The sequence below is a fragment of the Streptomyces sp. NPDC090499 genome (assembly GCF_044769305.1).
Taxonomy (GTDB): Bacteria; Actinomycetota; Actinomycetes; order Streptomycetales; family Streptomycetaceae; genus Streptomyces.
This window is the reverse complement of the sequence record NZ_JBIVXP010000006.1, coordinates 37,542-94,236: the sequence shown is the minus strand read 5'-3', so window position 1 is coordinate 94,236 and position 56,695 is coordinate 37,542. Positions and strand designations below refer to the sequence as shown.

Sequence of the window (56,695 nt, the reverse complement as noted above, 5' to 3'; positions counted from 1 at the left end):
TACGGCGGCAACCTGAGCGAGGTCGGCAACGACACCCTCAAGGGCTACAACGTCAACACGATCGCCCTTCAGGTGCCGAACTCCCTGATCCGGCAGTCGGCTTCGCGCCCGACCGTCGGCATCTACGCGACGACCCAGCGCAAGAACGCGCAGGGCTACTACTCGCAGGTCTCGCGCCTCGGCAACCCGCTGGTCAACGAGGTCGTCAACCCGCAGAAGGACAAGGACAAGTTCAACGCGTCCGAGCCCAAGGACGACGCGCAGTTCCTGAAGAACGTCACCAACCCGGAACTGCCGAAGCTGATCCAGGCGATCTACAACATCAAGGCGCCGTCCGAGCCCCGCAACGACCTCGTCAGCGTGTTCCTCACGGGCGTCAAGGGCCTCAACACGCTGCAGCCGCAGGCGACGCCGTCGGAGATGCTCCGCCTGAACACGTCCATCAAGCCCACCGCCAAGCCCAAGCGGCTCGGTGTGCTGGACGGTGACAACCAGGGCTTCCCGAACGGGCGCCGGCTCACCGACGACGTGATCGACGAGGCACTCCAGGTCGTGGAGGGCGAGTTGGTCGGTTCCAAGAACGACCTGGGCGACGCCGTCGACAAGAACGACAAGAGCTTCGAGAAGTACTTCCCGTACGTGGCCGAGCCGACGGCCGGTTCGCGCGGCAAGATCGCCAAGGCGGCGGCCGGCAGCAGCACGAAGAGTGCGCTGGGCGACGCGCTGACCGGTTCCAGTGACAACAACATGACGCTGATCGCGGGGTCGGCGGCCGCGGGCGCGGCGGGCGTGCTGCTGATCGGCACCGGCTTCGGCTGGTGGCGGCGGCGGATGCGGCGACCGTACTAGTCGCCGTTCCGGCAAGGGCGGTCGGGTGACTGCGGATCGGCGGTGGCCGGTCGCGCAGTTCCTCCCCCAGCCTTCGGCCGGGGGTGCCCCCAGCACCCCTACAGGGCGCTTGAGGCGCCCCCATCTACTGGCGCGGCCCGCACCCACTCAATCCCCCACGGCGCGGGCCGCGCCGCCCCGCGCGAACAGTTACTAGGAGAGGGCATGGCCCCGGGTACGAACGACAAGCAGCCCGCCGAGACGAAGGACGACGAGCGCGTCACCGCCCTGCGCCGGTTCGCCGCCGCGGGGCGGAACTGGCGCCGGGCCCAGCTCGCGGGCTCCGCCGTGCTGATGGCCATCGCGCTGACCGGCGGGGCCATCGCCTTCGGGTCCACCGGTGACGGCGGTACGGCGCCGGTCGCCACGTCGAGCGCGGTGGACCCGGGGATGCTCGCGAGCGGGGATCTCGACACGACCATCGCCTCCCTCCAGGCGCATCTGCGCACCCAGCCGAAGGACTCCGACAGCTGGGCCACCCTGGGCCTCGCCTACGTCGAGCAGGCCCGCACCAAGGGCGACCCGTCCCGCTACCCGCAGGCCGAGAAGTCCCTCAAGCGTGCGCTCCGGATCACCCCGGACAACGACCAGGCGCTCGCCGGCGAGGCCGCGCTGGCCGCCGCCCGGCACCAGTTCGCCCCGGCGCTCGGCTACGCGGACCAGGCCCTGAAGCAGAACCCGTACAGCGCGAACGCCCTGTCCTCCCGCATCGACGCCCTGGTCGAACTGGGCCGCTACGACGAGGCGCGCAAGGCGGCCGACCTCGCCGACCAACGCAAGCCGGGCGTACCGGTGTTCACCCGGTTCGCGTACGTCCGGGAGCTGCGCGGTGACGTGCAGGGCGCCCGGCAGGTGCTGGAGCAGGCCCTGTCCACGGCCACCTCGAAGGGCGACATCTCCTACGTGGCCGCCCAGCTCGGTCTGCTCGCCTGGAACCAGGGCGACTACGAGACCGCGCAGGACTACTACGCCCGCGCCCTGGCCTCCGACGACACCTACATTCCGGCGCTGGAGGGCCGGGCGCGTGTCCAGGCGGCGCTCGGCGACCGGGCCGACGCGATCAAGGGCATGGAACTGGTCGTCTCCCGCTATCCGCTTCCCCAGCAGCTCGTCGAACTGGGCGAGTTGTACGAGGACCGCAACGCCGAGGGCGACAAGGCGAAGGCCGAGGACCAGTACGCGCTCGTCGAGGCCTGGATCGCGCTCGCCCGCGCCAACGGCGTCAACGCCGACCTGGACACCGCCCTCGCCGCCGCCGACCACGGCAACAAGGCCGAGGCGCTGAAGGCCGCCCGCGCCGAGTGGGCCCGCCGCCACACCGTGCACACGGCGGACGCGCTGGCCTGGGCCCTGTACGTCAACGGCGAGAAGAAGCAGGCGCTGCCGTACGCCCGGCAGGCCACCGCCACCGGCTACCACAACGCCTCGTTCACCTACCACCTCGGCATGATCGAGCTGGCCGACGGCGAGAAGGCGGCCGGCCGGGCCGCGCTCACCAAGGCCCTCAAGCTCAACCCGGCCTTCTCCCCGCTGGGCGCCCGTGCGGCCCGCAAGGCGCTGGAGGACTCGAAGTGAACCTGCGCCGGATCGCCGCCGTCTTCACCGTGGCCTGCGCCGCGACGCTGCTGTCCGCCACGGGCGCGAGCGCGCACCCGCTCGGCAACTTCACCGTCAACAAGTACGACGGCCTCGTCGCCGCCCCCGGGCAGCTCCGCGTCGACCACGTCGAGGACCTCGCCGAGATCCCGGCGACCCAGGCCAAGCCCGACCTGAAGCGGCTCGGCACGGCCAGGTGGGCCGAGCAGCGCTGCACGACCGCGGCCGACGGCAGCAGGCTCACCGTCGACGGCCGTACCACCGCACTGACGGTACGGACCAGCCACGCCGAACTCCGCCCCGGCCAGGCGGGCCTGAACACCCTGCGCGTGGAGTGCCGCTTCACCGCGCCCCTGCCCAAGGGCACCACCGCCACCCTCGCCTTCCACAGCGCGGGCGCCGACACCGGGCCCGGCTGGCGGGAGATCACGGCGCGCGGCGACCGGATGACGCTGACGAAGTCGGACGTGCCGAAGACGTCCGTCTCCCACGAACTCACCAGCTACCCCAAGGACCTGCTCTCCTCGCCGGCGGACATCACCACCGCCGCCGTCCACGTGCGGCCCGGCGGCCCGGCCCTCGGCCAGGAGCGGCAGGACACCCCGGGCGCGGAGATCCTCCCCCGGGGCATCGACCGCTGGACCCAGGCCCTGACCGACCTGGTCGCCCGCAACCACCTCACCGTCGGCTTCGCGGTGCTCGCGCTCTTCATCTCGATCGCGCTCGGCGCGATGCACGCCCTCGCACCGGGCCACGGCAAGACCCTGATGGCGGCGACCGCAGCGGCCCGCGGCGGCCGCGCCCGGCTCCGCGACGTCCTCCCGCTGGCCGCGTCGGTCACGGTCACCCACACCCTGGGCGTGGTCGCCCTGGGCGTCCTGGTGACGGCGGGCTCGGCGGCCACCCCGTCGGTGATCGCCTGGCTGGGCATCGCGAGCGGCCTCATGGTCCTGGCGGCCGGCACGAACCTGACCCGCAGGGCCTGGCGGAACAGGGCCCACGAGCAGGCACACGCCCACAACCACCACCATCACGATCACGGCCACGAGCACGACCACGAGGCGGCCGAGAAGCGGGAACTGGCCCTGGTCGGAACCCACGCGCACGCCCGTGCCCACACGCACGACCACGGGCACGACCACCCCCATGGCCACTCTCATGACCACGACCACGCTCATGACCACGACCACGGCGCTCAGCCACACACTTCAGCCCGTCCGGCGACTGAGGACGAGGCCGTTCAGGCCGAAGGGGGGTCCGGGGGCACAGCCCCCGATCACGGCCACACCAACGAGCCGCACAGTCACGGCGGGTTCACCCACACCCACCCCACGGCCCCCACCCTCCGCGGCACCATCCTCCTCGGCTTCGCCGGCGGCCTCGTCCCCAGCCCCTCCGCCGTGGTCGTGCTGGTCGGCGCCGCCGCCCTCGGCCAGGCCTGGTTCGGACTGCTTCTCGTGGTCGCCTACGGCATCGGTCTCGCGCTGACGCTGACCGCCGCCGGGTTCGCGGTCGTCAGGCTGGGTACGGGAATGACTCGGATGATGGACAAACGCCCTCGCTGGACCACCCACCCGACGGCGGCCCTGGTCCGCAGGACCATTCCGCTCGTCTCGGCACTCGTGGTCGTGGCCCTGGGCGCCGGACTGGTGCTCAAGGGGGCCGCATCCGCACTGCTGTGAGTTACGTTTGTGATGAGTTCGCGCGAGCTGCCGTGGGGGGCACCCGTGACCGAAGAGCCGGGTCGTGAGCGAGTGATCGCGGGCCGCTACCGACTGCTGTCCCCGCTGGGCGAGGGCGGCATGGGCACCGTGTGGCGGGCCCGTGACGAGGTGCTGGGCCGTGACGTCGCCGTCAAGGAGGTACGGGCGCCCGCCGGGCTGCCCGGCTCGGACGTCGAGCGGATGTACGCCCGGCTGGAGCGCGAGGCCTGGGCCGCGGCCCGGGTCGCGAACCGCAACGTGGTGACGGTGTACGACGTGGCGATGGAGGGCGGACGGCCCTGGATCGTCATGGAGCTGATCCCGGGCGTGTCACTCGCCGACGTGCTGGAGGCGGAGGGGCCGATGTCCCCGCAGCGGGCGGCCGGCGTCGGCGCCGAGGTGCTGTCCGCGCTGCGGGCCGCGCACGCCGCGGGGGTGCTGCACCGGGACGTCAAGCCAGGCAACGTGCTGCTGTCGAACGACGGCCGGGTGGTGCTCACCGACTTCGGGATCGCCACCGTGGAGGGCAGCTCGGCGCTGACCATGACCGGCGAGGTGATCGGCTCACCGGAGTTCCTCGCCCCGGAGCGGGCGCTCGGGCGGGCGTTCGGCCCCGAGTCCGACCTGTGGTCGCTGGGCGTCCTGCTGTACGCGGCGGTCGAGGGTGCCTCGCCGTTCCGGCAGGACACCCCGCTGAGCACCCTGCGGGCCGTGGTCGACGAGGAGTTGCCGCCGCCGTACCGGGCCGCTCACCCCCGTCATCGAGGGGCTGCTCCGCAAGGACCCGGCCGCGCGGATCTCCGCCGAGGCGGCCGAGCGGGACCTGCGGCTGGTCGCGGCGGGGGGCACGCCGCACACGGCCACCACCGTCCCGGTCCCGGCGCCCTACGAGGCCCCGACCCTCGTCGCCCGGCAGAGCACCTTCTCTCCCACGCCCCCGATGCCCACCCCGGCGGACACCCGGCCGCCCGCCGCCGACCGCGACGGCGACCGCAGGGCCGGTACCGTGCTGGTCATCGGCCTGGTGCTGGTCGTCCTCGCGCTCGGCGGACTGACGTACGCCCTCCTCACCGGCGGCAACGGCGACGACGACGGCAACAACGCCGGGGCGAGTCAGTCGGCGAGCAACCTCAGCTCCCCGGCGCCGAGCCGGAGCAGCAGCGCCGCGTCGAAGTCCCCTTCGGCGTCGGCGAGCAGCAGCGCGCCGGAGCAGAGTGTGAAGGTCACTGTGGCCGGGGCCCGCACGGACTATGCGGGGGCCTGTCCGCCGTCGACGGCGCAGGCGCCCACGTTCACGGCGACGTTCACGGTGGGGAGCGTGCCCGAAAACGTGCAGTACCGGTGGGTGCTGAAGAACGGGAAGCTCGACGACCAGGGCTGGAAGACGCTGTCGTTCCCGGACGGCGGCGGGAGGACGCGGCAGACGCAGGTGACCGTGACGACCTGGTCCGACAGCGGGACGCTGAGTGACGCGATCGCCGTCGAGGTGCGCAGCCCGGTGGAGACCACGTCCAACTCGGTGCCGTTCTCGGTCACCTGCACCAAAACGACGGAGACCCCGACCGACGGGGCCTCCGCTTCGCCTTCGCCCTCTGATTCGTATTAGAACTCAGGACTCAGAACTCAGGACTCAGAACTCGGGACTCAGAACTCGGGACTCGGGACTCGGGACTCAGGGCTGAGACTCAGGACGCGTTGCTGGTCAGTACCGGCAGGTAGCCGCCGGACTGGCCGGACGCGGTGGGGTGGTACGACTCGGTGATGTCCAGCCAGTTGACGCTGTGCAGCCAGGAGTTGCTGGAGCAGATCTCGTGGCTGGAGAACGCGCTGCGGACGTCGCCGAAGGTGAAGCCGTGGTCGGCGGCGCGCTTGGCGATCGCGGTGTCGATGTAGTCGGCGGCGTTGTTGATGGCGGTGCGCTTGGCCGAGGAGAGGCCGAGGCAGGTCGTACCCAGCAGGTAGAAGCGGGGGTAGCCGAGGACGACGACCTTGGCGTTGGGGGCCTTGGCGCTGATCGCGTCGTACACGTTGTCGAGCTTGCCGGGGAGGGTGGAGTCGACGTACGCCTCGGCGGTGCTGATGCGGGACAGGCAGGTGCTGTCGGAGCTGAGCACACACGTCGTCATGACGTCGGCGAAGCCCGCGTCGTTGCCGCCGATGGTGACGGAGACCAAGGCGGTGGAGGAGCTGAGCGTGCCGAGCTGGCCGGAGAGCACGTCGTCGGTGGTCGCGCCCGAACAGGCGAGGAACGAGAACGAGGACGGGCTGTGGGCGGCGTTCCACAGGTAGGGGTAGGCGTTGGTGCTGCGGTCGCAGCTGCCGCTCGAGCTGATGTAGCTGCCGGCGCCGACACCGGACGCGTACGAGTCGCCGAGCGCCACGTAGCCCCCGGTCGCGGCCTGCGCCTGCGTCGCGGCCGCCCCGGTGAGGGCGAGGCCGGTGGCGAGGAGGAGTGAAGTCACGTATGCCGTAATTCGGGAACGTCTCATGGAACCTCCCTTTAGCAGGATCTCTGCCATAACTGTCGTAGCAACTACGCGTGTTGACGGGAAGTGTCCATGCCAAATCTATTCAGGACCTCAACCAGCCCCAACCGGAGCGATCCTGTGCGTTCCCGGCATGTTTGATTGCCTGGCCATGACAACTCCATGACGGGACCGTACCCCACGCACCCACCAGCAGCCCGTGTCGGAACCGATCATCGGAACATGCCGAAATCGAGCGACTTGTTCCCCGGAGACATCAGGTGTCTCCGGGGAACGGTCATGTCCGGAGACCCGCTTGACGCCTCGCGTTCGGCTGCGCGACATTGAAGCCCGGCATCCGACGCCTTGGGGGGCAAAGTCGGTCATGCAGACCATAGGTCTCAAGACATCATCAACAGCGGACGAACGGGCACGGCCAGGACCGGGGAGGGACCTGGGACCCCTGCTCACGGGGGCCGCGACGGCCGTCGCCGGGACGGGTGCGCTACTGGCGTTCACCGACTGGGGCTCGTCGTTGCGCGGGCCCTTGGCGCTGTTCTTCCTGCTCGCCGCGCCGGCCGCGGCGATCGGTGCGGCACTGCGCGGACTCGATCCACCGGCCCGCGTACTCACCGCACTGGCGGGTGCCGTCGCCCTGGACATGCTGGTCGCCCAGGGCATGCTCGCCACTCACCACTGGTCGTGGCGCGGCGGAATCGTCGCCGTGGCCGCGATCAGCGTTCTGCTGGTACTCCTGCGACCGGTGGAACGCATTCTCAAACGGATGTCCCGGCGAACCGGGAAAATCCGTTCGAGCTGAAGAACCCTGAAGAACAAGGTCGGCCAAAGTTTCGTAACGGCCAAACCAATAAAAACGTGAGGACCAGTTCCCGGACTTGCCATACTGGCCCAATCGTCAATACCGTCATACATCTCACCCGCATCGGATCGTCATCAAGCGGCTCTAGGGGAGGGCTCAAGGACCGCGACGTTCCGGAGCGGGGCGCGGTAGGGGGGTGCCGTGCTCGGTGACCGCAATGACCACTTTCGTTTCTCGTGTGACCACTGTCGTTTCCGAGTCGTGCCGCGCGACCGGCTGCCGTTCGTCGGCAGACCGGGCAGCTTTACCAGCTCATCTGAAGATACGGAGATCCTTTTTCCGTGTCAGGGGTGAGAAGAACCCCCCTTTCGAACCGGACACCAAAGCGGGCCGCCCAAGGGGCGGGCGGTCCACCGGACGAGAGGGACAAGACTCGTGAGTTCTGTTCTGCGTCAGCCGACTTCGGGCCAAGATCCGTTCATGGCCACCGAATACCGGCCGATCTCCTCCCACCTGGCGATCACACCGCCGGTGAGTGTGGTGATTCCCGCCATGAATGAGGCGGAGAATCTCCCCTACGTCTTCAAGACGCTTCCCGCCTGGATACACGAAGTGGTCCTGGTGGACGGTAATTCCACCGACAACACCGTGGAAGTGGCGCGGGAGTTGTGGCCCGACGTGAAAGTCGTCGAACAGAGTGGCAAGGGCAAGGGAGATGCCCTCATCACCGGGTTCGAGGCGTGCACCGGCGACATCATCGTCATGGTGGACGCGGACGGCTCGGCCGACGGCCACGAGATCGTGTCGTACGTCTCCGCCCTGGTCTCGGGCGCCGACTTCGCCAAGGGCTCGCGTTTCGCCAACGGCGGCGGCACGGACGACATGACCTTCATCCGCAAGCTCGGCAACTGGGCGCTGTGCACGGTCGTCAACCGCAAGTTCGGCGCCCGCTACACCGACCTCTGCTACGGGTACAACGCGTTCTGGCGGCACTGCCTCGACAAGATCGACCTCGACTGCACCGGCTTCGAGATCGAGACCCTGATCAACATCCGGGTGGTCAAGGCCGGCCTGAAGGTGCAGGAGATCCCGAGCTACGAGTACCTCCGCATCCACGGCACCAGCAACCTGCGGGCCGTACGCGACGGGCTGCGGGTGCTCAAGGTGATCCTGAAGGAGCGCTCCAACCGGCGTGACCTGCGCCGGCAGGTGCGGCACTCCCCGATGCTCACCACGGGCCAGGGAGAGTCGTCTTGACCGATCCCGACATCTCCGTCGTGATCTGCGTGTACACCGAGGACCGCTGGGAGGACATCCTCGCGGCGGTCTCCTCGGTGCGCGCGCAGTCGTATCCGGCGCTGGAGACCCTGCTGGTCGTCGACCACAACCCGGCGCTCCTGGAGCGGCTCACGAAGGAGTACAAAGAGGCTGCTGACGTGCGGGTGCTCGGCAACGCGGGCCCCCGCGGCCTGTCCGCCGGCCGCAACACGGGCATCGCCGCCTCCTACGGCGAGGTCATCGCCTTCCTCGACGACGACGCCGTGGCCGAGCGGGACTGGCTGCGCCGCTTCGCCGAGGGGTACGCCGACCCGGAGGTGATGGCGGTCGGCGGCCGGACCCTGCCGATCTGGGCGTCGGGCCGCCGTCCCGACTGGTTCCCGGAGGAGTTCGACTGGGTCGTCGGCTGCACCTACCGGGGGCTGCCGGCGGGCCGCGTGAGGGTCCGGAACGTCCTCGGCGGAAACGCTTCTTTCAGACGCACCGCCTTCGACGCGGCGGGCGGCTTCGCCACCGGCATCGGCCGCGACGGCGACAAGCGCCCGCTGGGCTGCGAGGAGACCGAGCTGTGCATCCGGCTCACCCGGGCCCGCCCGGACGCCGTGCTGCTCATCGACGACCGCGCGGTCATCCATCACCGGGTGCCCGAAGTCCGGGAGCACTTCGGGTACTTCCGCACCCGCGCCTACGCCGAGGGCCTCTCCAAGGCCCTGGTCGCCCGCAGTGTGGGCGCCGGCAAGGGCCTGGAGTCCGAACGCCGGTACACCACACGGGTGCTGCCCGCGGGGGTCGCTCGTGGCCTGCGGGACGCACTGCTGGCCCGGCCGGGCGGCGCGGGCCGGGCGGGCGCGATCGTCGCCGGCGTGCTGACGGCGGCCGGCGGCTACCTGGTGGGGAGCGTGCGGGCCCGGCGGGGCGGCGCGACCTTCGCCGTCGCCCGGATCGAGGAGGGCCCCCATGGCTGAGGCCGCGGTTCCCATCCTCATGTACCACTCGGTCGCGACCGCGCCCAACGACGCCACCCGCGCGCTGTCGGTGGCACCGGAGGCGTTCGCCGAGCAGATGGCGCTCGTCGGCGACCTGGGCCTGACGCCCGTCGACACGGCGGATCTGGCGGCGGGCTGGCGCTCCGGCGCACCGCTGCCCGACCGGCCCGTCCTCATCACCTTCGACGACGGCTACGAGGGCGTGCACCGGCACGCCCTGCCCGTGCTCGCCAAGCACGGCTTCATGTCCACGCTGTTCGTCTCGACGGGCTGGATCAGGGGCGCGTACGACACCGGAGGCGGCCTCGACGCCATGCTCGACTGGGACCAGGTACGCGAACTCGCGGGCGCCGGCTGCGAGATCGGCGGGCACAGTCACACCCACCCGCAGCTCGACCAGCTGGACGACGACCGGCTGCGCACCGAACTGGTGCGCAGCCGGGAGATCGTCACGGACGAACTCGGCGCGGCACCGGCCTCGTTCGCCTACCCGTACGGCTACTCCAGCCGCCGGGTCCGGCAGGCCGTACGGGCGGCCGGGTACACCCAGGCGCTCGCCGTCGGCAACGGTCTCGCCCGCCGCCGCCAGGGTCCGTTCGCGCTGCAGCGCGTCACCGTGCGCCGCAGTACGGACGCCGCGGAGTTCGTACGGCTGCTCGAAGGCCGTTCGATCGCCCGCAACTTCGCCGGGGACCGTGCCCTCACCAAGGGGTACGCCGTTCTCCGCAGAGCACGCCAGGTCCGCCGGAAGGCCACCCGTTCCCGTGTCTGACACGACCACCACGACAGAGGCCAACACACCTGACACAGCGGCGCCCGAGCAGTCGGGGCGCCGCCTTCGCCTGCCCGGACGGGGCGGCTCGTCCGGGGGCAGTCCGCTGTTCCGGAACGCCTACGCGCTGATGCTGAACACCGGCATCTCGGCCGTCCTGGGCCTCGGCTTCTGGCTGGCCGCGGCCCGCTACTACTCCGAGTCGGCTGTCGGCCAGGGCTCCGCCGCCATCGCCGCCATGAAACTCCTCGCGGGGCTCACCGCGGTGACCCTGACCGGCGCCCTGGCCCGCTTCATCCCGGTCGCCGGACGCCGGACCGGCCGGCTCATCTTCCGCACCTACGCGGGCAGTTCGCTGATCGTGGCCCTGGCGGCCGGCGTCTTCCTGCTGACGCTGGGCGTCTGGGGGCCGTCGTACCGCTTCCTGCACGGGCCGCTGCCCGGACTCGGGTTCGTCGTGGCGGTGATCGCCTGGAACCTGCTCACGCTCCAGGACGGGGTGCTGACCGGGCTGCGCAACGCGCCCTGGGTGCCGGTGGGCAACACCGTGTTCTCGGCCGTCAAACTGGCGCTGCTCGTCGCCTTCGCGGCGGCGATCCCGGTGGCCGGTGTCTTCGTCTCTTGGGTCGCCGCGATCGCCACCTCGTTCGTACCGCTGGGCTGGCTGGTGTTCCGGCGCCTGGTGCCCCGGCACGTCGAGGCGACCGCGGACCATGCGAAACCGCCCACGCTGCAGGAGATCGGCAGGTTCCTGGCCGGCGACTACACCGGCTCGCTGTTCTCCCTCGCCGTGGTCTACCTGGTGCCGGTCATCATCGCCTCGCAGGTCAGCTCCGAGGACAACGCGTACTTCTACATCACCACCACCATCGGCGGCACCACCAACCTGCTCGCCATCAACATGGGCGCGTCGCTGACCGTGGAGGGCTCGCACGACCCGGCGCGCCTCGCCGGCAACACCCGGGCCGCGCTGAAGCGGATGGCCCGGATCATGATCCCCATCTGCGCGCTGCTGTTCTTCGGGGCGCCCTGGATCCTCGGCGTGTTCGGGCCCGGCTACGCGGACGCGGCGACCCCGCTGCTGCGCTGGTTCGCGGTCGGCGCGCTGCTCCGGGTCGTGATGGAGACGTACTTCGCGGTGCTGCGCGCGCAGAGCCGTACCGCCGGTCTCGCCTGGCTGCAGGGCCTGCTGTGCCTGCTGGTGCTGGGGCTGACCCTGCTCCTGCTGCCCCGGATGGGGCTGACCGGTGCGGGCGTGGCCGAGATCTCCAGCCTCGCGGTGATCGTGACGATCGCGGCGCCCCGGCTGTGGCGGACGCTCCGGGCCGCCCCGGCGGAGATCCCCGAGGACACCGCACCGGACGGGGACCTCGCCGACCTGGGGGCCCGTGAGGTCCCGGCCGCCGCACCGCGCAGGCGGGGCCCGGCGTGGGCGCTGGACACCGACACCCTCGCCCTCGGCATCCATGTGGACTTCGACCATGTGGAGCGGCGCCCGGACGTCCGGCCGGGGCCGGGAACTCCGCCCACGGGTACGCCCGTTGTCCGACCGGACGACCGGCCGACACGGGCGCTGCGGCCGCCGCGGAACCTGGGGCTGCCGGTGGAGGAGAGGGAGCCGCACGCGGAGTCCTCGCTGGGGCCCGCCGAGGTCTCGCTGCTCAGGGAGGCGGAGGTCGACGCGCCGTTCGGGAAGGCTGCCGTACCGGAGGAGCCGGACGTGCCGGTCGTACCGGCCGAGGCTCCGGAGGAGTCCGGGTCTGCGCCCGCGTCCGTGCGCTCGCTGCGGGAGCGGCTGACGCCCACCCGCTCGGGCGTCGTCCTCGGCTGTCTGCTGGTCGCCGCCCTGCTGCTCTACTGGGTGCCGGCGGCCCGGCTCGACGACGCCGACCTGGACCGGATGGGCGGGCTCGGGCTGATCTCGGTGCTGCCGCTGCCGACGCTGGTCGGGGCGGCGCTGCTGGTCACGGTGTTCGCCGCGCTGCTGTGGCTGCGCCGGGAGCACAAGGCGCTGCTCCTGGTCACGCTGCTGGCGACGGTCGTGTCGCTGCATGCGCTGCCCGCCGTGATCGAGACGGAGCCGCGTTTCCCGACCGCCTGGCAGCACCTCGGTTTCATCGACTACATCGACCGCACCGGCTCCGCGGTACCGGACCTGGACGCCCGCTGGAGCTGGCCGGGCTTCTTCGCGGCGGCCGCGTTCATCGGCCGGGCGTGCGGGGTCACGGACTTCACCGAGGTCATCCGCTGGTGGCCGACGTTCATCCAGCTCGCGTACCTGGCCCCGATGTTCCTGCTCGTGCGGTCGCTGCGGGCGAGCTGGCGGGCGAAGTGGACCGGCATCTGGTTCTTCGTGCTGTGCGGCTGGGTCGGTCAGGACTACTTCTCCCCGCAGGGCTTCACGTACCTGCTCTATCTGATGTTCGTGGCGATCCTGCTCGTCTGGTTCCGCGCCCCGCACGTCGTCTGGGCGAGGTTCCGGCCGGGCGAGGCGGAGGTCGAGCCGACCAACCGCCGCCAGCAGGCCGTGCTGCTCATGGTGCTGGTCGGCCTGTACGCGGCGACGGTACCGGCACACCAGCTCACCCCGTTCGTGATGCTGGGCGTGCTGGCGGCCCTGGTGCTGATCGGCAGGTCCGAACTGCGGGGCCTGCCCCTGCTGTTCGGGGTGGTCGCGGCCGTCTGGCTGGGTTTCATGGCCGAGCCGTACTGGTCGGGGCACTTCAACGAGCTGTTCGGCGGGGTCGGCGGGGTCGGCAGCAATGTCTCCACCTCGGTCTCCGGCCGTATCCAGGGCGGAAGTTCGACCCACAAGCTGGTGCTGTACGTCCGGGTCCTGCTGGCCGGGAGCCTGATGGCGTTCGCCGTCTGGGGCTGGTGGCGCCGCCGCTTCCACAAGTACCGCGAGCGTTCCCTGCTGGTCCTGACCTTCGTCCCGTTCCTGGGCTTCGGCATGCAGTCGTACGGCGGCGAGATGGCGCTGCGCGTCTTCATGTTCGCCGTGCCGGGCGCGGCCCTGCTGGCCGGGCTCGCCCTGTTCCCGCGCACCGGGGCCACCGCGAAGGAGCGCGAGAAGGACCGGATCAGCCTGGCGCCGGTGGCCGCGCTCATGGCCGGGCTGCTGCTCATGGGCGGTTTCCTGGTGGCCCGTTGGGGCAACGAGTCCTTCGAGCGGGTCAGGCCCGGCGAGGTCGCCGCCATGGACTACGTCTACGCCCACGACAGGCCGACGGTACGGCTGCTGTGGCTGAGCAACGACACCGTCAACGACGTGACCCCGGCGATCCCCTGGGGCGCGAAGGACATGGAGCGGGTCGACTACCTGCCGACGCTCGCCCCGACCGACCCGGTGCTGGTGTCGAGCCTGGTCAAGGCGCTGAAGGACGCGGGCCCGCACTCGTACCTGATGGTCAACAGCAGTCAGGTCGTCTATCTCCGGCTGGACGCCGGCTACTCGGCGACCTGGGAGAGCCGGCTGATCCGGAACCTGGACGACCGGCAGGACCTGACGAAGGTCCTGGTCAACGACGACGTCACCATGTACGCGCTGCGCACGCAGCCCGCGGGCGCGGTGGCGAAGCCCGATCCGGGGCCGATCGGGCCGCGGGTCACCTGGACGCCGTGGTCGGTGATCGGCGGTCTCGCCGCCGTCGCGCTGATCCTGCTGCTGACGGCACGCGAGGTGGTCCGGGTCGCGGTCCGGCCCGGGGTGCGTCAGCTGCGGTTGCTGCAGGGCGGCTTCTGGTTCTCGCTGCCGCTGCTGGCGGTGCTGCTGGCCTCGTTGGCGCAGCGGTTCCTGACACTCAAGTAGGAGCGGTTCCTGACGCTCGAGTTCAGGGAGGAAGGCCGGCCGAAGTGGCTCACCCGGTTCACCTGGTGAGCCACTTCACCTCGTAGGCCTTCATCCCGAACCGCTTCCCGTCCACCTGCGCACTGATCGACCGGCCGAGGGTGTTGACCACCAGGACCGTCCTGTCACTGGCGAGGACGCGGACGTTGGGCACGTCGTCCTTGGCGACGGAGACCGTCTCGTACTTCGTCCCCGGCGGGAAAGCCTTCCCGAACCGCGACACCAGGTCGTACATGGGCAGCGCCTGGCCGCCGTCCCCGCTGTCGGTCGTGGACCACAGGCAGCCGGCGCAGCCGCCGCCCTTCTCGTCCTCCGGGTTCCAGTAGAAGCCGGAGTCGGCGCCGCCCCTGACCAGGGCGATCATGCCGGTGGCCTGGACGGCGACCCGGTGGTCCTCGGTCCAGCCGTCGCGTCGGTCCTGGCCGTCGGCGGGCTCGACGTAGTACTCGGCCCACCACAGCGGCAGCCCGTGCGTCTGCCTGCGCACCCACTCGCTGACGTAGGTGAGCTTCTCGGTGGCGGCGAACTCGTCCGGCAGCAGGTCGTCGTCGTTGGTGTAGCTGGACCCGTCGACGACCACGAAGTCGGCGCCGGCCTTGTGGGTGTTCCAGTAGTCGAAGGCGTCGACGACCCGCTGGTCCATGACCCCCCAGTCGCCCTTGAGGGTGGTGGAGGCGTTCTCGGTCTGGCGCGGGTCGAAGCTGTCCATGACGAGGTACGGCCCGCCGACCATGATGTCGTTGTCGACGGCCTTCAGCGCCTTGTAGACGAGGTTGTAGAGCTCGGTGTAGCCCTCGTAGTCCCAGCGGCCCTTCGCGTTGTTCCAGAAGCCCTTGAACTCGTTCCAGACGATGAAGTGCCGTACGTCCGGATAGCGTCTGGCGACGGTCGCGGCGAGGTCGGCGTAGTCCTGGTAGTGGTCGGGGGTGGGCGCGGTCTCCAGGGCGGCCTGGTTCCAGTCGGTGTGGTCCACCCCGGCCTCGCCGCCCTTCATCCAGTCCGGGGAGCAGCACAGGGTGATCACCGGGGTGGCGCCCGATCTGCGCATGAAGTCGACGCGCCGGTCCAGTGCGCCGAAGTCGTAACGCCCCTTCACCGGCTCGGGGTTGTCGGCGCCCCAGCCCATGACGGCCTGGTCCTGCGGCATCCCGGCGTCCTGGGACAGCCGGTCCTCGACCCGCTGGGTGGCGGTCGTGCTGCCTTCGTCGGCGCTGTACTGGGTGTGCGTGAAGCCCCAGCCCACCGACGGCCCGGCGGTGTCCGGCGGGGTGGCGGGGGTGCCGTGCACCTTGTCGCCGTCGCGGGTCGTGCCCGCGGTGTCGGCGCCGCCCCCGGGAAGTGTGCTGACCAGTGTCACGATCAGGGCGAGCGCGGCCACACCCACCCCGAGCAGGGCGGTGAGCCGCCACCGCCGAGCCCCCGAATTCCACCCATGACGTCCCATCAAGGACAACTCTAACGGCGGAAACCGCCCCGGGGGCGGGTATCGGGGATCGACCGCCGGGCAGCGGGGCGCGGGCGTTCGAGGGCCGTGTGCGCGACCTCTGCGGGATACTCCGGAAGCTCGGTGCGCACCCGACACTCCCCTCCCACTTCGGAAAACGGGTGCGCCACCGGCCCCGGTGACGGATCATGGCGGCATGTCTGCCAAGCCGCACGAGACGCTGCCGATCCGGCTCAACGTCGACGACTCCGACTCCCCGTCCGACGTCGTCGACGCGCTGTTCCTCGGCCGCTTCGCGACGGGCGAGCAGCCGTACTCGCACGCGGCCAACATCGACCGGGTGCGGTCCGGGGCGACCCTGCTGCCGAAGGAGGCACGGGTGCTGCGGGTGGCGCGCGACGACGACCGCAGCGCGACGCTCGCGGAGGGCGAGGGCTGGACCCTGCTCGTCTCCCGCTGGAACCGGGGCGCCGACGTCACCGTCACCGCCACCACCGCCGAACTGGCCGCCCAGGTCCTCAACGAGGCGACGGACGGCGCGGCCGACGAGCCGGAACCGCAGCCGGAGAACGTGACGATGGGGTTCTGGTACGTCTCCCCGCGCCGCGGCCCGCACCGCACCACCCGGCAGATCTCGGCGGGCACCTGGGACGAGGTCCGCGCCAACTACACGGCGCCGGTCGCGGACGCGATGGACCGCCTGATGAAGACGACGCCCGAGGACATCGCGGGCCGTCTCCTGCTGCTGCACGGCCCGCCGGGCACCGGCAAGACCTCCGCGCTGCGCACCCTCGCCCGGTCCTGGCGGGACTGGTGCCAGGTGGACTGCGTCCTCGACCCGGAGCGGCTCTTCTCCGACGTCGGCTACCTGATGGACATCGCGATCGGCGAGGAGGACGGCGCCGGCAAGGGCCGCTGGCGGCTGCTGCTCCTTGAGGACTGCGACGAACTGATCCGCGGCGAGGCCAAGCACACGGCCGGACAGGCGCTGTCCCGCCTGCTCAACCTCACGGACGGCCTGCTCGGCCAGGGCCGCAACGTCCTGGTCGGCGTCACCACCAACGAGGACCTGGAGCGGCTGCACCCCGCCGTGGTCCGCCCCGGCCGCTGCCTGGCCCGGATCGAGGTGGGCGCGCTGACCCACCGCGAGGCGGTGAACTGGCTCGGTGCGGAGGAGGGGGTGGGCCGGGACGGGGCGACCCTGGCGGAGTTGTACGCGCTGCGCCGGGGCACGGCGCCGACGTCGGTGCCGGGGGCGCGGGAGGGCGCGGACGCGGGGCTGTACCTGTAGTGCTTTGATGAGGGTGTGGCCCTGTTCGTCGGAACCTCGGGCTGGCAGTACAAGGACTGGCGGAACGTCCTGTACCCGGCCGACGTGCCCGTGCGCGCCTGGCTGGAGGAGTACGCGACGCACTTCACGACGGTCGAGCTGAACAACGCGTTCTACCGGCTCCCGACCCGCGAGAACTTCGCGTCCTGGCGGGACCGGGTCCCGCCGGACTTCGTGGTCGCGGTGAAGGCGAGCCGCTATCTCACGCACATCAAGCGCCTCAGGGAGCCGGAGGAGCCGGTCGACCGTCTGATGACCCACGCGGCGGGCCTCGGCGACCGGCTGGGCCCGGTCCTCCTCCAGCTCCCGCCGACGCTCAAGGCGGACCCGCCGCTGCTGGACGCCTGTCTGTCGTGCTTCCCGCGCGGTACGAGGGTGGCGGTGGAACCCCGCCACGACTCCTGGTGGACGCGGGGGACCCGCGAGGTCCTGGAGTCCCGGGGCGCGGCCCTGTGCTGGGCCGACGTCCAGGCCCACCCGATGACCCCGCTCTGGCGCACCGCCGACTGGGCCTACGTCCGCTTCCACGAGGGCCGGGCCACCCCCTGGCCCCGCTACGGCCGCCGCTCCCTGGAGACATGGGTCGACCGCATCGCCACGGCGTACTCCGAGAAGGCCGACGTCTACGCGTACTTCAACAACGACCCGGGCGGGGCGGCGGTGCGGGACGCGGTGGCGTTCGGAAGGACGGCGCGGCGGGCGGGACTGACGGTGACGAGGACGCCGGAGCCGAGCACGAGCGGCTGACGCCACGCCTCGGGCCGCGAGCCGAGCAGGTCCGCCACCGCCGGACACCGCCCGGACACCGCCGACGTGGCCGGACACCGCCGACGTGGCTGGACACCCCCGGACACCGCCGACGTGGCCGAACACCGCCGGACACCACCGACCTGCCCGAACACCCCCAGACACCACCGACCTGCCCGAACACCCCCAGACACCACCGACGTAGCCGGACACCGTCGGCTCTTTCCTCCCGTCGCAACGGCGATCAGCCACGACGGCGGAATCCGGCGGTGCCCAGCCGCCCTCGGCCTCAGCCCTCCCCGTACGCCGCCCGCACCGCGTCCCGCACCGCGGTCAGCGCCTCCTCCTCGGCCAGTCCCAGCCGCCGCGCCCGCTCTGCGTAGGCCTGGGCGGCCAGCGACGCCTCGCGCTCCGCGGCCGAGCCCGCCGCGGCGACGAACGTGCCGTTGCGCCCCCGCGTCTCGATCACCCCGTCGGTCTCCAGGGCCCGGTACGCCTTGGCCACCGTGTTCACCGCCAGGCCCAGCGACTCGGCCAGCCCCCTGACCGTCGGCAGCCGGTACCCCACCGGCAGCACCCCGCCCCGCGCCTGCTCGGAGATCTGCGCCCGTACCTGTTCGTACGGCGGCGCGCTGTCATCAATGTGGATCTTCAAGGTCACGGCCCGATTCTCCCGCAACCGCCGGAAAATGAGAGGCATCCCGCACACGTCCCGCATAGCGTGCGCCCCATGACAGTGATCGTGCGTGACCTGCGCCCCGACGTCCGGTCCGACGCCGAGGGCTTCGCCCGGGTCCGGCGGCTCGCCCTCCCCTTCATGCTGTTCACCCCGGAGTCGCTGGTCCACGACCTCACGCACACCCACCCCGACGCCCACTTCCGCCAGCTGGTCGCGGAGGAGGACGGCGAGGTCGTCGGCACCGCCCAGGTCGGCCTCGCCCACGAGAGCACGGAGCCGGGCCAGGGCTTCGCCAACGTCTACGTGCATCCGGAGCGCACCGGCCGGGGCGCCGGCACCCTGCTGGCCCGTACGGCGGAGGCGCACCTGTCGGCCGTCGGCGCGAGCACCTCCTACGCCTGGGTCCTGGACGCCCCGTCCAACCGCGCCTTCGCCGAGCGCCGCGGCTACACCGCGAGCCGCTCCGCCCACTTCCTCCAGCTCGACCTCGCGCACGGCGCGCTCCCCCCGCTGCGGACTCCCCCGCCCGGCGTGGAGCTGCGCACCGGCGCCGACTTCGCCGACGACCCGCGCCCGCTCTTCGCCCTCGACGCGGAGACGACGCGGGACGAACCGAGCGACATCGACACGGAGTTCGCCGACTACCGGGCCTGGCTGGACGGCACCTGGCGGCACCCGCTGTTCAGCCGCGAGCTGACCTCGGTGGTCCTGGTCGACGGCCGCCCCGCCGCCTTCAGCGCGGCCCGCACCGACGGCGGCACCCGGTACGGCACCGTCATGACCGGCACCGCCCGCGCCTTCCGCGGCCGGGGGCTGGCCAAGCTCGCAAAGAACGACTCACTGCACCGCGCCCGTGCCGCCGGCTTCACCCAGGCGTTCACGGGCAACGACAGCGGCAACGGCCCGATGCTCGCGATCAACAAGTGGTTCGGGTACGGCATCTGCGCGACGGAGGTCAGGTATGTCCGCGAACTCGGCTGAGCCGGCCGGCACGGTGGACGTCGTGCTGGTCAAGGCGGGCCGCACGAAGATCCGTTACCCCGCCGGGCTGCTGCACGACGACGGCGTCCGGATCGCCGTACGCGCCCCCTGGGCCGGTGACACGCCCCGCGACTTCGGCTTCGTCCGCTTCGAACAGGGCGACGTCTTCACCGAGTTCTACTGGCGGGACCGCTGGTACGCGGTGAAGGAGGTCCGCGCGGCCGACGGCACGCTGAAGGGCTGGTACTGCGACGTCACCCGTCCCGCGACGCTCGGCGGCGGCCGGCTGGTCGTCGAGGACCTCGACCTGGACCTGTGGCGCTCCGCCGACGGCACGGACGTACGCCGCCTGGACGAGGACGAGTTCGCCGGGAGCGGTCTTGCGGAGCGGGACCCGGAGGCCGCGGCGGCGGCCGTGGCCGCGCTCGACACGCTGGAGGCCCTGGCCCGGAAGCCGGATTTCGCCGCCCTGCTGTCCCTGCTGCCGTGAAGCTCCCTCACACCGTCGCCACCACCGCGTACCGCTCGTCGTCCACCTCTCTGCCCCACAGTGCCGCCACCGCGGACAGCGGCTCCACGCGCACGTCCGCGGCGAGCGGTGCGAGGAGGGCGGTGAGCCGGCCGGCGGGTATGCCGACCGGGGTCACGGTCCCCCACACCCCCTCCACCAGCACGAACCGTCCCCCGGGCCGCAGCAGACCCCGCCAGTGCCGCAGTACGCGCGCGGGGTCGGGCAGCGCCCACAGCACATGCCGTACGAGAACGACGTCGAAGAGCAGCTCGCCCACCGGCGGTGCCGCCGCGTCGCCGAGCAGGAACACCGCGTCACGGCCGGCCAGCTTGGCGCGGGCCCGCTCCACCATCGCCGGGGAGCCGTCGATCCCGGTGACGCGGTGGCCCTGCTCGGCGGCGAGGAGGGCCAGGCTGCCGGTGCCGCAGCCGAGGTCGAGGAGGTCGGCGGGGCGTTCGGGCAGCCAGGCCCGCAGCCGTGCCGCCCAGGCCGTGCGGACCTCGGGCGTGCGGAGGCCGTGATCCGGCTCCTCGTCGAACCGGGCCGCCTCGGCATCCCAGTCGACACCCACCGCAACCGTCCGATCACTTTCATTCCTCATGCCCCCAGCGTGACACCCACCACTGACACTCGACCCGTGTGACAGCGACCACTGACAGACCGGCAACGATGAGGAACTCTCACCAAAAGCGTCTATCTCCGTGACATCACGGAACTCGGTAGGCGCTGAAGGAGGCAGCCATGCGCCGCACTACTGTGCAGAAGCCCCTGAAGAGGACGGACAGCCGCCGGATCCGCGAGGAGGCCGACGAGCGCCCCGCCGGACGCCCGGAGGTGCGGAAGGACATCGCACGCACCTGGTGGCCGGACGGCTGACCGTGTGCCCCGCCGCGCCCCTTCAGTCCAGCCGCTTGCGGTAGTGGACGCGGTCGTAGGGCCCGTCCATCCGCCGCTCGACGACCTCGTACCCGTACTTCGGGTAGATCCTCCGGTTCTCCCACATCAACGCATTCGTACAGAGCCTGATCTCGGGCAGGCCGAGCGCACGCGCGCGTGCCTCCACGAACTCCAGCAGCCGCCGCCCCACCCCCGTGCCGCGCGCGTCGGGGTGGACGGCGATGCTGTCGAGGAACAGGTGGTCGTCGTGGGCCTCGATGACGACGAGCCCGGTCACCGGCTCCCCGACCACGAACACCCGGCCCGCGGCCACATTCGCCATGTGGTCCGCCTCCATGGGCTGCGGCACCACACCGATCCGTGCGATGTAGTGGCGGTACGCCATGTCGGTCACGGCCTTCACGGCCGGTACGTCGGCGGGCCGGGCGGGCCGGATCTCGTCGTTCGTCATGGCGTGAACGCTAGCTACCTCAGCGCAGTCCGAACACTCCCTTAAGGCGACCATAAGGATCTCCGTCGCCCGCTCCCAGCAGGCGATTCCACGGTTCCTTGGGGCTAGCTTTCTGATCGCCCCCCACGGGATCCGCCCGGCGGGACCGAGCCCGCCCGAGGACCGTTCCGAGGAGTCTCCGCATGCTCGCAACACGCCGTCAGGCCGCCGTCGCCGCCTCGCCCGGCATGGCTATCGGCGGGGCGGCCGCCCCGGCCCTGGGCTCCAGCGCGCTCTTCCTGTCGGTACGGCGGCGGGCGCCCCGGCGCTGACCCCCTCATGGTTCCGGGGCCTGACCGGCGGCTCAGGCCGGACAGGCCCCGGCGGCGTTCAGTTGGGCAGCGGCTCAGCTGAACGCCGACGCACAGCTGGTGGCGGTGGCGTGGGCCGGGTCGAGCGCGTTGGCCACCTCGTGGAAGGCGATCCGGTCGAAGAGCCCGATCGCCACGTGCTCGGAGAGGTCGAGCGAACAGAGGTCCTGGAGCAGGACGTTGTGGACGTCGGAGCCGCTCAGGAACTGGCTCTGCCAGGGCGTGGCCACCTCGTCGTACTTGGTGGAGATGACCGTGTAGTGCACACCGGGGACGGTGTCGCCGCCCGCGTTGAGCTTGGTGAGGAAGGCGGAGCCGGGGATCTGGTCGGCGAGGCCGGGGGTGGTGGCCTTGATCAGGTCCGAGGCGCCGGGGAAGTACGGCAGCAGGTTGGTGAGGCCGCTGAGGGTGGCGCCGTGGTTGTCGGGGGCAAGGCCGACGAGGGCGTTCACCTTGGCGGCGCCGCCGAGGAACCTCAGGTAGTAGCGGGGCATCATGCCGCCCTGGGAGTGGCCGACGAGGTCGGCCTTGGCGGCGCCGGTCGCGGCGAGCACTTTGTCTACGAAGGCGGAGAGCTGCTCTGCCGACTTGTCGATGGGGCCGAGGCCGTAGAAGACGGGGACGCCGGACAGCTGGCCGTAGTCGAGGGAGAAGACGCAGTAGCCGCGGTCCTCCAGGTACGGGGCGAGGGAGAGCCAGTTGTCGACGGAGTTGCCGAGGGTGCCGTGGACCAGGATCACCGGGCGGGGGTGGGCGGCGGAGGGACGGCAGGAGTAGTCGTTCCAGCCGGTGGTGGGGGCACTGGAGGCGTGGGCGGTGGCGGCGGGAACGGTGGCGACGGCGGCGGCGAGGAGCAGCGCGGTGAGGGGTCTGAGCACTCGTTTCCAGGGCAGCATCGGGTGATCTCCTTGCGGCTCAAGGGAGGTACGACGGCCTTACGCCCTGTGATCCGGATCACGAAGGATGCTGTTCACTCATCAAGTTACGGACGAGTAGTGCAAGCGTGAAGTTACGCGTCGGTAAAACTTCCGAGTAACCGGTCGCACGCCACTCGCCTGACGGGATGTCACCAGCTGGGCCTGAGGGGACCATAGGGCGCGATACGGGCCAAACACTCCCGCAACACGCGCACTTCCCTCTCCCCCAGCACCTCGCCCCAGTCCCGCACGACCTCCGCGGCCGCCTCCTCCGCGGCCCGCGTGCACGCCCACCCCCGCTCGGTCAGCACGACCAGCCGCGCCCGCGCGTCCCCGGGGTGCGGCCGGCGCTCGGCATACCCCCTGCGCACGATCTCATCGACAAGTTGACTCGCCGCCTGCTTGGTCACCCCGAGGTGCACGGCGAGTTCGGTGACGGTGGCCCCACCCGGGGCCAGCCGCGCGAAGGCGAAGCCGTGGGCAGGCCTCATCCCCTCGAAGCCGCGGGCGACGACCCCGTCATTGATACGCCGGGTCAGCTCACCGGCTGCGGCGAGCAGGGCTGCGGACAGGGCCATGGCCTCGGAGTTCTGCACGGAGGCATTGAAACACCCTTGACGTATCGGTCAAGTTGCTTGACCATATAGTCAAGCAACTTGACCACTTCTCCGGGAGGCACCCATGCCCGTCGTCCGCTCCGCCGAGGCCACCACCCACGAGATCCACGGCGCCCGCTTCGTCTCGTACGCCACTCCCCGCAGCGGCAGCAAGGAACTGTGCGCCTGGCGGGGGGAGATACCGGCCGGGACCAGGGCGCCCGCCCACACCGTCAACCGGGAGGAGATCCTCCACCTGCTCGTCGGCGAGCTCCTGATCACGCTCGACGGCCACACCGACCGCGTCCGGGCCGGCGACACCGTCATCGTCAACCCCGGCGCCACCCTCACCGTCGAGAACCCGACCGGCCACACCGCGCTCACCTGGGTCACCACCTCCGTCGGCCTGGAGGCCGAACTGGCCGACGGCAGCAGGATCGTGCCGCCGTGGGCCAACTGACCCACCGGAACCGACGGCCTCACCGCCCCGCAGTCGCGCAGAACCCGTACACGGCAGAGCAGGACACGCCGACCCGCGCCCCCTGTGCACAGGCCGCCGAGGGCAGGCCGCCCCGCCCTCCCGACCGCCGGGCACAGGAGCCGGACCCGAAGACCCCGCGCCGCGGTCGGCCGTCGCCCGAGCAGCAACCCCCTCGCCGAGGCGGAAGGCCACGCCGTCACGGTGCCGCCCGTCCGGGCAGCCCGCCGCTCTCCGCCACACGTCCGCCCGTCACAGCCGTACGGGAACCGGGCCGGCCACACCGAGGTGCAACCGCCCGCCCAGCCGTCCGAGCGAGGCGACACCCTCTCTCGAATCGCATGAATGTTCGATGAGGTCTATTGTGGTGTCGCCGCCCCGGAGAGACCGGAGTGGCGATGCGGAGGCAGGGGGCAGTCAGTGGCGAGGTGGTCCAGGTGCGCGGATTTACGCATCTGCACGCCGTCTCCGGGTTCTCCCTGCGGTACGGCGCCTCGCATCCCGAGCAGCTCGCCGAGCGGGCCGCCGAGCGTGGGATGGACGCGGTCGCCCTGACCGACCGGGACACCCTCAGCGGTGCCGTCCGCTTCGCCAAGGCCGCAGGTCGAACCGGCATCCGGCCCTTGTTCGGGGTGAATCTCGCCGTGGCGGCGCCTTTCGAAGCGACGGGCCGTACGGAGCGGCGGCGTACACCGGCTCGTGGCGGCGCGTTCGTGGACGAGTCCGCGCAACGCGTGGTCTTCCTGGCGCGCGACGGAGCTCCCGGCTGGGCCGACCTCTGCCGACTGGTGAGTGCCGCGCATGCCGATACGGAAGGAGGCAGGCGTCCTCTGCTGCCCTGGGGAGCCGCCGGCGGGGAGCATGTCACGGTACTGCTCGGCCCCGGCTCGGATGTCGGTCGTGCCCTGGCGGCCGGGCGGCCGGACCGCGCCGCCCGACTGCTCGCACCCTGGCGGGAGCGGTACGGGGACGCGGCGCTGCGCATCGAGGTCGTCTGTCACGGCCTCAGCGGTACCGGCCCCGGCTCGCTGCGGCTCGCGGCCCGTGCCCTCGGTTTCGCCGTCGACCAGCGGCTCACCCCGGTCCTGAGCAACGCGGTCCGCTACGCCGACCCCGGCCAGGGGCAGGTGGCGGACGTCCTGGACTCCGCACGCCGTCTGGTGCCCATCGATCCGCGCGGCACGCACGACTGCGGTGAGAGGTGGCTCAAGCCCGCCGCGGACATGGCGCGTATGGCCGAACAGGTGGCCGAGGCCGCCGGATACCGTGCGAACACCGCCCGCCGGCTGCTGGAGGTCACCGAGGAGACCGCCGCCGCCTGTCGCGTCGACCCCGAGGACGACCTGGGGCTCGGCCGTGTGCACTTCCCCGAGCCGGCACTCGTCGGCGCACAGCGGCGCACCCCCGAGCGGGTGCTGCGTTCGAAGTGCACCGCCGCCATGCTGCTGCACCGCTACGACCGTGACCGCCGTCGCTGGGAGCGGCTCGAGGACGAGCTGCGCCTGATCGAGAAACTGGGATACGCCTCGTACTTCCTCACCGTCGCCCAGGTCGTCGCCGACACCCGCGGACTCGGCATCCGGGTCGCCGCCCGCGGCTCCGGCGCGGGTTCCCTGGTCAACCATCTCCTCGGGATCGCCACCGCCGACCCCGTCGAACACGGTCTGCTCATGGAGCGCTTCCTGTCCGACCGGCGTACGGAACTGCCGGACATCGACATCGACGTGGAGTCCGCCCGCCGCCTGGAGGTCTACCGGGCGATCATCGACCGCTTCGGACCGGAGCGGGTGGCCGCCGTGTCCATGCCGGAGACCTACCGGGTGCGGCATGCCGTACGGGATGTCGGACTCGCCCTCGGCCTGGATCCTGCCGAGGTGGACCGGCTTGCAAAATCGTTTCCTCACATCCGGGCCCGGGACGCCCGTGCCGCTCTGCAGGAGTTGCCGGAACTGCGCGGCATCGACCCGGAGGCGTACGGCCCGCACATGTGGGACCTGGTCGAGGCCCTGGACGCGCTTCCCCGTGGCATCGCCATGCACCCGTGCGGCGTCCTGCTCTCCGACGCGACCCTGCTGCGCCGCACACCTGTCGTGCCGACCAGCGGCGAGGGCTTCCCGATGTCCCAGTTCGACAAGGAGGACGTGGAGGACCTCGGGCTGCTCAAGCTCGATGTACTCGGAGTGCGGATGCAGTCCGCCATGGCGCATGCCGTCGCCGAGGTCGAGCGGACCACCGGGCACCGTATCGACCTGGACGACGCCGCGCAGGTACCACCGGACGACCCGAAGACGTTCCAGCTGATCAAGTCCTCGCAGACCCTGGGCTGCTTCCAGACCGAGTCGCCCGGCCAGCGCGACCTCATCGCCCGGTTGCAGCCCGAGACCTTCCACGACCTCGTCGTCGACATCTCGCTGTTCCGGCCGGGACCTGTTGCGGCCAACATGGTCGATCCGTTCATAGAAGCCAGGCACGGACGCCAGGCACCACGCTGTCCGCACCCCCACCTGGAGCCCGCGCTGCGGGAGACATACGGCGTCGTGGTCTTCCACGAACAGATCATCCAGATCCTGTCGGTCATGACCGGCTGCACTCTGGCCTTCGGCGACTACACGCGGCGGGCGCTGTCGAACCCCGACCAGGTCGGGCGCGTACGGGCGTGGTTCGCGCAGGAGGCTCGCGGGCGGGGATACGAGGAGGAGGTCGTCGAGCGGACCTGGGAGATCGTCGAGGCGTTCGGAGCGTACGGCTTCTGCAAGGCGCACGCGGTCGCCTTCGCCGTCCCCTCGTACCAGTCGGCCTGGCTGAAGGCGCATCACCCGGCCGCCTTCTACGCCGGGCTGCTCACGCACGACCCCGGGATGTACCCGAAGCGGCTGCTGCTGGCGGACGCGCGACGCTGGGGAGTGCCGATCCTGCCGTTGGACGTGAATGCATCGAACGCCGCCTACAAAATCGAACTGGTGTCTGATGAATGGGACGGTCGGGGCGTTCACGGGCTTCGGCTCGCCCTGTGCGACGTGCGCGGAATGAGCGAGGACGAGGCGGAACGGATCGTCGCAGGGCGCCCGTACGCCTCGCTCCAGGACTTCGTCTCCCGGGCCCGGCCGTCCCGGCCGGTGGCCGAACGCCTCGCCCAGGTCGGCGCGTTGGACACCTTCGGCCGCAATCGCCGCGACCTGCTGCTGCACGTCGCCGAGCTGTACGGCAGCCGGCGCCGCTCTCCGCAGGGGCAGCTCGCGCTGGGCGAGACCGACGCGGCCCCGAGTGCGGTCGCCCCTGCCCACCTGCCCGACCTGGACGACGCCGAACGGCTCGGGGCCGAGCTCGGAGTGCTCGGGATGGACACCTCCCGGCATCTCATGAGCGATCACCGGGAACTGCTGGAGGAGCTCGGCGCGGTTTCCGCGACGCGGCTGAAGGATCTGCCCCACGGACAGGTGGTACTCGTCGCCGGCGCGAAGGGAGCCGTTCAGACCCCGCCGGTCCGTTCGGGCAAGCGCGTCATCTTCACCACGCTCGACGACACGTCGGGGCTGGTGGACTGCGCGTTCTTCGAAGACAGCCACGACGCCTGCGCGCACACCGTCTTCCACTCCTGGCTGCTGCTCGTGCGGGGGGTGGTGCAGCGCCGCGGCGGGGGCAACGGCAAGGCGCTGTCGGTGACCGGCTCCGCCGCCTGGGACCTTGCCGAACTGGCCGAGTTGCGCCGCGCGAGCGGTCTGCCGGCGGTGACGGAACGGCTCACCGGAACCACCCCGCCACCGGGCAGAGCCACCGACAGCCGCAGCATCCGGCTGGAGACCGGTTATGCGCTGCATCCGTGGGCGGATCTGCAGCCGCCCGGCGAGTCCGTCAAGCAGGGCCGCAAGCTGTGGCACCAGAGCCCGGGGAGCGCAGGATGAGCATCTTGTACATCCACTTCCACGACCTGCGGGACGAGCAGCTCTACAGTCGCCTTCTCGCCCTGCTGGCCGAGTACACCCCCGTGGTGCAGGCGCTGCCACCGGATGCGGCGCTGGCCGACGTCTCCGGCAGCCTGCGGTACTTCGGCACGGACGCCACAGCACTGGCCGAGCGCATCCGGGCCCGCACCGGAGGCCTGTACGGCCTCCGCTCGACCGTCGGTGTCGCCGCCAATCCGCTGCTCGCGCGCATGGTCGCGGCCGACGGTCCGCGCTCGGCGGTACGCACCCTGCCGGACGACATCGGCACGGTCACCGCCTTTCTCGCACACAAGCCCGCCGCCGCCCTGCAGGGCGTGGGACCCGCGACCGCCCGCACCCTGTCCTCGTACGGCCTGGACAGCGTCGGCAGGATCGCCGCCGCGCCGCTCGGCACACTGCAGCGCATCCTGGGCGCCACCGCGGGACGCCGCCTTCACGACGCGGCCCGCGGCCTCGATCCGACACCGGTGGTCCCCTCCGCCCCGCCCCGCTCGATGAGCATCGAACACAGCTTCACCCACGACGAGTTGGCCCGAGAGCGGCAGCGCGCCGCCCTGCTGGACCTCACCGACCGCCTCGGCCTGCGATTGCGCGCCGAGGCCCAGGTGGCCGGCGCTCTCACCCTCACCGTCCGCTACGCGGACCGCTCGACGACGTCCCGTACTCGCAAGCTGCACGAAGCCACCGCCCACACCCGCTCCCTGACAGCGCTCGCCTACGAGCTCCACGACCGGCTCGCCCTCCAGCGCGCCCGCGTCCGCAGCCTCTCCCTGCGGGCGGAGGACCTGGTCCCCGCCGAACTCGCTTCCCGGCAGATGCTGTTCGATCCCGCCGACGAGAAGGCCCGCCGTATCGAGGCCGCCGCCGATCGCGCCCGGGATCGGTTCGGTCCCGCAGTGATACGCCCGGCCGGAGCACGGCCCCACGTCGCATGACCCAGACGCTCCGGCAACCGCTCTCTCCCCACCGGCGCCGACCCGGCCGGCGCCCCGGGGCTTCGTGAGCGGTGAGCCTCCTGCACAAGGCGCGGACCGGAGCGTGCGTCCTGTGCACATTGAGCCGGGCCGGGGGCGGCGGCCACCCTGGTTCCGTCAGTGATCAGGTGCCACCTGGTGACGGCCCCCGGTGCGGGCCCGCTGACGGAGTCACCCAGCCACGGCCGAGGTACCCCGGTCGGCCTCGGGCGTCGAAATCCATCTGCGCTACCTATGAGGCACTGGCCTGCTCAGCTGCGCCGACGATGGTCACACCCCCCGCGAGGGGAAGCCACTACGCTGGCTCCATGCCTTCCTCCCGTCGCACCGCGCGCCAGACCGATCTGCTGGAACGGCTGGTCGCACTGCTGACGGCCGAGGGCTTCGCCTCCTTCACCCTGGACGAGCTGACCGAGCGGCTGCGCTGCTCGAAGACGACGCTGTACCAACTGGCCGACAGCAGGCAGGAATTGGTACGGGAGGCGGTCAAGCACTACTTCCGCGAGGCCACCTCGTCCGTCGAGAAGCAGGTGGCGATCGTCTCGGAGCCCTCGGACCGGGTGGTGGTCTATCTGAACGCGGTCGCCGAGGAGCTCAAGCCGCTGTCCCGGCAGTTCCTCGACGACATGGCCGCTTTCGAGCCCGCCCGCGAGGTGTACGAGGCCAACACGCGCATCGCCGCGGGCCGGCTCAGGCAGCTGATCACGGAGGGCGTCGCCGCCGGAGCCTTCCGCGACGTCCACGCCGCGTTCGTGGGCGAGGTCGTGGCCGCCACCATGCTGGAGATCCAGCGGGGCGAGGTCTCCACCCGTACCGGACTGACCGACTCCGAGGCGTACGCGGAGCTGGCCTCGCTCATCGTCCACGCGGTCTCGCCCTGACCGGGGCCGGTCACGACTGCATGCCCCAGTCGCACAGCACCTCCTCGGTGTCCGCGCCAGGCACCGCCGGGGCCGACGGGAGACGGCTGGGAGTGCGGCGCCCGTGCCGCGCAGCGCGAGCGTCATCCGGGCCGGCAGGGCGACCCCGTCGACCATCGCGGCGTCGACGACCTGTCCGGTCCCGGAACGTGACCGCTCCCAGAGGGCGGCGAGCACGCCGACGACCAGGAGCATGGACCCGCCCCCGAAGTCTCCGACCAAGTTGAGCGGTGGGGACGGCGTGCCGCCGTCGCGGTCGATCGCGTGCAGTACGCCGGTGAGACCGATGTGGTTGAGGTCGTGCCCGGGAGTCTGGGCGAGCGGTCCGTCCTGACCCCACTTGGTGATCCGGGCGTAGAGGGGGCCGGGGTTCAGCGCGCAGTCGTCGGGGCCGACACCGAGCCGTTCCGCGACGTCCGGACGCAGCCCCTCGATGAGGACGTCGGCGCGGGGCAGCGCGCAGTCGTCGGGGCCGACACCGAGCCGTTCCGCGACGTCCGGACGCAGCCCCTCGATGAGGACGTCGGCGCGGGCGGCCAGGGCCAGTACGAGTGCCCGCCCCTAGGGTCGCCCGAGATCCGCGAAGACCGACCAGCGGCCCGCAGCACGACGTCGGTCGCGCCCGGCGGGCCGAGTCGGAGGGCGCGGCGCGCGAGCCGTTCGACACGCACCACGTCAGCTCCGAGATCGGCCAGCACCATGGCCGCGTGCGGGGCGGGCCCGAGCCCGGCGAGCTCGAGAACGCGCGGTCCCGCGAGGGGACCGGCGGATCCGGCCCTGGGAAGCATGGCATTACCGTACCCCAGGCGATACGGTAGTACCGCTTTCCGTATCAATAATTCCCAGCCGCGCCCCGGGGGACCGCCATGCCCGCTACCCGAACCCTCCCCACCGAAGAAGCCGCCGACCTGATCGGACTCACCCGCGAACTGGCCGAGAAGGAACTGGCGCCGCGCGTCGGCGAGGCGGAGGCCGAGGAACGGTTCCCCCGCGAGGTCTTCCGCACCCTCGGCCGCGCCGGCCTGCTGAGCCTGCCCTACCCGGAGGAACACGGCGGCGGTGGCCAGCCGTACGAGATCTACCTCCAGGTCCTCGAAGAGATCGCGGCCGTGTGGTCCAGCGTCGCGGTCGGTGTCTCGGTCCACGTGCTGTCCTGCTACGGCCTCGCCGCCTTCGGCACCCCGGAGCAGAAGCAGGAATGGCTCCCCCGACTGCTCGGCGGCGACCTGCTCGGCGCCTACTGCCTGTCCGAGGCACACGCCGGCTCCGACCCCGGGGCGATGCGCACCCGGGCGGTGCGCGACGGCGACCACTACGTGCTCAACGGTGCCAAGGCCTGGACCACGCACGCCGGGCACGCGGACTTCTACACGGTCATGGCGCGCACGTCCGACGACGGCGCGCACGGCATCTCGTGCTTCCTCGTCCCGGCCGACACCCCCGGCGTGACCGCCGATCCTCCCGAGCGGAAGATGGGCCTGACCGGTTCGGCCACCGCCACCGTGCGCCTGGAGGACGTGCGCATCCCGGCCCGTCGCCGGCTCGGCGCAGAGGGCCAGGGGCTCGCGATCGCGCTGGCCTCGCTGGACTGCGGACGGCTCGGTATCGCGTCGGTGGCGGTCGGCCTGGCGCAGGGCGCACTGGACCACGCCGTGAACTACGCGCAGGAACGCGAGACGTTCGGCCGGGCCATCATCGACCACCAGGGCCTGGCCTTCGTCCTCGCGGACATGGCCGCGGCGGTGCAGTCCGCACGCGCCACCACCCACGCGGCGGCCCGGCTCAAGGACCAGGGTCTGCCGTTCGGCAGCGAGGCGTCCGTCGCCAAGCTGGTGGCCACCGACAACGCCATGCGGGTCACCACCGACGCGGTGCAGGTGCTGGGCGGGTACGGCTACACCCGTGACTTCCCGGTGGAGCGCTACATGCGCGAGGCCAAGGTCATGCAGATCTTCGAAGGCACCAACCAGATCCAGCGCCTGATCATCAGCCGAGCGCTGAAGAAGCACGACCGCGGCACCCTCAGGGTGCGGAACCTGGAGAACTGATGCGCACCGACAACACCGCCGCGATCGTCACCGGCGGAGCGTCCGGCCTCGGCGCCCGCCGTCGACCGCGCCGGTCCTCCTCGTCCAGAACGCCCCGGACGGCGAGCATCTCCAGGACGTAGGTCGCGATGTCGAGGTTGGTGTCGGTCAACAGCACCTTGCCCATCGGCGCGGCGTAGGGCCGGGTCCGGCCGGCCGCGTTCGGCCGGGTCACGCCGCCATGCCGTCGGCGGGCCGATCTCGCCCGAACAGCCTTTTCGGATGCGCGGGGCTCACCGGCCGCTCACACCGTGAGTCCGGTGCCGATCGCCTTGAGCTCGGTGTACTCGTCGAGCCCGTACCGCCCGAACTCACGGCCGAAGCCGCTGTTCTTGAAGCCGCCGAACGGTGCGTCCCAGTGGCGCGACGCGCCGTTCACGGAGAACACACCGGTACGCACCGCACGGGCGACGTCGATGCCGCGCTCGGGGTCGGCGGTGAAGACCGCGCCGCTCAGGCCGTAGGGAGAGTCGTTGGCGATCCGGACGGCGTCCGCCTCGTCCTCGAACGGGATCACCACGATCACGGGCCCGAAGATCTCCTCCTGCGCGATGCGCATCGAGTTGTCGACGTCGGCGAAGACCGTGGGCCGCACGTAGTACCCGGCCTCCAGTCCCTCCGGCGCGCCCGGACCGCCGGCCACGACGCGGGCGCCCTCGTCGATACCGGCCTGGATGTAGGTCTGCACCCGGTCACGCTGCCCCTCGCGGACCATCGGCCCGATGAAGGTCTGCGGGTCCGAGGGGTCGCCGACCTTCAGGCTCTCGGCCAGCTTGCCGAGCGCGGTCACGACCTCCTCGTACCGGCTGTGCGGCGCGAGGACCCGGGTGAGGGCCACGCAGGCCTCGCCGTTGTTCGAGAAGCTGCCGTACCGGATCCCCTCGACCACCCGGTCCAGGTCCGCGTCCTCCAGGACGATCGCCGCGGACTTGCCGCCGAGCTCCAGGCTGACCCGCTTCAGCTGCCCCGTGGCCAAGGAAGCGATCTTGCGGCCCGCGACGGTGGAACCGGTGAAGGCGACCTTGTCGACGCCGGGATGGCCGACCAGGTACTCGCTGACCTCACGGTCGGCGGGGAGCACGCTGATCACCCCTTCGGGCAGCCCGGCCTCGACGAGGAGTTCACCGAACCGGACTCCGTCGAGGGCGGTCTCGGGAGACGGCTTGAGGATGACGGCATTGCCGGCCAGCAGCGCGGGCATCAGCTTGACCTGCGCCGACTGCTGCGGGGCGTTCCAGGGGATGACCGCGGCCACGACCCCGACCGGCTCCCGGCGCACCAGCGTCCGCAGGCCGGAGGCGTCGACGAGCTCCTCCTCCCAGGGGTGGTCGGCGGCCAGGCGCAGGAAGTCGTCGGTCCGGTCGTTGACAAGGTTCTGCAGCATGGTCGTGAACCAGATGGCAGAGCCGTTCTCCGCGGTGGTCAGCGCGGCCAGCTCCTGGGCCTCCGCCCGGTGGAGGCGCGCGAAGCGAGCGATCACCTCGGCCCGCTCGCCCGGGGTCATGCGGGGCCAGGGCCCCTCGTCGAACGCCCGGCGCGCCGCGGCCACGGCCCGGTCCACGTCCTCCTGCACGGCTTCCGGGGTATGTCCGGCGACGCGGCCGTCGTGCGGGGAGCGGATCTCGAAGACCCGATCGGAGGCCGGTTCGGCCCAGTCCCCTCCGATCAGCAGCTTCGTGTACTCGTAACGGCCTGCCGGGTGGATGTGCTCGCTCATGATCTTCCCTTGCTTCGGGAGCGGTAGTGGTTGCCCGATTTAGTGAAACACAGGTGCACTAACAACGCAACATGGTTGCACTAACAATGCAACGGTGTTGCGATAATCTCTGGGCATGACCACTTCGTTCCAGCGCGCACGCAGACCGGAGCAGAAAGAGCAGCGCAGGCAGGACATTCTGGACGCCGCCGCCGCCCTCGGGCGGCGCGACGGCGTGCGGGCGGTCACCCTCACCGGCCTGGCCGGCGAAGCCGGCGTGCACAAGTCGGCGGTACTGCGCTACTTCGAGTCGCGCGAGGCGGTCTTCCTCCTGCTGACCGCGGACGCCTGGCAGGACTGGGCGACCGCCGTCGAGGAGGCCCTGCCGGAGCCGACGGACCCCCAGGAGGTCGCCGCCGTGCTCGCCGGCACGCTCGGAAACCGGCCGCTCTTCTGCGACCTGCTCGCCCACGCGCAGCTCAACCTGGAGCGCGGCGTGTCCGAACAGGAGGTCCGCGCCTTCAAGGTCTCGGCCCTGGCCGCCGTCGACCGCATCGCGCACACGCTGACATCGGCCATGCCGTCGGTGTCCCGGAGCCAGGCGATCGACGTGATCGCCGGCGTGACGGCGGTGGCCGCGGCGCTGTGGCAGACCGCGAACCCGCCGGAGACCCTCGCGCGCATCTACGCACAGGACCCCGCCTTCGCGCACTCCCCCCTGGAGTTCGCACCCCGGCTGGAGCGACTGGTGGCGCTGCTGCTGACCGGCACGGCCGCGGCGGCAGAGCACGGCACGGGCACGGCCGAGGGCGCGTGACACCCAGGGAGTCCTCTGACCGCCCTGCTCAACGCGGTCCGCATCGGCGTCCAGTACGTCTGGGAGGAACTCACCGGCCGGATCCCTGCCGAGGACGCCGCGGGCACCGGCGCGCTGCCGGCGGAGGCGACCCGCTTCTGGTCCACGCTCAGCGTCCTGTCCGACGAACTGCGCACCGGGTACTTCGCCTCTCTGGCCGCCCGGGTCCGCGGCTCACAGAGGAGCGCAACGAACTCCTCGACATCCTGCTGGGCCTGCCCGACGTGGGCCGGCAGGCGACGGCGGCCCAGCACCTGGGGCTCCCCGCGCCACGGCCGCTTCCGGATCGCCGTCGTCGAACACGGCCGGTCGCCGCTGTCCCCCGGGACCGTCGTCGGCCACCCGCGGACGGCCCGGCTGGTGTGGCGGCTGGACCAGCCGGTGTCCGTCTGCCTGGCGGAGCTGGGGGTGGGGCAACGCGCCGCCCGTCTCCAGGGGATCCTGCGTCACACGTCAGGGCGGCGCATCGGGGTCAGCCGCTGTTTCCGGGACGTCGTCGACGCCCCCCCGCCGCCCGCCGCCCGCCGCCCGCCGCCCGCCGCCCGCCGCCCGCCGCCCGCCGCCCGCCGCCCGACCCTGATCGCCCTCGGCACGGTTGCCTCCGCCGAGACCGGAGTCGCCCGGTACGGAGAAGACCCGTTGGCCACGCTGGTCGCCAGCGCGCCCGACACCGCGATCGAGGTGACCGAGGACCTCCTGCACGGCGTGCTGACCCTTCCGGAGATCGAGCGCGACACCCTGCTGACCACGCTGGACAGGTGGTTCGCGGCGGGCGGGTCGACCGCGGCGGCCGCCCGTTCGCTCTTCTGCCACCGCAACACGGTCCGCTACCGCCTGCGCCGGATCGAGGAGCTCACCGGGCTCTCCGTGACCGACCCCCGGGCATCGGCACAGCTGCTGATGGCTCTCCACGCCCACCTCAGATGACGACCGTCCGCCCCCTTCTGCCGGCCGTCGGCCCACCCCCGGTACGAGGGCGGTCAGCCGATCCGGATACCGGTGGCGGTCAGCCGATCCGGGCCCCGGTCGCCGACAGTGCCTCCGTCACCGGCTGGAAGAACGTCTCGCCGCCGGAGGTGCAGTCGCCGCTGCCGCCGGAGGTCAGGCCGATCGCGCTGCTGCCCGAGAAGAGGGAACCGCCGCTGTCGCCGGGCTCGGCGCACACGTCGGTCTGGATGAGTCCGCTCACCGTGCCCTCGGAGTAGTTCACGGTGGCGTTGAGGCCGGTGACCGTGCCGTCGTGGACCTGGGTGGTGGAGCCGCTGCGGGCCACCTTCATGCCGACGGTGGCCTCGGCCGCTCCGGTGATCTGCTGGGCGGAGCCGTTGTAGAGGTCGACCTCGCTCGGGTGGTCCACGTCGGAGGTGTACTTGACCAGCCCGAAGTCGTTGCCCGGGAAGCTGGACTGGGCGTTCTGGCCGATCACGTCGCCCGAGGAGTCCGACCAGGTGGAGATGGCCTGGGTGCAGTGCCCTGCGGTCAGGAAGTACGGCTGGCCGTCCTTGACCACGTTGAAGCCGAGCGAGCAGCGCCCGCCCGACCCGCTGATCGCGTCGCCGCCGGCGATGAAGGGCTTGAACTCCCCCTTCGAGTGCCGGAGTTCGACCTTCCGGCCGAGTCCGTCGACGACCTTGGTGAGCTTGGCGAGGTCGGCCCCGGTGACCGTCCTGTCGGCGGTGACGACCACCTTGTTGCCGACCGGGTCGGTCGCCCACGAGGTGCCGGGGATGGTCGCGTCCTGCTTCAGGGTGGTGCGGGCGCCGTCGAGTTCGGCGAGGGAGTTGGCGACGAGTCTCGCCTTGGCCCCGGCCGCCTCGACGGCCTTCGCGGCGGCGTCGTCGAGCACGTTGACGACGAGGTTCTTCGACCCGGCGTCGTAGTAGGTGCCCGCCGCGTCGGTGCCGAGGTCGGCGGCGAGCGTCGAGGCGAGCTTTCCGGCCGCCGGAGCGGACAGGATCTGCGGTGCGGCGGCCTTGGCCGGCTCGCTCGCGTTCGCACTCTGGAAGGTCACTCCGGCGGCGACGAGCGCGGCGACACCCGCGCCGGCGAGCGCCGCCCGGCGCCCGGGTATGCGTCGGTGCTTCAACTCATGTCCTCCTGTGGGGGGTCGGCCCGCAAGGTGGTGGGGACCCCGAGGACCGGAAGGCTGGTTGACGGCCGCCTACTATTCCGAGACCCACAGGGAGCACACAAGGTCGACTTCAGGTCTCGCGTGCGCGGATGTTGTGCGCCCCCCGTGTGCGGACCCTTCACAGTCGCCGAGCACCGCAGGAGAATTCGCTCTGCAAACACGTCGGGCGAGCAGTCGAACGCCGACAGTGGCGTCCGCCCCGGCCGCCTCCCGGCTACCCCTGGCCGGAACTCGCCCCCGCCGCCCCGTCGGCACCACCGGCTCCCGCCGCCCCGTCGGCGCCACCGGCCCCGGCCGCCGGGGGCAGTTGCTGCTGCGCCCGCTCCAGGAACCTGAGCAGCTCCACCGGGAACGGCAGCACCAGCGTCGAGTTCTTCTCGGCGGCGACCGCCACCACCGTCTGCAGCAGCCGCAGCTGGAGCGCGGCGGGCTGCTCCGACATCTCCTTCGCCGCCTCCGCGAGCTTCTTGGAGGCCTGCAGTTCGGCGTCGGCGTTGATGACGCGGGCCCGGCGCTCCCGGTCGGCCTCGGCCTGCCGGGCCATGGACCGCTTCATGGTCTCGGGCAGCGAGACGTCCTTGATGTCGACGCGGTCGATGGTGACGCCCCACTCGACGGCCGGGCTGTCGATCATCAGCTCCAGGCCCTGGTTGAGCTTCTCCCGGTTGGACAGCAGGTCGTCCAGCTCGCTCTTGCCGATGATGGACCGCAGCGAGGTCTGCGCCATCTGCGAGACCGCGAACTTGTAGTCCTCGACCCGGACGACCGCCTCGGCGGGCGCGGTCACCTTGAAGTAGACGACGGCGTCCACGCGTACGGTCACGTTGTCCCGGGTGATGCCCTCCTGTGCGGGCACCGGCATCGTGACGATCTGCATGTTGACCTTCTGGAGCCGGTCCACGAACGGGACGATCATGGTGAACCCGGGCTCGCGCACCTGCGGTCGCAGCCGGCCGAGGCGGAACACCACACCCCGTTCGTACTGTCTGACGACCCGTGCCGCGGCCAGCGCGTAGACCGCTCCGACGGACACGAGAGCGGCTCCGGCCGCCACCAACGCCTCGACCATGCCGGCCCCCAGGGGGTGACTCCAATGGTCCTTCGACGGTAACTCCGGCACCCCGTCAAAAGGGAGCCCCCGCACGCCGGTTGCGTACGGGGGCCCACCGGGAGAACCGATCCGGGAGGATCGTCAGCCGACGCTCACGCCGTAGTAGCTCAGCGCCTCGGTGACCGGCTGGAAGAAGGTCGTACCGCCGGAGGTGCAGTCGCCGCTGCCGCCGGAGGTCAGACCGTAGGCGACGGAACCGCCGTAGAGCGGGCCGCCGCTGTCGCCGCCCTCGGCGCAGACCGTGGTCTGGATCATGCCGTAGACGATGTCACCGCTGCCGTAGTTGACGGTGGCGTTGAGCGCGGTGACCCGGCCGCTGTGGGTGCCGGTGGTCGAACCGCGGCGGTACACCGTCGTCCCGACGCTGGGCGTGGCCGCGCTGGAGATGGTCTGGCTGCCGACCGCGCTCGGGTGCGCGATCGAGGTGTTGGTGTAGCGGACCAGCGCGAAGTCGTTCGTCGGGAAGCTGTAGCCGACGTTCGTGCCCAGGACCGTGGTGTGGCCGGAGTTGCTGTACCAGGTCGAGGCCACCTCACCGCAGTGCCCGGCGGTCAGGAAGTAGTACGTGCTCCCGCTGTGCACGTTGAAGCCGAGCGAGCAGCGGTAGGCGCCGCCGTAGATGGCGTCGCCGCCGGTGATCAGCTTCTTGAAGGTGCCGGGGGTGTGCTTGATGGTGAGCGCGCCGGAGTTGACGCCCGCCTGCCGCTTGATCTTGGCGATCTCGGCGTTGGAGACCGTGGAGTCGACGGTGACGACGACACGGCCGGTCTTGCTGTCGACGGCCCAGGCGGTGCCGGGGACGTTCGCCTTCAGGACGGAGCTGTTCGCGGCCTTCAGCTCGGTGGCGCTGAAGGCGTGAACGTCACTCGCGCTCGCGGTGGGGACGGCGAGCGCCGCCGCGGCCAGGAAACCGGTGCCCACGGCGATCAGCCGGGTCCGTCTCGCGATACCGCTGCGGGGGGTCGTGCGCTTGATCCTCACTTTTCGTTCCCTCCCAGGGGAAGTCGGGGGCCCGCGTGGGGTCGGGGCCCGTGAGGCGCAGCCAGTGGGTGGCGCCCGGTTCTCGGACACGCAATGCCCCTGACAAGCGCTGTGGGGGAGTATTCGGGCGAACGACCGGTACCCGCAAGGGTGCCTTTCGGCCGTGCGACCGTGTTCGAACGATGCCGACTTTGTGTGATCTCGTCGCGGTCCGGGCGAGTTGACGCCCTGCCCGGATCCGTCGAATATCCGTCGAATATCCGTCGGATGCCTCAGGCGAGCTTCCGCTCCCCCGCCTCGACGGCGAGGTCCAGCGTGTTGCCCGGCGGCGGGAACGGGCAGATGAAGTGGTCCGCGAAGGCACACTGCGGCAGCTGCGCCCGGTTGAAGTCGACGAGGGTGGAGCCGTCGGCGGCCGGGGCGGCCGAATAGAGGAACCTGAACCGGAAGCTGCCGGCTCCGCCGGAGGTGTCCGCGAACACCGCCCACAGCCGGCCGTCGGGCTGCTCGGCGACCTGGAGCGTCCGCTCCCGCCCCGCCAGGGTGAAGCCGAGTTCCCCGGCGAGCACGAGCCCGCGCTCCACTCCGTCCGCGGTGCCGACGCGGACGGTGCGCGGGTCCCCGGCGTACGGCGTGAAGCGTCCCGGCACCGACCAGCGCGGGTCGTACGGGGTGGCGTCGATGCCCCGGAAGGCGCGGCGGGACCCGGCGGCCGGGTCGTACTCCCGTACGCCCCATATGCCCTCGCGGACCAGGACGACCAGCCGGCGCTCGCCGAGCGTGACCCGGGCCGAGGGTTCGGGGTCGGCGGCGAGCCGGACCTCGCCGGCGAAGGGCTCGCCGTCCAGGGCCAGGCCGTCGGCCGCCGTCGCGGTGAGCACGACGCCGTCCCCGGCGGCCGCCCAGATTCCGGGGACCGCGGGGAGCCGGCCGTCCGGATGGTCCTCGATCCAGTGACTGCCGACCAGCGCGAGCGGCCCGTACGGCGCCGACACCGTCTCCTCACGGTGTTCGTGCCAGCGCTTCCAGTCCCCGGCCGCGTCCGCGTTCATACGATCAGTCCTTCCGTCGCCCTCGTCGTCGCGCCTGTCATGTCTCTCCTCTGCGCAAGGTATTTCACGGCGCCGCGAGTTGCCCGGCGGGCCGGGCGAGGCCGAGGTGCTCGCGCAGGGTGCTGCCCGGGTAGAAGGTGCGGAACAGACCGCGGTGCTGAAGGAGCGCCACGGTGCCGTTGACCAGGCGCTCCAGGTCGCGGCGCGGCTCGGCGGGGACCAGGTGGAAGCCGTCGGTGGCGCCCTCGCCGTGCCAGCCGGCGACCAGCTCCGCCAGATCCACCGGACCACCCCGGTACAGCGGCCCCTGCACGGTCTGCCGGGGGCCGCCGCCACCGTGCCCCCGCTCGGCCGCGCGCTCCCCGTCACCCAGATCCACCAGGAGGCTCACCAGCACCCGCAGGGACTCCGGGTCCCGCCCGAACTCCTTCGCGCGCTGACGCAGTTCCTCCCGAGCGGCGGCGGCCTGCGCGGGGCTCGCGGCCCGCACCAGGGCGACGTCGGCGTACCGGGCGGCGGCCTGCCGGGCGGCGGGCTCGGTGGCGTCGGCCACCCGGACCGGCTGCTCCGGCGCGGGCCCCGGGGTCTCGCTCCACCGGCCGGCCCGGCCCCGGCTCACCCGGTCGAGGTGGGCGACGGCGGCCTCGGGGCCGGCCGTCACCGGAACCAGCCCGATCCGCCGGGTGGCCGGGGCCACCTGCGCCAGCACGCCGACCGCGTCGGTCTCCGGCCACCCGAACCGGTCGTCGAGCGTCACGAAGTCCAGTCCGCCGCTCTCGGCCAGCCGCACGAGTTCGACGCAGCGCTCCGCGTCGAACACGCCGACCTGGTCGACGGCGGCGGCCAGATGCAGCAGCCCCCGGCCGTACGAGCCGGTCATCACCACGAACCTCCCGGTAAGACAGCCTGTGAGACAGCCGGACGCCGACCGTGACGCGCGCTCATGACCCGACTCCGGCCAGGTCGGCCAGGAAGGCGAGGGCGGCGCGGGCCGTGGCGTCGTTCTGCCGGAACGCGGGCCCTCCGGTGCGCGGCCGGGTGAACGCGCCGGGCGTACGGCCGTTCGTGAACGGCCCGAGCGCGAACCGGCGGGGATGCGGCCGCCCGCCCCCGTCGAGGATCCGCCCGTCGGCGGGGTCCACCCTGAGCAGCCCGTCGGCCGTCTCGGCGGCCTCGTCCGCGGGCAGCCCGCGCAGCAACGCGTCCCGGGCCCGTCCCACGGTGGGTTCGGGCAGCCGCGCCTCGACCAGGGCCCGTGCCTCCACGGCGAACCCGGGAACCGTGTCGGCGGAGGCCCGGAACACCCCGTCCTCGGCCGTCACCGTCATCCCGGCGCCGACGAACCGCAGCACCCCGGCCCGGGACAGTGCGAGCAGCTGCCGCAGCCGGGGGCCGGGCGGCCCGGAGGCGAGGTAGCTGAAGAAGCCGTGCCACCAGGACCCGATGTCGCCGAGGCGGACCAGCTGCCCGTAGACGGAGAGCAGTCCGAGGAACACCGCCAGGTCGGCGCTGTACGCGGGATCGTGCCGGCGGTCCAGGTCCGCCTCGACGTACCCGCGCAGTCCCTCCTGGAACTCCTCGTGCGACCCGTACCGCACCCCGTCCAGCGGATGGTCCAGCGCCGCGAGGTCGAGCCGGTCGGCCGGGTCGGGTACGGCGGCCGCCACCAGCGCCCGCACCTCCGCCTCGCCCTCGGCGGCGGCGTACTTCTCCTCGAAGTCCCGCCAGGCGACGGCCGTCCGCTCGGGGTGGACGGTGAACAGCCGGTGGTAGTGCGCGAAGCCCAGCTCCTTCTCCACCAACGGCCACACGTCCCGCCGGAAGTCGAAGCCCCCGGGCCGCGCGAGCAGTGCGTCGATCTCGGCGGGGCCGAGGAAGCGGGGCAGCGGCGGGCGTTCGCCGGTCCAGTCGTACCCGATCTTCGCGTGGTACGGCACACCGCGCCGCGACCCGACGTACAGCACCGGCTCCTGCCCGGACGGCACGTAGGTGTCGCCGTCGTAGCGGCCGCCCCGCCCCTCCGTGAGCAGCACCATCAGGTCGACGAAGGCGAGCCCGAACCCCCGCACCAGCACCGGTTCGCCGGGCCGCAGCGCGGACAGGTCGCTGTCGGCGGTGAAGTCGGGCGGCAGGTGGACCAGGCCGTGCGCGTCGGCGTACGCGGCCAGCGCGGCCTGCTCCGGGTCGAGTTCGGCGTCCAGGTGGCCGAGGGCGAGGACGACGAGGTCGGCGAGGAGCGGACGCGGCCGGCCCTCCAGCCACACCTGCTGGCGGCCCTCGCGCGGCCCGCTGACCCGCAGGGCCCGGCGCGGGTGGTGGTGGACGGTGATGCCGTCCGGGAGGTCGGCGACGGCGCGGTCGTGGACGTGGCGCAGATAGCGGCCCTGGATCTGCCGGTCGGCGAAGGTACGGCCGTCCAGGCCCGCCCACTCGTGCAGGGTGGGGCCCTCCCGCACCGGCCCGGCCATCCGCACCGACTCGTCCGTGAACATGGTGACGTCCTCGGCGTGCGAGTTCATCCACAGCAGCGGCGACTGGGCAGCCCGCCAGATCCGCCCGGCACCCGGCGGATGCGGGTCGACCAGATGGATGTCGAGACCCGAACCGGCGTACAGCTCCGGCGCGTTGGCGGCGATCCGCTCCAGGAGTCCGGTCCCCCGCGGTCCGGCTCCCACGATCACCAGCTGGGGCCTCATCGGACGGCCTCGGGCCCGGGTATGCCGGGGACGGAAGAGACGGCGGTTCTGGCAAGGGTCTCGGAAGACATGGGAAGGCTCCGTGGCGGATCATTCGAACACGGTGGACGCGCACACGGGGTGCGGGTGCCTTCACACGGAACGCCGGCGTACGGCGCTCTTACGGCCGAGCCCCTCAGCAGGGCCGTCCGTCGACTCTACGGTGCCGTTTCCCCTCGTTGTCAAGGGTGTCCAGAGTGTGAGCGGCGCGTCTCAGGTCGGTTGACGGAGAACCGGAGACCTGTTCCACTTGGCCCATGCATCCGCAGCAGTGGCTGGTCAAGCGCTCCCACATCGACTTCGGTCGAGTGTGGTCCTGTTCCTGTTGAGCTGACCCCCTGTGCGCCCCGCGGACCGCGGGGGCTCTTCGCGTTCTCCTTGCGCCTTCACACGCACCCCCCCTCCCCTCGCACCCTGCACGCAGGAACAGACGCCGGATTCACGCGCCCCAAAGGGGCGCGGGGCTGTGTAGATCTGCGGCTCCGCCGCGTGGGCGCGATCAGCCACGGCGAATTCCGCGGCCGCCACACACCCCCGCGCCCCGCCCCCTACCGCGACATCACCGCCACCCTCCTCTTCGGGGGCCCGACCCGCTGCCCGATCACCCGGTCCATCAACGCCCCCAGCACGTCCCGCACCGACCCCCGCTCCCGCGCGTCGCACTCCAGCACCGGCACGTCGGCCCCCAGCCCCAACGCCTCGCGCACCTCTTCCAGATCGAACCGCTCGGCACCGTCGAAGCGGTTCACGGCGAGGACGAAAGGCGCCCCATGGGCCTCGAAGTAGTCGACGGCGGGGAAGCAGTCCTCGATCCGGCGGGTGTCCGCCAGGACCACCGTGCCCAGCGCCCCCTCCACCAGGTCGTCCCACAGGAACGAGAACCGGTCCTGCCCGGGCGTCCCGAACAGGTACAGGGCGACGGCCGGATCCAGCGTGATCCGGCCGAAGTCGAGCGCCACGGTGGTCGTGGTCTTGGACTCGACCCCGGCGAGCGAGTCGACGCCGACCGACACCTGGGTGATCGCCGCCTCCGTGTCCAGCGGCTCGATCTCCGAGATCGCCCCGATGAACGTCGTCTTGCCGACCCCCAGTCCCCGCTCACCACGATCTTCACGGCGAGCGGCACGACCTTCTCAGAGCGCCCGGACATGGTCCCTGATCCTTTCCAGCAGCTGGAGCGGCAGCTCCGCGGGTTGCCGGCAGGCGAGCTGCCCGGCGACGACGAGATCGGAGATCAGCACCTTGGCGACTCCGAGGGGGACGCCGACCCGGTGCGCCACCTCGGCGACCGTCGTCGGCTGCGCGCACACCGCCACGATGTGCCGGCGTTCGAACGTGAGCGACTCGTCCGCCGCGCCCACGGACACGACCAGCGTCTCCAGCCGCAGGTCGCTCTGGAGCGGCTCGGCCCGTCCGCCGGTGATGATGAACGGCCGTACGAAGGCCGTGTCCTCGACGGGTTCGGCAGGCTCCCGCGCACTCATCGTGGCAACGCCTGCCGCAGGTCGGCGATGAGCGTCGGGGTCAGCAGGTCACCGGCCCGCTCCGCGAGCACCGCCATCTCGTAGCCGACGAGGCCCAGCTCGCCGCTGGAGTCGGCGAGGACGCCGAGACAGCTGCCGTCCCGGATCGCGGAGACCAGCAGGAAGCCGCGCCCCATCTCGATCATGATGAGCTTGACCCCGTCGAAGCTGTACCGCTTCGAGGCGCTGCGCGCGAGCGACGAGAGTCCCGACACGATCGCCGCGAGATGGTCGGCCTCGGTGCGCCCGAGCCCGTCCGAGACGGCGATCAGCAGCCCGTCGGAGGAGACGGCGACCGCGTCCCGTACCCCGTCCGTGGACTTGACGAAGTTCACGAGCAGCCAGTTGAAGGTCCGGGAGTCGTTGGGGGTGTCGACGGTGGTCATTCGCCGTCCTCCTCGCCGCGCGCCTCGGCCGCCTGCGCCTGCGCCTGCCCCTGATCTTTCTCTTTCTGCTTCTCCCTCTGCTTCTCCTTCTCGACGCTGATGCCGCCCCGCATGTGTGCGCTGCGCAGGGTGGCGAGCATTCCGGAGACCTCTTCGGGGCTGCGGTCGGGGGTGCGCTCGGCGGGCGCCGGGCGGCTGGGCCGGTCCGTCTCGCTGACGGCCTCCGAGATCGCGCTGCGCTGCGGCCGCTTCACGAGCCCGTTGCGGGTCCGGGCGGCCGAGGCCGCCTTCTTCTGCGGCTGTTCGGGCCGGGCCTCGGCGGCGACGGAGACGAGCTGCGCCTCGTCGGGCTCCTTGCGCGGGGCCGGTACGGCGGCGGCCGCCTGCTGCTTCGGGGCGGCCGCGGCCTCGGTGAGCAGGCTGTCGGGGACGAGCACCCGGGCCACCACCCCGGCGGCCGGAGCCTCCCCCAGCCGCACCTCGATGCCGCACTTGCGGGCGAGCGCGCCGACCACGAAGTGGCCGAGGAACCGGGTGGGTTCGGCCATGAAGCTGGCGGTGCCGGACAGCCGTACGTTGGCCTCGGCGATCGCCTGGGCGTCCATGCCGAGGCCGTGGTCGACGATGGCGACCAGGTAGCCGGCGCTGGTGCGGCGGCCCTCGATCTCGACGTCCGAGTCCGGCGGGGAGAAGCTCAGCGCGTTCTCGATCAGCTCGGCGAGCAGGTGGGCGATCTCGGCGACGACCGCGCCGTTGAGGTGGGCCGGCTCCACCCGGCGCAGGGTGACCCGGCGGTACTCCTCGACCTCGGCGAGGGAGGCGCGCAGGACGTCCGTGATGGACAGCGGGGTGGACCAGGGGCGGGGGCTGGACTCCCCGGCGAGGACGAGCAGGCTCTCGGCGTTGCGGCGCATGCGGGTGGCGAGGTGGTCCAGTTCGAAGAGGTTGGCGAGGGTCGCGGGGTCGGCGTCCTCGTGCTCCAGCCTGTTGATGAAGCTGATCTGGCGGCGCACCAGGTTCTGGTTGCGGCGGCCGAGGCTGACCAGCGAGTCGGTGGCGTTGCGGCGCAGCACGGCCTGTTCGGTGGCCAGGTCGTAGGCGGCCCGCTGCACCCGGTCGAAGGCTTCGGCGACCTCCTTGACCTCGGCGCCGGCCCGGCCGGGGACGGCGAGCGGGGCGGGCGGCCCGGGGTACTCGCCGCTGGAGCCGTCCTGGACGGCGGCGACGGCCTTCGGCAGCCGCTCACCGGCGACCTCGCGGGCCTGCTGGGCGAGTTCGGCGAGCGGTGCGGAGACGGATCGTACGCAGTCCAGGGCGAGCGCGCCGAGCGCGGCGACGGTGCCGAGGGCGAGCAGCAGGAAGAGCAGCAGGTCGCGCTGGGCGGTGCCCTCCAGGGCCGAGGCCCGGTTCTCGACGTCGGTGCCGAGTGAGACCTGGACGTCCCGCAGCCCGTTGATGGTGGCGGTCATCGCGTCCCACCACTGCATGGGCGGGATGTCGTTCCACTTCAGCTTCCCGCCGCCCTTGACGGCGGTGTCCTCGTACGCCAGCGCGCGTTCGGCGTCCGGGGTGGTCAGGGCCGCGTCCAGGCGGCGCTGCTGGGCGTCGGTGGCCGAGCGCGGGAAGGCGTCGAGGGCGGCGAGGCGGCCGGCCCGGATCTCCATGAACCGGCTGTAGTCGTCGCCCTGGAACCGCCCGGCGCGCACCGAGCCGAGCACGATGGCGCGCTCCTCGCCGGTGAACTCCTTGGCGTTGCCGAGGATCTGCAGCGCCTGGTAGGCGTCGCGCAGGTTGGCGTCGTGGACGTCGCTCAGGCCGAGGTCGAGCCGGTCGAGGACGGTGATGGTGGTGGTGAAGTAGTCGAAGGTGTCCTTCACCACGCCGGTGTGGCCGTCCGCGTGCTTGCGGATGCCGGCGAGGCCGTCGAGCCGTCCCAGGGACTCGCGCACCGAGCCGGCGGCGCTGTCGTCACGGCCGCGGAGCGCCTGGTCGAGCCGGCCGCGGGCGGCGTCGGTGGCCTTGCGCTGCGCGGGCAGCTTGCCCGCGAACTCCTTCACGCCGCCGACGTATCCGGTGGTGAGACCGCGTTCCTTCTGGAGTTCGTGGATCAGGCCCTGCAGCGTGATCTCCAGCCGGGCGTTGTCGGCGGTGGCCGAGGCGTTGCGGTAGGCGGAGACCTGCTCGGCGGCCGCGACGCCCAGCAGCGTCAGCAGGACGGCGAGGGCCAGGACCAGGATCCTCAGGAGCCTGGTGCGAATGGTGGCTGCTTGCACGGAAGTGCCTTAATCATGAGGCGAGTTGATGGATGTGCGGAACCGGGGGAGAAATGGTTCTGCGCTCCGGCCAACGAACCTCTCGGGCAGCGGTCACCCGATCATGTTTTTGTTTTACGTCACGGAAACAGGATCAAGGTGAATCCCGAGGCGGCGGTCCCGGCGTCGCACTTCCGTATACGGTGACGGACGCTCATCCCGGTTGACGCCGTCCGCCGCCGCACCCGAGCTCGGGGCGAGGTGCCCTGAGTGTGCGTCAGACCGTCCCGGGGGCAGGTCGAAGAGGCCCGCGAGGCGCGGCGAGGAGACTCCGGACCGCCTCCGCCCGTTCACCCGGACGCACCGTCCATCACCCGTACGCCGGGAACAATCATATTTCACTCTCAGTCAGCAGGCGTGTGAGCTACCGCCCTTGGGGTACCTGGGCTCTCGACGTTTTGGCTCTGCACCAGTACCGTCACAAACCCCCCGTGCGGCGTCTATCCACTTGGCGCGACATCCGCATCATGGACGACCATAGGGATGCGGAAGCAAGAAAGACCGCTGTGAGAGGAGGCGTCCATGGGATCGGTACGCAAGGCGAGTGCCTGGCTGGGCCTCGTCGACGACAACGATGACGAGCGCTACTACGACGACGACTACTCCGAAGGGACCGAGCAGCCCGGGGATGCCTGGGTCACCGACCCCCGGGTCAAGGTGGCCACGGACACCGCCGAGGAGAAGGGCCGCCGGATCGGCACGGTCACCCCGGACAGCTTCCGGGACGCCCGCGCGATCGGCGAGCTGTTCCGCGAGGGCGTGCCGGTCATCGTGAACCTCACGGCCATGGAGCCGGGCGACGCCAAGCGTGTCGTCGACTTCGCGGCCGGGCTGACCTTCGGCCTGCGCGGCACGATCGAGCGGGTCGCCAACCGGGTCTTCCTGCTGACCCCCGCGAACACCGAGATCGTCAGCGGTGAGCCGGCCAGGCGCCGCGAGGACGGCTTCTTCAACCAGAGCTGAGGCAGGGCCGTCACCGGCCCTGCCCCCGCCGCGGTGCTCACCGGAAGGCGTCGAGCCCGGTGAGCGCCTTGCCCAGCACCAGCTGGTGCATCTCGACGGTGCCCTCGTAGGTGAGCACCGATTCGAGGTTGGTCGCGTGCCGCATCACGGGGTACTCCAGCGAGATCCCGTTCGCCCCGAGGATCGTCCGCGAGGTACGGCAGATCTCGATGGCCTCGCGTACGTTGTTGAGCTTGCCGAAGCTGACCTGCTCGGGACGGAGGCGACCGGCATCCATCCGCCGCCCCAGATGATGGGCGAGCAGGATCCCCTTGTGCAGTTCGACCGCCATGTCGGCGAGTTTGGCCTGGGTGAGCTGGAAGCCGCCGATGGGCCGACCGAACTGCTCGCGTGACTTCGCGTAGTCGACGGCGGTCTCGAAGCAGGTGCGTGCCGCGCCCATGGCGCCCCACACGATCCCGTACCGGGCGTGCGAGAGGCAGCTGAGCGGCCCCTTCAGTCCGGTGACCTCCGGCAGCACGGCGTCGGCGGGCAGCCGCACGTCGTCGAGCACCAGCTCACTGGTGACACTGGCCCGCAGCGACCACTTGTGCTTGATCTCCGGCGCCGAGAACCCGGGCGTGTCCGTGGGCACGGCGAACCCCCGGATCCCGTTCTCCGTCTGCGCCCACACGACGGCGACGCCCGCGACCGACCCGTTGGTGATCCACATCTTCCGCCCGCTCAGCACCCAGTCGCCGCCGGCGTCGCGCCGGGCGTACGTCCGCATGGCGGCGGGGTCGGACCCGTGGTCCGGTTCGGTGAGCCCGAAGCACCCGATGACGTCACCGGCGGCCATGCCCGGCAGCCAGCGCTGCTTCTGCTCCTCGCTCCCGAACCGGTGAATGGCGTACATGGCGAGCGACCCCTGCACGGAGACGAGCGACCTGATGCCCGAGTCGGCGGCCTCCAGCTCCAGGCAGGCGAGCCCGTACTGCACGGCGGACGCCCCGGCGCACCCGTACCCGCTGAGCGACATCCCCAGGGCCCCGATCGACCCGAGCTCCTTGGCGAGCTCCCTGATGCCGGGCAGCTCCCCGCTCTCGTACCACTCGGCGACGAACGGCAGCACCCGATCCGCCGCCCAGCGCCGCACGGTCTCCCGTACGGCGAGATCCTCCGGCTCCAGAAGATCGTCGATCCCGAGCGGGTCACCGGCATCGAACGGAGGCAACTTCACGGACGCGGACATCAGAACCCTCCCAAAACTAGCACCGCTAGTTACACCAGCTTAGGCACAGTCTCCCCGCTCACCCGCCCACGCACCACCCGCGCGGGCGGTGCGCGCGACGAGGGGGGCTACGCGGAGACGCGGGAGCGTTCCGCTTCCCTGGGGGCAGGGAGGTCCACCGACGCCCCGGCGTCCTCGCACTGCATCGCGCGCGGCAGCCGCAGCGCCATCACCGCTCCGAGCAACAGCAGCCCCGCGCTCACCAGCAGCGTCACATGCAGCCCGTGCACATAGGAATCCCGCGCCGCCCGCCGCAACGCCGACCCCGCCGACCCGCCCAGCCGCCCGGCCACCTGGTACGCCTCGCCCAGTGACCGTCCCGCGGACGCGGACGCCGACGCGGGCACCCCCGGCACCGCGGCCAGCCCCGGCGCGTACGCCGCGTTCATCACGCTGCCGAGGAGCGCGATCCCGATCCCGGCGCCCAGTTGGTACGACGTCTCGCCGATCGCCGCCGCCCCGCCGGCCTGCGCCGCCGGGGCCTCGCTCAGCATCGACTCGTACGCACCGAAGAGCGTGGTCTCCAGACCGAAGCCGAGCAGCAGGAAGCCGAAAAGCAGCAGACCCGCGTTGTCGCTCCCGCCCATCGCCGTCAGCGTGAGCACCGCCGCCGCGGTCAGGCAGAAGCCGAAGCACACCATCCGGCGCGGCCCGAACCGCCGCAGCAGCCGCGCCCCGGCCAGCCCCGCCGCCATCGCGGCGAGCGTCAGCGGCAGCAGCCGCAGCCCCGTCTGCAACGGCGAGAGGCCCAGCACCAGTTGCAGATACTGCGCGGCGATCAGCTCGAGTCCCACCAGCGCCAGCATCGCCAGCACGATGCAGCCCACCGCCGTGGAGAACGCCGGCCGCGCGAACATCTTCAGGTCCACCAGCGGGAACGCCCGCCGCCGTTGCCGTCGCACGAACAACACCAGCAGCAGCGTGCCGAGCACGAGCGGCGCCACCGTCAGCGCACTGCCCGCCGGCTCGCCGCCGCCGAGGCGCTTCACCGCGAACACCACCCCGAACAGGCCGCCCGCCGCCATCAGCGCGCCGAGCACGTCCCAGGGGCCATCGCGGTCGCCGCGGGACTCGGGGAGGAAGAGACGCCCCACCGGCAGGCTGACCAGCATCAGCGGGATGTTGACCAGGAAGACGGAGCCCCACCAGAAGTGTTCTAGGAGGAAGCCGCCGAGGAGGGGGCCGACGGCCGCACCGACCGCCGCCACCGCGCTCCAGATGCCGATCGCGAGGGCCCGTTCGCGCCGGTCGGGGAAGACCTGCCGGAGGATGGAGAGGGTCGCCGGCATGATCATCGCGCCGCCGACCCCGAGCAGTGCCCTGGCCCCGATCAGCGCCGCCGCACTCGGCGCGAGGGCGGCCGCCGCGGAGGCGATGCCGAACAGGGTGTAGCCGAGGAGCAGGACGCGCCGCCGGCCCACCCGGTCGCCGAGCGTGCCGAACAGGATCAGCAGCGAGGCGCAGACCAGCGGGTAGATGTCGACGATCCAGAGCAGTTCGATGGCGCCGGGCCTGAGGTCCTCGGTGACGGCGGGCATCGCGACGTGCAGCACGGTCGCGTCGAGGGCGACCAGCAGCAGGCTGACGCAGAGGACGACGAGGACGACCCAGCGGTTGGCACCGGCACCGGCCCTGGACACCGCACGACGGCGCGGTCGTACGGCGGCCGTGGTCGTCCCGGACATGTACGTACCTCCCAGATGGTCACTCGCGTGCGGCGGACCGGCGGGGCGGGGACTCCCCGTCGTACGGCCGGAGAGGAGCGGAAGTCTCCGGCCCGCGCGGACGAACGCGAGTGACATGTCAGCGTACGCGAGTCCGCAGCGGGGGCACGTGGCGGACCTCTCACACGCTCCGGAGAACTCATGTGGCGTACGCCACTGCCCCCGCTCCGCACCACGCCCGCGCGAACCCCGCGGTTCCGCGGCCCGTCGATAATCGAGCCCGTGACCGATCTTGAAACGCCCGTGGCGGCACCGCGCGCCCCCGCCCTGCGCCGGGCGGCACCGGCCCTGCTCGGCTACGCGGCCGTACGCGCCCTGGGCCTGGCCGTGCTGGCCGGGTGGAGCGCGGCCCGCGGCAAGAGCGCGTACACCTTGTTGACGGCACGCTGGGACTCGCTGTGGTACACGCGGGTCGCCGGACCGGGCTACGGCTACCAGGTGCGGCTGCCGAACGGCGACGTCCACTCCGACCTGGCCTTCTTCCCGCTGCTGCCCTGGCTGGAGCGCCTGCTGCACGCGCTCTCCCCCCTGTCGTACGCCGACGCCGGCTTCACGGTGAGCCTGCTCGCCTCGCTCGCCGCGGCCTGGGGGATCTTCGCCGTCACGGACGTCGTGTACGGCCGCCGGGTGGGGATCTGCGCGGTGCTGGTGTGGGCCGTGCTGCCGGTCGGGATCGTGCAGTCGATGGCGTACAGCGAGTCGCTGTTCACAGCGCTGGCCGCGTGGTCGCTGTACGCCGTGCTGACCGGCCGCTGGGTGACCGCCGGGATGCTGGCCGCGCTGGCGGGACTGACCCGGCCGGTGGGGCTCGCCGTGGTGGCGGCGGTGTGGGCGGCGGGGGTGGTCTCGTTCGTGCGGGATCGCGGCAGGGGCGCGCGGGACGGTGGTACGGGCCAGCCGGACGGCGCGCACGTCACCGAACGCGCCCCCGAGACGTCCAGCGCCGCCCGAGCCCGGCGCACCCCACAAGCAACCGGCGCACCGAAAGCAACACACGCCCCCTACGTCACCCCCACCGACACCCCCGCGTGGCGCCGCGCGCTCGGCATGCTCCTCGCCCCCGTCGGCGCCGCCGCCTACGTCCTGTGGGTCGGCCACCGCACCGGCCGGGGCCCGTTCGGCTACCTGGACGTCCAGGCGGGCTGGCGCAACGGCTTCGACGGCGGCTATGCGTTCGCGCGCTTCGTGGCCGACAAGTTCACGTCATTTCCGTCTGCACTGGCCGGAGCGGGTTTGATCCTGGGCGTCGGCCTGCTGCTGTGGCTCTACGTGACCGGCGTCCGCCAGCGGCAGCCGCTCCCCCTGCTGGTCTACACGGGTGTCGTCCTCGCGCTCGCGCTGTGCGCGTCGAGCTACTTCGGCTCCAAGCCGCGGCTGCTGATGCCGGCCTTCCCGGTGCTGCTGCCGCTCGCCCGCGCCCTCGCCCGGCTGCGCGTCGGCAGATCGGCGCTGGTCACGGCGGGTGTGGCGGTGGCCTCGGCGGTCTATGGCGCGTTCTGGCTGAACGGCTCCGGACCTCCATGATCGTTTCGGTGCGCCGGGTGAGCAGCCGGAGAATTCCACCCCATGCTCTGGTTAACGAATTCATAAGTGCCATAAAACGGCGACCCGACATGATCAAAGGAATTGAAGGGCAGACCCGCCGAGGATTACGGAATCCTTAGAATTCGGAGACCTCCTGAGAGGTTTCCCACATCACATCGTCATCACAAAGCCGCTGTTTCGTCCGGGAACAGAGCTCACTCGCTGTAACGTCGATTGGGTGCGTACCGAACGAAACCTCACCCGTCTGGACCGGGTGTTCGCCAGGCTGGACCGTGAGCCGGAACGGCCGGCCCACATTGATGTGCCGAAGATGAGCCGGCACCGGGTCGTGTTGTTCACCGCGACCCTCGCCTTCTACCTGGCGATCGTGTGGGCCGTCGTGATCACGTCCTGGCTGGTCCGGCTCGACTGGCAGGTCATGTTCTTCCGGCCCTACCAGCAGTGGTCGGGAATCCACTGGTTCGTCGACTACTACGTGGTCCTCGGCCAGCGCGGTCCGACCGCCGTGATGGTCGCGGCCTGGCTGGGCTGGCGCTCGTGGCGGCAGCACACCCTGCGCCCGCTGCTCACGCTCGGCGCCTCGCTGCTGCTGCTCAACATCACGGTCGGCGCCGCCAAGCTCGGCATGGGGCGCCTCGGACCGCACTACGCGACCGTCATCGGCTCGAACGAGATGGGCCTGGGCGGCGATATATTCCCCAGCGGACACACCGCCAACGCGGTGGTGACCTGGGGAATTCTGGCATACCTGGCCTCCACCCCGAGAGCCCGCCGCTGGCTCTCCGCCGCCTCGGCTGTCACCTCCCTCGGCGTCGGCATGTCCACCGTCTACCTCGGTACGCACTGGCTGAGCGACGTGTTGCTGGGCTGGGCGGCGGGGCTGCTGATCCTGCTGGCACTGCCCTGGTGCGAGCCGTTCATCGCCAGCGCCGAGACCTGGCTCTTCGACCTGCGCGACCGCTGGCGCGCCCGCCGCGGCAGCATCGTGCCCGCGCCGGTCCCGGTCCCCGTGGTGCTCAAGCCGCGCCCGGCGCCCGTCGAGCAGGCGGCGCCGGAGCGCGAACCGGTCTCCCTGGCCCGCCCGCCCAGGGCCCCGATCCACCTGGCGCCCGGCCCGCACACGGCCCGCTCGGAGCGCACCCCGGTGACCCCGGCGGGCAGCCGCCGCCCACAGCACCCCGAGCGGCCGCCGCGCGGCACCCCCGCCCAGGCGGCCCGCCCGCTGACGGGCGGCTGACCGGCGGCCGTACGGAGGCGACAGCGGGGGTCAGGTACGCACAGCCGGCCCCGGCACCGCGAAGGCCCCGGTTCCCCCTGCGGGAACCGGGGCCTTCGCCGTCGTACGGTCAGCCCTTCCAGGCGCGCGCCACGACGCCGTCCCGTACCTCGAAGTTGAGCCGCCCCATCCGGTACTCCATGGTGATGATCGCGCCCGGCGGCAGCGAGCGCACGGTGGTCCATCCGCGCTGCCGGGCGAGCCGTTCCGCGTCGCCCGCGTCGCGGCCTACGTACCCTTGCGGGCTGTCCTGGGGCTCCGTCGGCGGAGCGGTGTCCGGTGCCATGCGGCCCACGCTAGGCCGCTTCCGGCGGCGACGGAAGCCGAAGTCCCGGGTCCGCCCCCGGTCACACTTCTGTCACAGAACCACGACACGCGTTTCGGTCGAACTCCGTCACACGTATGAGCGGTTCCATGCGTCTTCCTGGCGCATTCGAGTGCAATTCCCCGATGCCGGTAGGGTCTTCCGAAAAGCCGCCGGAAAGAACCCGGAGCGGGGATCCGGGACACTCCGGCGCCTGCATTCCATTTCGATTCCGAGGGCCCGCGTCGAAGCTGACACCGCATAAGAGATTCACCGGTTCGGCACAGAACCCCCGTACCGCGCGGGTAGGCCCGGGGTTGCGGCAACGTGAACTCGGAGCGTGCCGTCCGCACATGAATCGCCCTCACATACGGCTACGCACCCCATTCGGAGCATGTCCATGCCCCCACGCAACGCACCGTGCCCCGCCCGGTCGGGCCGGGCGGGGCACGGTGGCGCGGGGCGGGGGTTCGCGTCAGAGCGCGAGGCGCTGCCCGGGCATGATCAGGTCCGGGTCGTCGCCGATGACGGCCCTGTTGGCGGCGTAGAGGCGCTGCCAGGTGGTGCCGTGCCGCTCGGCGATCCGGCTCAGGGTGTCGCCCTCACGGACGGTGTAGTCGCCCTTGGCCGAGGTGCGGCCGGTGCCGGCCGTCGAGCGCTGCGGCGCCTTCGCCGCGGGGGCCGACTTCCGGGTGGTCGTCGTGGTCGACGACTTCGAGGACTTCGACGACTTCGTCGCCGACTCCGTGCTGCTCTTCGTGGTCACCGAGGCGCTCTCGGGCGCCGAGCCGCTCGCCCCGGCCCGGCCCGAGCAGACCGGCCACGCGCCCCAGCCCTGGGCGTGCTGGACCTTGGTGGCGACGGCGATCTGCGCTTCCCTGGAGGCCTGGTCGGCCGTCGCCGCGTAGGCGGAGCCGCCGTACGCGCGCCAGGTGGAGGCGGAGAACTGGAGTCCGCCGTAGTAGCCGTTGCCAGTGTTGATGTGCCAGTTGCCGCCGCTCTCGCACTGGGCGATGCGGTCCCACACTCCGTTGTCCGCCGCCGCGGCGTTGCCGGTGGCTGCCAGCAGGCCCAGCGGGGCGAGCAGCGCCGCTCCGGCCAGGGCGGCCGTCGTACGGCCCTTGCGGGAGCCGTTCTTGCTCACGGCGGTCTCACGGGTGGTATCGGCACACTCGGACATGTATTTCCCTCTCCACATACCCGGGCTCCCCCTGGCGGGACGCGGTCCCCGCGCAATGGACGCGGTTCCTCGCGCTCGCCCCGTCCGCCGCGGCCGGTACTGCGGTGGTGCTCTGCCTGATGCCGGCCGGCGGACGTACCCGAGCGGTGCTCGCTGCACACGGCGGAGGAATCTAGAGATCGGGAACGCCCGAAATCAACCAACTCCCTGTCGGGCCAGGCCAGTTCGGTGTTACCGTGGGTAGCGGCGATTTCCAGCCACCCACTACATTCCAGGATTTCGTGATTTGTCGACCATGGGTTCGACGGATCTGTGATTCACTTCACCGCGTCAAACTCCTTTGGCTTGCGAAGAGTTGACGGGGAGTGCCGGATTCCGCACGACGGGTGACCCTGCGCAGTGGATGGTTCGATCCCGATCCCCCCAAGGCGTGACCCCCACCACAGATCGCCCGTTGTCTTCTTCATGAGCCCGCGACCCCGGGGGCTCACGGACCGGGAGCCACCCGGGCCTTCACGTACCGCATCCCGAGGGAGCCACCGTGCCGCGCATGCTCGACGTCAGCGACGAGGTACGCGCCGAGATCGGCGACGAAGAAGCCGACCGGCTGCTCGCCGGAGACAACGCGCCCGGCAGTTACGACTGCACCTCCTGCCGCACCCCGGGCGACTCCGCGCAGGAGCGCACCAGCACCGTCCTGTTCATCGGCGACGAGACCGCCGTCCTCGCCTTCGCCCACGCCACCTGCCTGCCCTCGCAGGTCGTCCAGGTCACCGAGGAGCAGCTGCAGGGCGCGGTCCGCTCCATCAGCGGCGACGGCGCGCCCGGCGGCGGGGCGCAGAAGTCGGTGCCCGAGCAGGCGGTACTCGGGGTGACCAGCGGACTCGTGCTGATCGCCGGGGAGTTGCACCCCGCGCTGGTCGTGGAGCCGACCTCGCCGATCGTGCGGCCCGGCACCGACGGGGTGGGCGACGACTTCCTGCCGCTCCTCATCGAGCAGGGCTTCATGCCGGTGCCGGAGCTGACCGCGGTGCCGCCGGTGCTGCACGGGTGGTCGGTGCTGCTGGCGGTGGGTCAGCTGCACGCGGTGCTGCAGCCCGGTCCGGCGGGCGGGCAGCCGGTGGCGTGGTGGCAGGCGCATCAGCCGCTGCAGGTGACCGACGGGTGGCGGGCGGCCGCCAACAAACACCAGCAGGTGCTGATGTTCGCGGCGCCGGTGGGATCGATCGGACGGCAGCCCCGGGAGGATCTGCTGCGCGACGCGATCGACAAGGCGGCGGCCAACGGGAAGCTGGTGGCGGCGGCGCTGCCGCTTGCGGGGGTCTGAGGGGCGCCCGACGGGGCGGGAGCCACGGTGCGTGGGCAGCTGCGGGTATGCCGTGGCTGGTCGCGCAGTTCCCCGCGCCCCCAAAGGGGCGCCTGACGGCCGCATCTCTTTGACGAACCGGTCGTTTGGACATACGTGCACGCATACGACCTTCCTCCCCACCGGCCGTCCTTCTCCGCCGTTCCCGCTGCCCGGGTGGCTCAGGAGGCCCCCGGCGGGCACTCGGCCACGCCGATCTACGACTCGCTCTACGCGGAGTGGGTCAAGGCCTTCCGCACGCTGCCGGGTGATCGCAGCGGGGAGGAGTCCCTGGGGTTCGTCGCCTTCGGGAGCGCTCCGTTCAGTACCGGCACCCACGGTCTGGGGGTGTACGGAGGGAGCTCGTACAGCTCCTACAGCGCGGGGGCCTACAGCGCCCGGAGCGGCGGCGGGCAGCCGCAGCCGCCGCAGTGGCAGCGGATCGGGACGCTCGGGCGGGCCCAGGAGAACGGGATGGCGCCCGTGCCGGTGGCGCTTCCGCCGGCTCCGCGCCGGGGGATGTGACGCATAGGGAGAGGGGGGGGGGCCCCCCCCCGGGGGGGCCCCCCCCCCCCCCACCCCCCCCCAAAAACAACCCCCCCCCCCCCCCCCCCCCCCCCCCCCCCCCCAGTACCCACGCG

General features: G+C 71.7%; 49 protein-coding genes and 3 pseudogenes (1 of these 52 running past the window's edge). 27 read left to right on the top strand and 25 right to left on the bottom strand.

The annotated features are described in order from the left end of the window. The 4 genes and pseudogenes from ACIQVL_RS23190 to ACIQVL_RS23175 all read left to right on the top strand — a co-directional run. A protein-coding gene (locus ACIQVL_RS23190; RefSeq protein ID WP_403429211.1) for a DUF4331 domain-containing protein crosses the window boundary here: on the top strand, positions 1–849 show its 3' portion. The gene continues 678 nt to the left of window position 1, outside the view; the window shows 849 of its 1,527 coding nt (coding positions 679–1,527); its start codon lies beyond the left edge, outside the window; the stop codon is at positions 847–849. Positions 850–1,053: 204 nt separating this feature from the next. Beyond that, positions 1,054–2,463, top strand: coding sequence for a tetratricopeptide repeat protein (locus ACIQVL_RS23185; protein ID WP_403476250.1), 1,410 nt, complete (start codon positions 1,054–1,056; stop codon positions 2,461–2,463). Beyond that, positions 2,460–4,166, top strand: coding sequence for a nickel transporter (locus ACIQVL_RS23180; protein WP_403429207.1), 1,707 nt, complete (start codon positions 2,460–2,462; stop codon positions 4,164–4,166). The genes ACIQVL_RS23185 and ACIQVL_RS23180 overlap by 4 nt, the downstream gene beginning before the upstream one ends. Positions 4,167–4,178: 12 nt before the next feature. Further along, positions 4,179–5,793: pseudogene (locus tag ACIQVL_RS23175) on the top strand (serine/threonine-protein kinase). Positions 5,794–5,872: 79 nt separating this feature from the next. Here ACIQVL_RS23175 and ACIQVL_RS23170 read toward each other — a convergent pair. Further along, positions 5,873–6,676, bottom strand: a complete 804-nt coding sequence (locus ACIQVL_RS23170; protein ID WP_403429203.1) for an SGNH/GDSL hydrolase family protein — start codon at positions 6,674–6,676, stop codon at positions 5,873–5,875. Positions 6,677–7,199: 523 nt separating this feature from the next. Here ACIQVL_RS23170 and ACIQVL_RS23165 point away from each other — a divergent pair. The 5 genes from ACIQVL_RS23165 to ACIQVL_RS23145 all read left to right on the top strand — a co-directional run bounded on the left by ACIQVL_RS23165 (position 7,200) and on the right by ACIQVL_RS23145 (position 14,319). Then, positions 7,200–7,472 carry a hypothetical protein gene (locus ACIQVL_RS23165; protein ID WP_403476249.1) on the top strand — a complete coding sequence of 91 codons (273 nt, stop codon included), beginning with the start codon at positions 7,200–7,202 and terminating at the stop codon, positions 7,470–7,472. Between the two features lie 435 nt (positions 7,473–7,907). Beyond that, positions 7,908–8,729 (top strand): glycosyltransferase family 2 protein, encoded by an 822-nt coding sequence (locus ACIQVL_RS23160; protein WP_382728071.1) that lies wholly within the window; start codon positions 7,908–7,910, stop codon positions 8,727–8,729. Next, the gene (locus tag ACIQVL_RS23155) at positions 8,726–9,715 is read left to right on the top strand and encodes a glycosyltransferase family 2 protein (protein ID WP_403429200.1); all 990 of its coding nucleotides are present in this window, start codon (positions 8,726–8,728) and stop codon (positions 9,713–9,715) included. Before ACIQVL_RS23160 ends, ACIQVL_RS23155 begins: the two co-directional genes overlap by 4 nt. Further along, positions 9,708–10,508 (top strand): polysaccharide deacetylase family protein, encoded by an 801-nt coding sequence (locus ACIQVL_RS23150; RefSeq protein ID WP_403429198.1) that lies wholly within the window; start codon positions 9,708–9,710, stop codon positions 10,506–10,508. Before ACIQVL_RS23155 ends, ACIQVL_RS23150 begins: the two co-directional genes overlap by 8 nt. Beyond that, a complete protein-coding gene (locus tag ACIQVL_RS23145; protein ID WP_403429196.1) occupies positions 10,501–14,319 on the top strand; it encodes a lipopolysaccharide biosynthesis protein in 3,819 nt (1,272 codons plus the stop codon). The genes ACIQVL_RS23150 and ACIQVL_RS23145 overlap by 8 nt, the downstream gene beginning before the upstream one ends. Positions 14,320–14,377: 58 nt before the next feature. Here the strand turns inward: ACIQVL_RS23145 and ACIQVL_RS23140 are convergent, their stop codons facing one another. Next, positions 14,378–15,802, bottom strand: a complete 1,425-nt coding sequence (locus tag ACIQVL_RS23140; RefSeq protein ID WP_403476248.1) for a xylan 1,4-beta-xylosidase — start codon at positions 15,800–15,802, stop codon at positions 14,378–14,380. A 196-nt stretch (positions 15,803–15,998) separates the two neighbouring features. Between ACIQVL_RS23140 and ACIQVL_RS23135 the strand changes: the two genes are divergently transcribed. Next, complete coding sequence (locus ACIQVL_RS23135) at positions 15,999–17,093, top strand: DUF5925 domain-containing protein (protein WP_403429193.1); 1,095 nt, start codon at positions 15,999–16,001, stop codon at positions 17,091–17,093. A gap of 15 nt (positions 17,094–17,108) precedes the next feature. Then, positions 17,109–17,879 carry a DUF72 domain-containing protein gene (locus tag ACIQVL_RS23130; protein WP_403429192.1) on the top strand — a complete coding sequence of 257 codons (771 nt, stop codon included), beginning with the start codon at positions 17,109–17,111 and terminating at the stop codon, positions 17,877–17,879. Between the two features lie 289 nt (positions 17,880–18,168). On the opposite strand, the gene ACIQVL_RS23125 is transcribed toward ACIQVL_RS23130, so the two are convergent. Beyond that, positions 18,169–18,540, bottom strand: a complete 372-nt coding sequence (locus ACIQVL_RS23125) for a GntR family transcriptional regulator (protein ID WP_403429190.1) — start codon at positions 18,538–18,540, stop codon at positions 18,169–18,171. Between the two features lie 69 nt (positions 18,541–18,609). Here ACIQVL_RS23125 and ACIQVL_RS23120 point away from each other — a divergent pair, with 69 nt between their 5' ends. Then, positions 18,610–19,539 carry a GNAT family N-acetyltransferase gene (locus ACIQVL_RS23120; RefSeq protein WP_403429189.1) on the top strand — a complete coding sequence of 310 codons (930 nt, stop codon included), beginning with the start codon at positions 18,610–18,612 and terminating at the stop codon, positions 19,537–19,539. Beyond that, positions 19,520–20,029, top strand: a complete 510-nt coding sequence (locus ACIQVL_RS23115) for a DUF402 domain-containing protein (RefSeq protein WP_403429188.1) — start codon at positions 19,520–19,522, stop codon at positions 20,027–20,029. Before ACIQVL_RS23120 ends, ACIQVL_RS23115 begins: the two co-directional genes overlap by 20 nt. A gap of 7 nt (positions 20,030–20,036) precedes the next feature. Here the strand turns inward: ACIQVL_RS23115 and ACIQVL_RS23110 are convergent, their stop codons facing one another. After that, complete coding sequence (locus tag ACIQVL_RS23110) at positions 20,037–20,651, bottom strand: class I SAM-dependent methyltransferase (protein WP_403476247.1); 615 nt, start codon at positions 20,649–20,651, stop codon at positions 20,037–20,039. A gap of 140 nt (positions 20,652–20,791) precedes the next feature. Between ACIQVL_RS23110 and ACIQVL_RS23105 the strand changes: the two genes are divergently transcribed. Continuing rightward, positions 20,792–20,926, top strand: coding sequence for a hypothetical protein (locus ACIQVL_RS23105; protein ID WP_089102986.1), 135 nt, complete (start codon positions 20,792–20,794; stop codon positions 20,924–20,926). A 22-nt stretch (positions 20,927–20,948) separates the two neighbouring features. Here ACIQVL_RS23105 and ACIQVL_RS23100 read toward each other — a convergent pair whose 3' ends face one another. After that, a complete protein-coding gene (locus ACIQVL_RS23100; protein ID WP_403429184.1) occupies positions 20,949–21,398 on the bottom strand; it encodes a GNAT family N-acetyltransferase in 450 nt (149 codons plus the stop codon). A gap of 182 nt (positions 21,399–21,580) precedes the next feature. On the opposite strand from ACIQVL_RS23100, the gene ACIQVL_RS23095 reads away from it, so the two are divergent. Beyond that, the gene (locus ACIQVL_RS23095; RefSeq protein WP_403429183.1) at positions 21,581–21,709 is read left to right on the top strand and encodes a hypothetical protein; all 129 of its coding nucleotides are present in this window, start codon (positions 21,581–21,583) and stop codon (positions 21,707–21,709) included. A 74-nt stretch (positions 21,710–21,783) separates the two neighbouring features. Here the strand turns inward: ACIQVL_RS23095 and ACIQVL_RS23090 are convergent, their stop codons facing one another. After that, the gene (locus ACIQVL_RS23090; protein ID WP_403429181.1) at positions 21,784–22,644 is read right to left on the bottom strand and encodes an esterase/lipase family protein; all 861 of its coding nucleotides are present in this window, start codon (positions 22,642–22,644) and stop codon (positions 21,784–21,786) included. A gap of 170 nt (positions 22,645–22,814) precedes the next feature. After that, positions 22,815–23,261, bottom strand: coding sequence for a MarR family winged helix-turn-helix transcriptional regulator (locus tag ACIQVL_RS23085; protein ID WP_403429180.1), 447 nt, complete (start codon positions 23,259–23,261; stop codon positions 22,815–22,817). A gap of 85 nt (positions 23,262–23,346) precedes the next feature. On the opposite strand from ACIQVL_RS23085, the gene ACIQVL_RS23080 reads away from it, so the two are divergent. The 4 genes from ACIQVL_RS23080 to ACIQVL_RS23065 all read left to right on the top strand — a co-directional run bounded on the left by ACIQVL_RS23080 (position 23,347) and on the right by ACIQVL_RS23065 (position 29,538). After that, on the top strand, positions 23,347–23,721 hold the full coding sequence (locus tag ACIQVL_RS23080; protein WP_403476246.1) for a cupin domain-containing protein: 375 nt from the start codon (positions 23,347–23,349) through the stop codon (positions 23,719–23,721). 455 nt (positions 23,722–24,176) lie between these two features. After that, complete coding sequence (locus ACIQVL_RS23075; protein WP_403476245.1) at positions 24,177–27,641, top strand: DNA polymerase III subunit alpha; 3,465 nt, start codon at positions 24,177–24,179, stop codon at positions 27,639–27,641. Continuing rightward, positions 27,638–28,618 (top strand): DNA polymerase thumb domain-containing protein, encoded by a 981-nt coding sequence (locus ACIQVL_RS23070; RefSeq protein ID WP_403429175.1) that lies wholly within the window; start codon positions 27,638–27,640, stop codon positions 28,616–28,618. Before ACIQVL_RS23075 ends, ACIQVL_RS23070 begins: the two co-directional genes overlap by 4 nt. 347 nt (positions 28,619–28,965) lie before the next feature. Next, complete coding sequence (locus ACIQVL_RS23065; protein ID WP_403429174.1) at positions 28,966–29,538, top strand: TetR/AcrR family transcriptional regulator; 573 nt, start codon at positions 28,966–28,968, stop codon at positions 29,536–29,538. A gap of 192 nt (positions 29,539–29,730) precedes the next feature. Here the strand turns inward: ACIQVL_RS23065 and ACIQVL_RS23060 are convergent. After that, positions 29,731–30,003: pseudogene (locus ACIQVL_RS23060) on the bottom strand (CoA transferase); the annotation flags it as partial. Then, on the bottom strand, positions 29,949–30,278 hold the full coding sequence (locus tag ACIQVL_RS23055) for a hypothetical protein (RefSeq protein WP_403476398.1): 330 nt from the start codon (positions 30,276–30,278) through the stop codon (positions 29,949–29,951). The pseudogene ACIQVL_RS23060 and the gene ACIQVL_RS23055, both read right to left, overlap by 55 nt. Positions 30,279–30,443: 165 nt before the next feature. On the opposite strand from ACIQVL_RS23055, the gene ACIQVL_RS23050 reads away from it, so the two are divergent. After that, entirely contained in the window at positions 30,444–31,625 is a 1,182-nt protein-coding gene (locus tag ACIQVL_RS23050; protein WP_403429172.1) for an acyl-CoA dehydrogenase family protein, read from the top strand. Here ACIQVL_RS23050 and ACIQVL_RS23045 read toward each other — a convergent pair. Then, positions 31,600–31,839 carry a hypothetical protein gene (locus ACIQVL_RS23045; RefSeq protein WP_403429170.1) on the bottom strand — a complete coding sequence of 80 codons (240 nt, stop codon included), beginning with the start codon at positions 31,837–31,839 and terminating at the stop codon, positions 31,600–31,602. The two genes, ACIQVL_RS23050 and ACIQVL_RS23045, sit on opposite strands and share 26 nt — an antisense overlap. A 69-nt stretch (positions 31,840–31,908) precedes the next feature. Continuing rightward, positions 31,909–33,381 carry an aldehyde dehydrogenase gene (locus ACIQVL_RS23040; protein WP_403429169.1) on the bottom strand — a complete coding sequence of 491 codons (1,473 nt, stop codon included), beginning with the start codon at positions 33,379–33,381 and terminating at the stop codon, positions 31,909–31,911. Between the two features lie 115 nt (positions 33,382–33,496). On the opposite strand from ACIQVL_RS23040, the gene ACIQVL_RS23035 reads away from it, so the two are divergent. Together ACIQVL_RS23035 and ACIQVL_RS23030 are read left to right on the top strand one after the other, a co-directional pair. Then, positions 33,497–34,177: a TetR family transcriptional regulator gene (locus tag ACIQVL_RS23035; protein ID WP_403429167.1), complete on the top strand. Its 681-nt coding sequence runs from the start codon at positions 33,497–33,499 to the stop codon at positions 34,175–34,177. A gap of 420 nt (positions 34,178–34,597) precedes the next feature. Next, complete coding sequence (locus tag ACIQVL_RS23030) at positions 34,598–35,143, top strand: helix-turn-helix domain-containing protein (protein ID WP_403476244.1); 546 nt, start codon at positions 34,598–34,600, stop codon at positions 35,141–35,143. 79 nt (positions 35,144–35,222) lie between these two features. Here ACIQVL_RS23030 and ACIQVL_RS23025 read toward each other — a convergent pair whose 3' ends face one another. The 10 genes and pseudogenes from ACIQVL_RS23025 to ACIQVL_RS22980 form a co-directional block, all read right to left on the bottom strand. Beyond that, the gene (locus tag ACIQVL_RS23025; protein WP_403476243.1) at positions 35,223–36,302 is read right to left on the bottom strand and encodes a S1 family peptidase; all 1,080 of its coding nucleotides are present in this window, start codon (positions 36,300–36,302) and stop codon (positions 35,223–35,225) included. A 259-nt stretch (positions 36,303–36,561) separates the two neighbouring features. Further along, entirely contained in the window at positions 36,562–37,416 is an 855-nt protein-coding gene (locus ACIQVL_RS23020) for a slipin family protein (RefSeq protein WP_403429161.1), read from the bottom strand. A gap of 123 nt (positions 37,417–37,539) precedes the next feature. Further along, positions 37,540–38,439 (bottom strand): S1 family peptidase, encoded by a 900-nt coding sequence (locus ACIQVL_RS23015; RefSeq protein WP_403476242.1) that lies wholly within the window; start codon positions 38,437–38,439, stop codon positions 37,540–37,542. Positions 38,440–38,711: 272 nt separating this feature from the next. Next, positions 38,712–39,491, bottom strand: coding sequence for a DUF1684 domain-containing protein (locus ACIQVL_RS23010; protein ID WP_403429158.1), 780 nt, complete (start codon positions 39,489–39,491; stop codon positions 38,712–38,714). Between the two features lie 64 nt (positions 39,492–39,555). Next, positions 39,556–40,371, bottom strand: coding sequence for an LLM class flavin-dependent oxidoreductase (locus ACIQVL_RS23005; RefSeq protein WP_403429156.1), 816 nt, complete (start codon positions 40,369–40,371; stop codon positions 39,556–39,558). A 61-nt stretch (positions 40,372–40,432) separates the two neighbouring features. After that, positions 40,433–42,187 carry an FAD/NAD(P)-binding protein gene (locus ACIQVL_RS23000; protein ID WP_403476241.1) on the bottom strand — a complete coding sequence of 585 codons (1,755 nt, stop codon included), beginning with the start codon at positions 42,185–42,187 and terminating at the stop codon, positions 40,433–40,435. 587 nt (positions 42,188–42,774) lie between these two features. After that, positions 42,775–43,376, bottom strand: a pseudogene (locus ACIQVL_RS22995) (GTP-binding protein). Continuing rightward, positions 43,360–43,710 (bottom strand): DUF742 domain-containing protein, encoded by a 351-nt coding sequence (locus tag ACIQVL_RS22990; protein ID WP_403429151.1) that lies wholly within the window; start codon positions 43,708–43,710, stop codon positions 43,360–43,362. The pseudogene ACIQVL_RS22995 and the gene ACIQVL_RS22990 overlap by 17 nt, the downstream one beginning before the upstream one ends. Next, entirely contained in the window at positions 43,707–44,135 is a 429-nt protein-coding gene (locus tag ACIQVL_RS22985) for a roadblock/LC7 domain-containing protein (protein ID WP_403429149.1), read from the bottom strand. The genes ACIQVL_RS22990 and ACIQVL_RS22985 overlap by 4 nt, the downstream gene beginning before the upstream one ends. Continuing rightward, positions 44,132–46,408: a nitrate- and nitrite sensing domain-containing protein gene (locus ACIQVL_RS22980; protein ID WP_403476240.1), complete on the bottom strand. Its 2,277-nt coding sequence runs from the start codon at positions 46,406–46,408 to the stop codon at positions 44,132–44,134. Before ACIQVL_RS22980 ends, ACIQVL_RS22985 begins: the two co-directional genes overlap by 4 nt. Positions 46,409–46,969: 561 nt before the next feature. On the opposite strand from ACIQVL_RS22980, the gene ACIQVL_RS22975 reads away from it, so the two are divergent. Further along, entirely contained in the window at positions 46,970–47,410 is a 441-nt protein-coding gene (locus ACIQVL_RS22975; protein ID WP_293991899.1) for a cell division protein SepF, read from the top strand. Positions 47,411–47,447: 37 nt separating this feature from the next. On the opposite strand, the gene ACIQVL_RS22970 is transcribed toward ACIQVL_RS22975, so the two are convergent. Both ACIQVL_RS22970 and ACIQVL_RS22965 read right to left on the bottom strand, forming a co-directional pair. Continuing rightward, positions 47,448–48,641, bottom strand: a complete 1,194-nt coding sequence (locus tag ACIQVL_RS22970) for an acyl-CoA dehydrogenase family protein (RefSeq protein ID WP_403476239.1) — start codon at positions 48,639–48,641, stop codon at positions 47,448–47,450. Between the two features lie 107 nt (positions 48,642–48,748). Then, positions 48,749–50,365 (bottom strand): MFS transporter, encoded by a 1,617-nt coding sequence (locus tag ACIQVL_RS22965; RefSeq protein WP_403429144.1) that lies wholly within the window; start codon positions 50,363–50,365, stop codon positions 48,749–48,751. A gap of 261 nt (positions 50,366–50,626) precedes the next feature. Here ACIQVL_RS22965 and ACIQVL_RS22960 point away from each other — a divergent pair, with 261 nt between their 5' ends. Together ACIQVL_RS22960 and ACIQVL_RS22955 are read left to right on the top strand one after the other, a co-directional pair. Further along, entirely contained in the window at positions 50,627–51,928 is a 1,302-nt protein-coding gene (locus tag ACIQVL_RS22960) for a mannosyltransferase family protein (protein WP_403429142.1), read from the top strand. Between the two features lie 238 nt (positions 51,929–52,166). Then, positions 52,167–53,186: a phosphatase PAP2 family protein gene (locus ACIQVL_RS22955; protein WP_403429140.1), complete on the top strand. Its 1,020-nt coding sequence runs from the start codon at positions 52,167–52,169 to the stop codon at positions 53,184–53,186. Between the two features lie 109 nt (positions 53,187–53,295). Here ACIQVL_RS22955 and ACIQVL_RS22950 read toward each other — a convergent pair whose 3' ends face one another. After that, positions 53,296–53,511: an I78 family peptidase inhibitor gene (locus ACIQVL_RS22950; protein ID WP_293991910.1), complete on the bottom strand. Its 216-nt coding sequence runs from the start codon at positions 53,509–53,511 to the stop codon at positions 53,296–53,298. 493 nt (positions 53,512–54,004) lie between these two features. Continuing rightward, positions 54,005–54,709 carry a transglycosylase family protein gene (locus ACIQVL_RS22945; protein ID WP_403476238.1) on the bottom strand — a complete coding sequence of 235 codons (705 nt, stop codon included), beginning with the start codon at positions 54,707–54,709 and terminating at the stop codon, positions 54,005–54,007. 541 nt (positions 54,710–55,250) lie between these two features. Between ACIQVL_RS22945 and ACIQVL_RS22940 the strand changes: the two genes are divergently transcribed. Continuing rightward, positions 55,251–56,036, top strand: coding sequence for a hypothetical protein (locus ACIQVL_RS22940; protein WP_403429136.1), 786 nt, complete (start codon positions 55,251–55,253; stop codon positions 56,034–56,036). Between the two features lie 135 nt (positions 56,037–56,171). Further along, positions 56,172–56,579 carry a hypothetical protein gene (locus ACIQVL_RS22935; protein WP_403429135.1) on the top strand — a complete coding sequence of 136 codons (408 nt, stop codon included), beginning with the start codon at positions 56,172–56,174 and terminating at the stop codon, positions 56,577–56,579. The last annotated feature ends 116 nt before the right edge of the window (positions 56,580–56,695 follow it).

Coding starts and splice junctions, on each gene's coding strand:
- ACIQVL_RS23120 (WP_403429189.1), top strand. CDS start 18,610: ATGACAGTGATCGTGCGTGACCTGCGCCCCGACGTCCGGTCCGACGCC.
- ACIQVL_RS23070 (WP_403429175.1), top strand. CDS start 27,638: ATGAGCATCTTGTACATCCACTTCCACGACCTGCGGGACGAGCAGCTC.
- ACIQVL_RS22985 (WP_403429149.1), bottom strand. CDS start 44,135: ATGACCACCGTCGACACCCCCAACGACTCCCGGACCTTCAACTGGCTG.
- ACIQVL_RS23170 (WP_403429203.1), bottom strand. CDS start 6,676: ATGAGACGTTCCCGAATTACGGCATACGTGACTTCACTCCTCCTCGCC.
- ACIQVL_RS23185 (WP_403476250.1), top strand. CDS start 1,054: ATGGCCCCGGGTACGAACGACAAGCAGCCCGCCGAGACGAAGGACGAC.
- ACIQVL_RS23065 (WP_403429174.1), top strand. CDS start 28,966: ATGCCTTCCTCCCGTCGCACCGCGCGCCAGACCGATCTGCTGGAACGG.
- ACIQVL_RS22975 (WP_293991899.1), top strand. CDS start 46,970: ATGGGATCGGTACGCAAGGCGAGTGCCTGGCTGGGCCTCGTCGACGAC.
- ACIQVL_RS23105 (WP_089102986.1), top strand. CDS start 20,792: ATGCGCCGCACTACTGTGCAGAAGCCCCTGAAGAGGACGGACAGCCGC.
- ACIQVL_RS23080 (WP_403476246.1), top strand. CDS start 23,347: ATGCCCGTCGTCCGCTCCGCCGAGGCCACCACCCACGAGATCCACGGC.
- ACIQVL_RS22950 (WP_293991910.1), bottom strand. CDS start 53,511: ATGGCACCGGACACCGCTCCGCCGACGGAGCCCCAGGACAGCCCGCAA.
- ACIQVL_RS23140 (WP_403476248.1), bottom strand. CDS start 15,802: ATGGGACGTCATGGGTGGAATTCGGGGGCTCGGCGGTGGCGGCTCACC.
- ACIQVL_RS23050 (WP_403429172.1), top strand. CDS start 30,444: ATGCCCGCTACCCGAACCCTCCCCACCGAAGAAGCCGCCGACCTGATC.
- ACIQVL_RS23095 (WP_403429183.1), top strand. CDS start 21,581: ATGCTCGCAACACGCCGTCAGGCCGCCGTCGCCGCCTCGCCCGGCATG.
- ACIQVL_RS23040 (WP_403429169.1), bottom strand. CDS start 33,381: ATGAGCGAGCACATCCACCCGGCAGGCCGTTACGAGTACACGAAGCTG.
- ACIQVL_RS23110 (WP_403476247.1), bottom strand. CDS start 20,651: ATGAGGAATGAAAGTGATCGGACGGTTGCGGTGGGTGTCGACTGGGAT.
- ACIQVL_RS23000 (WP_403476241.1), bottom strand. CDS start 42,187: ATGAGGCCCCAGCTGGTGATCGTGGGAGCCGGACCGCGGGGGACCGGA.
- ACIQVL_RS23135 (WP_403429193.1), top strand. CDS start 15,999: ATGTCTGCCAAGCCGCACGAGACGCTGCCGATCCGGCTCAACGTCGAC.
- ACIQVL_RS22945 (WP_403476238.1), bottom strand. CDS start 54,709: ATGTCCGAGTGTGCCGATACCACCCGTGAGACCGCCGTGAGCAAGAAC.
- ACIQVL_RS22970 (WP_403476239.1), bottom strand. CDS start 48,641: ATGTCCGCGTCCGTGAAGTTGCCTCCGTTCGATGCCGGTGACCCGCTC.
- ACIQVL_RS23020 (WP_403429161.1), bottom strand. CDS start 37,416: ATGGTCGAGGCGTTGGTGGCGGCCGGAGCCGCTCTCGTGTCCGTCGGA.
- ACIQVL_RS23035 (WP_403429167.1), top strand. CDS start 33,497: ATGACCACTTCGTTCCAGCGCGCACGCAGACCGGAGCAGAAAGAGCAG.
- ACIQVL_RS23100 (WP_403429184.1), bottom strand. CDS start 21,398: ATGACGAACGACGAGATCCGGCCCGCCCGGCCCGCCGACGTACCGGCC.
- ACIQVL_RS23010 (WP_403429158.1), bottom strand. CDS start 39,491: ATGAACGCGGACGCGGCCGGGGACTGGAAGCGCTGGCACGAACACCGT.
- ACIQVL_RS23005 (WP_403429156.1), bottom strand. CDS start 40,371: ATGACCGGCTCGTACGGCCGGGGGCTGCTGCATCTGGCCGCCGCCGTC.
- ACIQVL_RS23055 (WP_403476398.1), bottom strand. CDS start 30,278: ATGGTGCTGGCCGATCTCGGAGCTGACGTGGTGCGTGTCGAACGGCTC.
- ACIQVL_RS23115 (WP_403429188.1), top strand. CDS start 19,520: ATGTCCGCGAACTCGGCTGAGCCGGCCGGCACGGTGGACGTCGTGCTG.
- ACIQVL_RS22965 (WP_403429144.1), bottom strand. CDS start 50,365: ATGTCCGGGACGACCACGGCCGCCGTACGACCGCGCCGTCGTGCGGTG.
- ACIQVL_RS23090 (WP_403429181.1), bottom strand. CDS start 22,644: ATGCTGCCCTGGAAACGAGTGCTCAGACCCCTCACCGCGCTGCTCCTC.
- ACIQVL_RS22990 (WP_403429151.1), bottom strand. CDS start 43,710: ATGAGTGCGCGGGAGCCTGCCGAACCCGTCGAGGACACGGCCTTCGTA.
- ACIQVL_RS23150 (WP_403429198.1), top strand. CDS start 9,708: ATGGCTGAGGCCGCGGTTCCCATCCTCATGTACCACTCGGTCGCGACC.